This is a genomic window from Paraburkholderia silviterrae (genome assembly GCF_004353915.1).
In the GTDB taxonomy this organism is placed as follows: domain Bacteria; phylum Pseudomonadota; class Gammaproteobacteria; order Burkholderiales; family Burkholderiaceae; genus Paraburkholderia; species Paraburkholderia silviterrae.
Genome location: NZ_SMRP01000027.1, coordinates 1 through 56,784 on the forward strand (window position 1 = coordinate 1; position 56,784 = coordinate 56,784).

At 62.2% G+C, this 56,784-nt stretch carries 53 protein-coding genes and 1 pseudogene (1 of these 54 only partly in view); 25 read left to right on the forward strand and 29 right to left on the reverse strand.

The genetic code is table 11. The features are described from left to right. Window positions 1-369: alpha/beta fold hydrolase (locus EYW47_RS32895; protein WP_133198994.1), on the reverse strand; the 369-nt coding region annotated here is incomplete at its 3' end. A 344-nt stretch (window positions 370-713) separates the two neighbouring features. Between EYW47_RS32895 and EYW47_RS32900 the strand changes: the two genes are divergently transcribed. Continuing rightward, on the forward strand, window positions 714-1,067 hold the full coding sequence (locus EYW47_RS32900) for a DUF4148 domain-containing protein (RefSeq protein WP_133198995.1): 354 nt from the start codon (window positions 714-716) through the stop codon (window positions 1,065-1,067). Window positions 1,068-1,086: 19 nt separating this feature from the next. Here the strand turns inward: EYW47_RS32900 and EYW47_RS32905 are convergent, their stop codons facing one another. The 6 genes from EYW47_RS32905 to EYW47_RS32930 form a co-directional block, all read right to left on the reverse strand. Continuing rightward, window positions 1,087-2,679 (reverse strand): TolC family protein, encoded by a 1,593-nt coding sequence (locus EYW47_RS32905; RefSeq protein ID WP_133198996.1) that lies wholly within the window; start codon window positions 2,677-2,679, stop codon window positions 1,087-1,089. Then, window positions 2,666-4,708 (reverse strand): FUSC family protein, encoded by a 2,043-nt coding sequence (locus EYW47_RS32910; protein WP_133198997.1) that lies wholly within the window; start codon window positions 4,706-4,708, stop codon window positions 2,666-2,668. Before EYW47_RS32910 ends, EYW47_RS32905 begins: the two co-directional genes overlap by 14 nt. Beyond that, window positions 4,689-5,741 (reverse strand): multidrug transporter subunit MdtN, encoded by a 1,053-nt coding sequence (mdtN, locus tag EYW47_RS32915; RefSeq protein WP_133198998.1) that lies wholly within the window; start codon window positions 5,739-5,741, stop codon window positions 4,689-4,691. The genes EYW47_RS32910 and mdtN overlap by 20 nt, the downstream gene beginning before the upstream one ends. Before the next feature lies 1 nt (window position 5,742). Beyond that, window positions 5,743-6,030 (reverse strand): hypothetical protein, encoded by a 288-nt coding sequence (locus EYW47_RS32920; RefSeq protein ID WP_133198999.1) that lies wholly within the window; start codon window positions 6,028-6,030, stop codon window positions 5,743-5,745. Between the two features lie 147 nt (window positions 6,031-6,177). Next, window positions 6,178-7,584: a heavy metal sensor histidine kinase gene (locus EYW47_RS32925; protein ID WP_133199000.1), complete on the reverse strand. Its 1,407-nt coding sequence runs from the start codon at window positions 7,582-7,584 to the stop codon at window positions 6,178-6,180. Continuing rightward, complete coding sequence (locus tag EYW47_RS32930) at window positions 7,581-8,258, reverse strand: heavy metal response regulator transcription factor (RefSeq protein WP_133199001.1); 678 nt, start codon at window positions 8,256-8,258, stop codon at window positions 7,581-7,583. The genes EYW47_RS32925 and EYW47_RS32930 overlap by 4 nt, the downstream gene beginning before the upstream one ends. A 425-nt stretch (window positions 8,259-8,683) precedes the next feature. Here EYW47_RS32930 and EYW47_RS32935 point away from each other — a divergent pair, with 425 nt between their 5' ends. From EYW47_RS32935 to EYW47_RS32945, 4 genes are all read left to right on the forward strand, one after another. Continuing rightward, a complete protein-coding gene (locus tag EYW47_RS32935) occupies window positions 8,684-10,417 on the forward strand; it encodes an alpha-keto acid decarboxylase family protein (RefSeq protein ID WP_133199002.1) in 1,734 nt (577 codons plus the stop codon). A gap of 15 nt (window positions 10,418-10,432) precedes the next feature. Continuing rightward, window positions 10,433-11,026: a porin gene (locus EYW47_RS32940; protein WP_465263516.1), complete on the forward strand. Its 594-nt coding sequence runs from the start codon at window positions 10,433-10,435 to the stop codon at window positions 11,024-11,026. Next, complete coding sequence (locus EYW47_RS41110) at window positions 11,011-11,181, forward strand: hypothetical protein (RefSeq protein WP_165976741.1); 171 nt, start codon at window positions 11,011-11,013, stop codon at window positions 11,179-11,181. The genes EYW47_RS32940 and EYW47_RS41110 overlap by 16 nt, the downstream gene beginning before the upstream one ends. An 81-nt stretch (window positions 11,182-11,262) precedes the next feature. Then, entirely contained in the window at window positions 11,263-11,541 is a 279-nt protein-coding gene (locus EYW47_RS32945; RefSeq protein WP_133199004.1) for a hypothetical protein, read from the forward strand. 287 nt (window positions 11,542-11,828) lie between these two features. Here EYW47_RS32945 and EYW47_RS32950 read toward each other — a convergent pair whose 3' ends face one another. The 4 genes from EYW47_RS32950 to EYW47_RS32965 all read right to left on the reverse strand — a co-directional run bounded on the left by EYW47_RS32950 (window position 11,829) and on the right by EYW47_RS32965 (window position 15,642). Further along, window positions 11,829-12,908 carry a porin gene (locus tag EYW47_RS32950; protein ID WP_133199005.1) on the reverse strand — a complete coding sequence of 360 codons (1,080 nt, stop codon included), beginning with the start codon at window positions 12,906-12,908 and terminating at the stop codon, window positions 11,829-11,831. A gap of 448 nt (window positions 12,909-13,356) precedes the next feature. Next, window positions 13,357-14,241: an alpha/beta fold hydrolase gene (locus EYW47_RS32955; RefSeq protein ID WP_133199006.1), complete on the reverse strand. Its 885-nt coding sequence runs from the start codon at window positions 14,239-14,241 to the stop codon at window positions 13,357-13,359. Continuing rightward, on the reverse strand, window positions 14,238-14,573 hold the full coding sequence (locus EYW47_RS32960) for a metal-sulfur cluster assembly factor (protein WP_133199007.1): 336 nt from the start codon (window positions 14,571-14,573) through the stop codon (window positions 14,238-14,240). The genes EYW47_RS32955 and EYW47_RS32960 overlap by 4 nt, the downstream gene beginning before the upstream one ends. Next, a complete protein-coding gene (locus tag EYW47_RS32965) occupies window positions 14,566-15,642 on the reverse strand; it encodes an amidohydrolase family protein (protein ID WP_133199008.1) in 1,077 nt (358 codons plus the stop codon). Before EYW47_RS32965 ends, EYW47_RS32960 begins: the two co-directional genes overlap by 8 nt. 184 nt (window positions 15,643-15,826) lie before the next feature. Between EYW47_RS32965 and EYW47_RS32970 the strand changes: the two genes are divergently transcribed. Beyond that, window positions 15,827-16,759, forward strand: a complete 933-nt coding sequence (locus tag EYW47_RS32970) for a LysR family transcriptional regulator (RefSeq protein ID WP_133199009.1) — start codon at window positions 15,827-15,829, stop codon at window positions 16,757-16,759. 74 nt (window positions 16,760-16,833) lie between these two features. On the opposite strand, the gene EYW47_RS32975 is transcribed toward EYW47_RS32970, so the two are convergent. The 5 genes from EYW47_RS32975 to EYW47_RS32995 form a co-directional block, all read right to left on the reverse strand. Continuing rightward, a complete protein-coding gene (locus tag EYW47_RS32975; protein ID WP_133199010.1) occupies window positions 16,834-18,471 on the reverse strand; it encodes a GMC family oxidoreductase in 1,638 nt (545 codons plus the stop codon). Beyond that, a complete protein-coding gene (locus EYW47_RS32980) occupies window positions 18,468-19,853 on the reverse strand; it encodes an MFS transporter (protein ID WP_133199011.1) in 1,386 nt (461 codons plus the stop codon). Before EYW47_RS32980 ends, EYW47_RS32975 begins: the two co-directional genes overlap by 4 nt. Before the next feature lie 45 nt (window positions 19,854-19,898). Next, complete coding sequence (locus EYW47_RS32985) at window positions 19,899-21,350, reverse strand: aldehyde dehydrogenase family protein (protein WP_133199012.1); 1,452 nt, start codon at window positions 21,348-21,350, stop codon at window positions 19,899-19,901. Window positions 21,351-21,375: 25 nt separating this feature from the next. Further along, on the reverse strand, window positions 21,376-22,167 hold the full coding sequence (locus EYW47_RS32990; protein WP_133199013.1) for a class II aldolase/adducin family protein: 792 nt from the start codon (window positions 22,165-22,167) through the stop codon (window positions 21,376-21,378). 231 nt (window positions 22,168-22,398) lie between these two features. Further along, window positions 22,399-22,929 (reverse strand): MarR family winged helix-turn-helix transcriptional regulator, encoded by a 531-nt coding sequence (locus EYW47_RS32995; protein ID WP_240764017.1) that lies wholly within the window; start codon window positions 22,927-22,929, stop codon window positions 22,399-22,401. A 246-nt stretch (window positions 22,930-23,175) separates the two neighbouring features. On the opposite strand from EYW47_RS32995, the gene EYW47_RS33000 reads away from it, so the two are divergent. The 8 genes from EYW47_RS33000 (at window position 23,176) to EYW47_RS33035 (ending at window position 32,086) form a co-directional block, all read left to right on the forward strand. Then, a complete protein-coding gene (locus tag EYW47_RS33000) occupies window positions 23,176-24,147 on the forward strand; it encodes an amidohydrolase family protein (protein WP_133199014.1) in 972 nt (323 codons plus the stop codon). Window positions 24,148-24,176: 29 nt separating this feature from the next. Then, window positions 24,177-25,553: an MFS transporter gene (locus EYW47_RS33005; RefSeq protein WP_133199015.1), complete on the forward strand. Its 1,377-nt coding sequence runs from the start codon at window positions 24,177-24,179 to the stop codon at window positions 25,551-25,553. A 14-nt stretch (window positions 25,554-25,567) separates the two neighbouring features. Then, complete coding sequence (locus tag EYW47_RS33010; protein ID WP_205710200.1) at window positions 25,568-26,335, forward strand: aldehyde dehydrogenase family protein; 768 nt, start codon at window positions 25,568-25,570, stop codon at window positions 26,333-26,335. A gap of 584 nt (window positions 26,336-26,919) precedes the next feature. Beyond that, window positions 26,920-28,581 carry an AMP-binding protein gene (locus EYW47_RS33015; protein ID WP_240764018.1) on the forward strand — a complete coding sequence of 554 codons (1,662 nt, stop codon included), beginning with the start codon at window positions 26,920-26,922 and terminating at the stop codon, window positions 28,579-28,581. Window positions 28,582-28,639: 58 nt separating this feature from the next. Then, on the forward strand, window positions 28,640-29,005 hold the full coding sequence (locus EYW47_RS33020; protein ID WP_133199016.1) for a VOC family protein: 366 nt from the start codon (window positions 28,640-28,642) through the stop codon (window positions 29,003-29,005). Between the two features lie 39 nt (window positions 29,006-29,044). Beyond that, window positions 29,045-30,067, forward strand: coding sequence for an LLM class flavin-dependent oxidoreductase (locus EYW47_RS33025; protein WP_133199017.1), 1,023 nt, complete (start codon window positions 29,045-29,047; stop codon window positions 30,065-30,067). After that, entirely contained in the window at window positions 30,064-31,179 is a 1,116-nt protein-coding gene (locus tag EYW47_RS33030) for a flavin reductase (protein ID WP_133199018.1), read from the forward strand. The genes EYW47_RS33025 and EYW47_RS33030 overlap by 4 nt, the downstream gene beginning before the upstream one ends. Before the next feature lie 40 nt (window positions 31,180-31,219). Continuing rightward, window positions 31,220-32,086, forward strand: coding sequence for an alpha/beta fold hydrolase (locus tag EYW47_RS33035; RefSeq protein ID WP_165976742.1), 867 nt, complete (start codon window positions 31,220-31,222; stop codon window positions 32,084-32,086). Between the two features lie 57 nt (window positions 32,087-32,143). Here EYW47_RS33035 and EYW47_RS33040 read toward each other — a convergent pair whose 3' ends face one another. Next, the gene (locus EYW47_RS33040) at window positions 32,144-32,920 is read right to left on the reverse strand and encodes an IclR family transcriptional regulator (RefSeq protein WP_133199020.1); all 777 of its coding nucleotides are present in this window, start codon (window positions 32,918-32,920) and stop codon (window positions 32,144-32,146) included. Window positions 32,921-33,026: 106 nt separating this feature from the next. Here EYW47_RS33040 and EYW47_RS33045 point away from each other — a divergent pair, with 106 nt between their 5' ends. The 4 genes and pseudogenes from EYW47_RS33045 (at window position 33,027) to EYW47_RS33060 (ending at window position 36,949) form a co-directional block, all read left to right on the forward strand. Beyond that, window positions 33,027-34,292: a porin gene (locus EYW47_RS33045; RefSeq protein WP_133199021.1), complete on the forward strand. Its 1,266-nt coding sequence runs from the start codon at window positions 33,027-33,029 to the stop codon at window positions 34,290-34,292. A 300-nt stretch (window positions 34,293-34,592) separates the two neighbouring features. Further along, window positions 34,593-34,856: pseudogene (locus tag EYW47_RS42200) on the forward strand (methyl-accepting chemotaxis protein); the annotation flags it as partial. Between the two features lie 149 nt (window positions 34,857-35,005). Continuing rightward, window positions 35,006-35,914 carry a LysR family transcriptional regulator gene (locus EYW47_RS33055; protein ID WP_240764019.1) on the forward strand — a complete coding sequence of 303 codons (909 nt, stop codon included), beginning with the start codon at window positions 35,006-35,008 and terminating at the stop codon, window positions 35,912-35,914. A gap of 246 nt (window positions 35,915-36,160) precedes the next feature. Further along, complete coding sequence (locus EYW47_RS33060; RefSeq protein WP_133199023.1) at window positions 36,161-36,949, forward strand: enoyl-CoA hydratase/isomerase family protein; 789 nt, start codon at window positions 36,161-36,163, stop codon at window positions 36,947-36,949. 101 nt (window positions 36,950-37,050) lie between these two features. Here the strand turns inward: EYW47_RS33060 and EYW47_RS33065 are convergent, their stop codons facing one another. Beyond that, window positions 37,051-38,199 (reverse strand): porin, encoded by a 1,149-nt coding sequence (locus EYW47_RS33065; RefSeq protein ID WP_133199024.1) that lies wholly within the window; start codon window positions 38,197-38,199, stop codon window positions 37,051-37,053. Between the two features lie 268 nt (window positions 38,200-38,467). Between EYW47_RS33065 and EYW47_RS33070 the strand changes: the two genes are divergently transcribed. From EYW47_RS33070 to EYW47_RS33095, 6 genes are all read left to right on the forward strand, one after another. Beyond that, complete coding sequence (locus EYW47_RS33070; RefSeq protein ID WP_133199025.1) at window positions 38,468-38,914, forward strand: bacteriohemerythrin; 447 nt, start codon at window positions 38,468-38,470, stop codon at window positions 38,912-38,914. Between the two features lie 30 nt (window positions 38,915-38,944). Next, window positions 38,945-39,934 carry a PDR/VanB family oxidoreductase gene (locus EYW47_RS33075; protein ID WP_133199026.1) on the forward strand — a complete coding sequence of 330 codons (990 nt, stop codon included), beginning with the start codon at window positions 38,945-38,947 and terminating at the stop codon, window positions 39,932-39,934. 45 nt (window positions 39,935-39,979) lie between these two features. Continuing rightward, window positions 39,980-41,281 carry a Rieske 2Fe-2S domain-containing protein gene (locus EYW47_RS33080; protein WP_133199027.1) on the forward strand — a complete coding sequence of 434 codons (1,302 nt, stop codon included), beginning with the start codon at window positions 39,980-39,982 and terminating at the stop codon, window positions 41,279-41,281. 25 nt (window positions 41,282-41,306) lie between these two features. Beyond that, window positions 41,307-42,575, forward strand: a complete 1,269-nt coding sequence (locus tag EYW47_RS33085) for a Rieske 2Fe-2S domain-containing protein (RefSeq protein WP_133199028.1) — start codon at window positions 41,307-41,309, stop codon at window positions 42,573-42,575. Between the two features lie 12 nt (window positions 42,576-42,587). Further along, window positions 42,588-43,412: an SDR family NAD(P)-dependent oxidoreductase gene (locus tag EYW47_RS33090; RefSeq protein WP_133199029.1), complete on the forward strand. Its 825-nt coding sequence runs from the start codon at window positions 42,588-42,590 to the stop codon at window positions 43,410-43,412. Window positions 43,413-43,678: 266 nt separating this feature from the next. After that, window positions 43,679-44,278 carry a MarR family winged helix-turn-helix transcriptional regulator gene (locus EYW47_RS33095; protein WP_133199030.1) on the forward strand — a complete coding sequence of 200 codons (600 nt, stop codon included), beginning with the start codon at window positions 43,679-43,681 and terminating at the stop codon, window positions 44,276-44,278. A 70-nt stretch (window positions 44,279-44,348) separates the two neighbouring features. On the opposite strand, the gene EYW47_RS33100 is transcribed toward EYW47_RS33095, so the two are convergent. From EYW47_RS33100 to EYW47_RS33125, 6 genes are all read right to left on the reverse strand, one after another. Continuing rightward, the gene (locus EYW47_RS33100) at window positions 44,349-45,332 is read right to left on the reverse strand and encodes an NAD-dependent epimerase/dehydratase family protein (RefSeq protein WP_133199031.1); all 984 of its coding nucleotides are present in this window, start codon (window positions 45,330-45,332) and stop codon (window positions 44,349-44,351) included. 59 nt (window positions 45,333-45,391) lie between these two features. Beyond that, window positions 45,392-46,195 (reverse strand): ABC transporter ATP-binding protein, encoded by an 804-nt coding sequence (locus EYW47_RS33105; protein ID WP_338117856.1) that lies wholly within the window; start codon window positions 46,193-46,195, stop codon window positions 45,392-45,394. Then, complete coding sequence (locus tag EYW47_RS33110) at window positions 46,185-46,931, reverse strand: ABC transporter ATP-binding protein (RefSeq protein ID WP_133199032.1); 747 nt, start codon at window positions 46,929-46,931, stop codon at window positions 46,185-46,187. The genes EYW47_RS33105 and EYW47_RS33110 overlap by 11 nt, the downstream gene beginning before the upstream one ends. Then, complete coding sequence (locus EYW47_RS33115; protein WP_240764020.1) at window positions 46,928-47,866, reverse strand: branched-chain amino acid ABC transporter permease; 939 nt, start codon at window positions 47,864-47,866, stop codon at window positions 46,928-46,930. Before EYW47_RS33115 ends, EYW47_RS33110 begins: the two co-directional genes overlap by 4 nt. Window positions 47,867-47,996: 130 nt before the next feature. Beyond that, complete coding sequence (locus tag EYW47_RS33120) at window positions 47,997-48,860, reverse strand: branched-chain amino acid ABC transporter permease (protein WP_133199033.1); 864 nt, start codon at window positions 48,858-48,860, stop codon at window positions 47,997-47,999. 44 nt (window positions 48,861-48,904) lie between these two features. After that, window positions 48,905-50,086: an ABC transporter substrate-binding protein gene (locus EYW47_RS33125; RefSeq protein ID WP_240764021.1), complete on the reverse strand. Its 1,182-nt coding sequence runs from the start codon at window positions 50,084-50,086 to the stop codon at window positions 48,905-48,907. Window positions 50,087-50,261: 175 nt separating this feature from the next. On the opposite strand from EYW47_RS33125, the gene EYW47_RS33130 reads away from it, so the two are divergent. Continuing rightward, complete coding sequence (locus EYW47_RS33130) at window positions 50,262-50,933, forward strand: GntR family transcriptional regulator (RefSeq protein ID WP_133199034.1); 672 nt, start codon at window positions 50,262-50,264, stop codon at window positions 50,931-50,933. Window positions 50,934-50,954: 21 nt separating this feature from the next. Here the strand turns inward: EYW47_RS33130 and EYW47_RS33135 are convergent, their stop codons facing one another. From EYW47_RS33135 to EYW47_RS33155, 5 genes are all read right to left on the reverse strand, one after another. Beyond that, window positions 50,955-51,908, reverse strand: coding sequence for a PDR/VanB family oxidoreductase (locus EYW47_RS33135; RefSeq protein ID WP_133199035.1), 954 nt, complete (start codon window positions 51,906-51,908; stop codon window positions 50,955-50,957). A 124-nt stretch (window positions 51,909-52,032) separates the two neighbouring features. Then, window positions 52,033-53,232 carry an FAD-dependent monooxygenase gene (locus EYW47_RS33140; RefSeq protein WP_133199036.1) on the reverse strand — a complete coding sequence of 400 codons (1,200 nt, stop codon included), beginning with the start codon at window positions 53,230-53,232 and terminating at the stop codon, window positions 52,033-52,035. After that, window positions 53,229-53,681 (reverse strand): PaaI family thioesterase, encoded by a 453-nt coding sequence (locus EYW47_RS33145; protein WP_133199037.1) that lies wholly within the window; start codon window positions 53,679-53,681, stop codon window positions 53,229-53,231. Before EYW47_RS33145 ends, EYW47_RS33140 begins: the two co-directional genes overlap by 4 nt. After that, window positions 53,668-55,767, reverse strand: a complete 2,100-nt coding sequence (locus EYW47_RS33150) for a 3-hydroxyacyl-CoA dehydrogenase NAD-binding domain-containing protein (RefSeq protein WP_165976743.1) — start codon at window positions 55,765-55,767, stop codon at window positions 53,668-53,670. The genes EYW47_RS33145 and EYW47_RS33150 overlap by 14 nt, the downstream gene beginning before the upstream one ends. Before the next feature lie 56 nt (window positions 55,768-55,823). Then, on the reverse strand, window positions 55,824-56,784 hold the 3' portion of the coding sequence (locus EYW47_RS33155; RefSeq protein ID WP_133199039.1) for an acetyl-CoA C-acetyltransferase. The gene runs 251 nt beyond the window's last position; the window shows 961 of its 1,212 coding nt (coding positions 252-1,212); its start codon lies off the right edge, out of view — the gene reads right to left on this strand; the stop codon is at window positions 55,824-55,826.

Consider the following 56,784-nt stretch of genomic DNA (forward strand, 5'->3'; position numbering starts at 1 on the left):
ATCGAGTGCGTGAGCGGCGATATAGACAAGCGACTTCACGTGTTCGTCGTTGCCCGCCTCGGTGATGATGGCGCCGCCATAGCTATGGCCGACGAGCACGCATGGGCCGTTGAGGCTATCGATGACGCGCTTCGTAGCCAACACGTCGTCCGTGAAGGACGTCAGCGGTTCTTGCACGAGCGTCACGTTGTAGCCGTCCTTCGTGAGAATGTCGTACACCGGACGCCATCCGGCACCCCCCACGAAGGCGCCGTGCACGAGGACGACGTTCTTGATGGGCGCGGCCTGCGCCGTCGCAACGGTGCCGGCAACCATGCAAAGCGCCGCTGCTGCATGTGCAACGGCCGAGCGGAAAGAGGGAAAAGACATTGCAGCTCCTTGGAATGACGCGAAGTGAACCAGCCGATTGAAACACGGCCAGTCTAAAAAGCTGCCACGAACGAGGGGGTTACCCAGCCATTACAAAAAAATGACGTGCCAGTGGCGATGAGTCGAATCAAAGGGAACGAAAGACGCGTTATTTTTTTGTAATAGCTGGGTCACCGTGCCGACGGAAGCGCCGGCTTACACTGCAACCACGCAGTAACGCTTTGCCTCGCTTAGCCAGGTTTCAAGTTGTTCTTTCCTGAGCCAGCACTCGCGTCCATGCACAGTCGATGCTGCGGCTTTCTTTCTCGACTCATCAGCTAGACGGATATATAGGAGTATTGACCATGTCAAAGATTCTTCTCAGTGTTCTCGTTGCTGCTTCTGCTGTCGCCGTTCCGGCATATAGCTTTGCGCGGTCCACCGCTCCCCTCACCCGCGCTGAAGTCCGTGCGGACCTCGTGCGTGTCGAGCAGGCCGGATACAGCCCGGCGCGCGGCGACGACATCAGCTATCCGGCTGACATTCAGGCAGCCGAGGCCAAGATCGCAGCCGGGCAAACCGCGCAAAATTCAGCGCAACGCGATGTGGGTGGTGTCTCGCTGGAGGGCAGCTCGTCCGCGGGTTCTCATGCGCGGTTGCCCGCACAGTCCAACTGTGTCGGCCCGGCTAGCTTCTGCACGATCTATTTCGGCAGCTGAGCCGGCGAGCGCACCGTCTTCACTGATCCTGCTGAGACGGTGCGCCCTCCAGCGACGGCGTGCCGATCTCGCCCGTCGCAAGGGCGAGCGTCGCGGCGGCGGACAAGGCGGCGCTGTAGCTGTCCGCATACGCGTTCTGCGCGGCAAGCAGCTGGTTCTGCGTGAGGAGCACGTCGGTAATCGTGCCGACGCCATGCCTGTACGCGGCGAACGCCGCGTCGTAGGTCGTCTGCGCGGCCTCGACCAGCGCCTTGGCGGCGTCGTTCGACGCGAGGCTCGTGGATAGCCCATTCTGCGCGGCAACGATCTGCCGGACGGCTTCCTGCCGCGTATGGGTCAACTGCGCGGACGCACTGTCCGCATCGTTGCGCGCCTGCATCAGCACGGCGGAGCGCAATCCGCCGTCGTACAGGGGAATCGTCACGCCGAGGAAGATGCTGCCGCTGCGGCGGCTGCCGTTCAGGTTCACCGTGGCCGCCTGATCGCCAACCGGGGGAATCGCCGTAATCGACGTCGTGCCGGTGCCGTACGCGGCCGTGGCGGAGAGGAATATCCTCGGCATGAACGCCGACTCCGCCGCGCGGATCTTCGCCTGGTTCGCCTGCTCGAGCGCATAGGCGCCCTGTACGTCCGGCCGCCGCGCAATCGCATCCGCAACGATTTCATCGACGCTCTGGTGCAGCGCCGGCGTGAGCATACGCGCCGGCAACGGCGCGATCATCGGTTTCGACAACGGCGAAATGCCGAGCGCAGACACGAGGCTCAGATAGCTGTCGCTCACGGCGCCGTCCGCCTGCACCTTCAGCAGATTGGCTTGTGCGCGGTTCTGCGTGGCCTGTGCGACCTCCACGACCGTGCCCACGCCCTGCTTTCGCCGTGCGCGCGCGGCGCTGAGAATGCCGTCGGCGTTCTCGAGTGCCTGCTGCGCGGTCTGCTCCCGCGCGCTTGCGGCTTCGTACGTGTAGTACGCGATGCTCACGTCGCGAATCACGTGCTGATGAACCGACGTGAACGCGACGTTCGCCGCCACGGAAAGCTGTTTGGCCGCATCGAGGCGCGCGCGGCGGCCACCGAAATCGAATAGCAGCCATTGCAGCGAGAGCACGGAAACCGTGCCGTGAATGTTCGAGTTGGTCGATGTGTTGCCGAGCAGCGGCGTCGACGCCGCGCCGCTCGCCGCCTCGTATCCGCCCATCGCGGTAGCAGTGAGCTGTGGCAGATACGCGGTCTTCGCAATGCCCGCCGCGAGCGCTGCATTGCGCGCGTCGTTCCAGGCAATACGCGTGAGCGGGTTCGTGGACTCCGCGAGATCGATCAGCTCGGGCAGCGTGTACGCGTGGTTCGCATCGAGCGCCGCCGCCGGTTCGATCGAGGCCAGTGCGGCGCTGCGCGGCAACGTGTAGCCGACCTGCGCCGCGTCGTTCGCGCTGCGCGGCGGGCCGGCCACGATGTTGCCGCCGGCGTCCGTTTGCGGCTGCCACGGACGGTCCGGCGCGGGTGGCGCGAGATCGATCGACGACGTCGCGCATCCCGTGAGTCCCGAGATCGCCCATGCGGCAGCCAACGCGGCGGCCAATACGATGAGCCGGAGCGTGGGTTCAGGGGCGCGCATCGGTCGTCGTCTCCTTGGCCGATGCCGGGCGCGTGATGTCGGCGATCTGTCCGAAACGCTTTGCGATGACGTTCTGGAGCGCATCGAGGGCGGGGTCGGCAGTGCGGTCCTCCTCGGCCCCAGCGCCTGGCGCCTGCGTGTCGACGGCATGCTGTGCGGCTTGCACGTGCGCGTCGCCGCTGGCAGCGAGGCGCTGGGCGATTTCACCCAGCCGCGCGGCGCCCGCGCGCCCTGCCGCGAGGACCAGCGGTGCCTCCAGCGCCTCGAGCTCCGCGAGCGCGCGACGCCGGCTCGCCACCCACTCCGGCTCGGGACGCACCCACGAAGGCTCGTAGTGAATCAGGCCGATATCCTGGCGCAGTCCGCCGTATTGGGCGAGCGCGCCTCCCGCGAGCGCGCCGCGCGTGCGGGCGTCCGCTGCGCGCGCGATGCGGGTCCACTGCGCAACGAGCGCATCGAGCGCAGCGTCGATCCGGCTGGCGATGCTCACGGGCCAGACGCGCGTGAAGACCAGGTAGATCACAACGTTGCCGATCAAGATGCCGATCACGCGGTCGCGTGCGAGCGTGAGGTCGAACGCGGGCGCCGCGCCCTGGATCACGCACAGGAAGAACGCGAACGCGATCTGCATGCCCGCATACGAGATCCGTGCCGACCCCATCGCCAGCCATGCGGCCAGCCATGCGCCCGCGAACACCAGCGCCATCAGCTCGCCCGCCGAGGTGAGACGAGGCGTCACGAACACGATCGCCGCCGTGCCGAGCAAAGCGCCGGCAAGACAGCCCGTGATCCGCAGTGTCAGCTTCTCGACGGTCTCGGCCGTGGTGCCGAGCGAGACCATATAGCAGGTGATGAAGCAGGTATGGATGCCCTGCCAGTCGAGCTGCTGATACAGCACGTAGCAGAACATCGCCGCCGCTGTGGTCTTCAACGCGTAACGGACGTGGTCGGGATTCGTGAAGGCATCGGCGTCGAAAAAGCCGCTGCGCGTGGGCGGCTCAGCGGTTTTCTCAGGAGCAGGAGCAGCAGCCGGCGCCGCGGCGGGCTCCGCGGGCGGCACCGCGAAGCCCTCCAGCGCGGCGCCCAGGTCTGCGAACACGAGCCCCTGTAGCGCGGTTCCCTCGCACCGGTCCGGCACGTCGAGCGTGACATCCACGGGATAGCCGCCCGCCTCCAGCATCGCGGCCATCTGCGTCATCGTTTCGGCAAGCTGCGCCGCGCACGCGTCGGGCAGGCGCGCACCGGGTTCGCTCGCCGCGAACTCCGTCGCGACCAGAATCGCCGTGGTGGACGCCGCCGCCTGACGCAGCGGTGCAGCGTCGGCCGGTGTCAACGTGCCTTCGAGCTTCGAGAGCTTGAGCCACGAGAGGATCTGATGGTCGCCCTCCCGCATGCACGCTTCGAATGCAGCACGCTCCTCGTCGGTCGCCGTGCCCGTCAGGCGGCGCGCGGCGAGCCTCAGGCGCCGCGCAAGCTGCGAGGTGGCGAGCCGGCGCGGCGACGGTGCAATCACCACGTTCACGACGATCGCCACGCCAATCGGAATCGCCACCATCAGCCACGCGTACATCAGGCCGCGCGTGGCCGCTTCGCCGACTGGCGCGAGGCCAAGCTCGTCAAGCCCGAAGCCGACGATCATCGCAAGGATCGCGCCGATTGGCCGAAGCTTGCTTGCCGACGTGGCGAATAGCAGTCCGAACGATAGCACCGCCATGCTCGCCACCCGCAGCGGCGGCTGGTCGATGGTGAGGATCGCGAAGATCATCACGATCCCGATGATCGCGGTCACGAGCAGCATCAAAGCGAACGACATGATGACGCTCGTCACGCGATCTGGCCGGTTCAGGAAGAACACGATATAGACGGAAGTCGCGGCGTCGGGCGTGCTGTAGCCGGTCGTCACGAGCACCGTGAGCGCGCAGATCAGCGCAATGCGTGTGACGATCGCGGCGCGGCCCGGAAACGGCGCGAGCAGCCTCACGATTTCCCGCGGACCGGGCCGCCTGATGTCACCGGCAAGACTGGCCATGCCGGACCTCGACGATCGCGCTGGCGCCCACTCGCACCAGTTTGTTGACCGGCGCGTCGATCCGCACGCGGACCGGGAAGCGTTGAGCCACGCGCACCCAGTTCACCGACTGCTGCACGTACGGCAGGCTGCGCGGCAGGTTCACGCGGTCCGTGTCCATGATCCCGGCGCCGATGCCGATCACCTTGCCGCTCATCGGCTGCTTTCGGTCGATCATCGAGTACACGGTTGCACAGTCGCCCACGTCGATGGCGCCGAGCGCCGTCTCGCGGAAATTCGCCACGGCGAACCATTCGCCCGAGTGCACCAGCGTGAAGATCGACTGGTTCGGCGCGACCGTCTCGCCCGCGAGGATCGTCAGTCCCGTCACGTAGCCGTCGAACGGCGCGCGTACGACCGTGTCGTCCAGCGCGCGCTGCGCGATGGCCAGAGCGGCCTCGCGCGCGTGCAGCACCGCTATGGCGTCGGTGTCGTCGCCTATCGTCTGCGCGGAAGAGCGCTGCTGCACCTGCGCCTGCGCAAGCGATACGCTCGCGTCGCGCTGCGCCACGACCGCCTGATCGAGTTGCTGCGCCGAGACATAGCCTTGCGCCGCGAGCGGCCGCAGCCGGTCGACGCTGCGCGTCGCGAGGTCGTAGTTGTGCGTCGCACGACGGGTCTGGTCGGCCGCGATCGCCGCGTTCGACGTCTCGCCGATCAGCGTGCGCCGGCGCGTGCCGAGCGATGCACGCGCCAGTTCGACTTCGGCTTGCGCCTGCGCGACCCCGAGCCGGTACGGCACCGGGTCGATTTCGAACAGCACGTCGCCCTTCGAGACATGCTGGTTCTCTTCCACGGGGACACGGGTGATCCGGCCGCCCACGGGCGACGCGACGTGGACCACGTCCGCGTCGATGGATGCGTCGTCGGTTGACGGATAGCGCGACGAGCGGTCGTACGCATACCAAAGCGCCCCCGCGCCGAGCAGCACGATCGCGGCGGCGATCGCGCGGCCCTTCCATGCATGTCGAGGATTCTGGCCGGCCATTTTCATGTCAGAGCTGCCCCGTTCCCCACAGCCACACGAGCACCCCGGCAACGATGCCGATCGCGGTGCATACGGAAAGCTGGTAAGGCACCTGGCGAACCCAGCCGGTCGCGATGAACGTGCGATGTGCGACGAGCGCACCCAAAATGCCGATCACGGCGCTCACGAGCCAGTACGGAAAGTACGCGCCGAAGAGCGACCAGGACGGCGCGCCGCGGGCCACGCAACCCGCAAGCGGCATGAAAGCCAGGAATGAACAAACGGTAGCGAATCTGGGCCATGTACGTTGTTTCATCGCTTATTCAACGCTTCGTGACTGGAATGGATGCTGAATTCCACTCGTACGAACAACCCATGCGCGCACCGATGGGTTGCGTCCCGCATTCCCAACTCAAGGCAGCCCATCATAGCGCGGTTTGCCGCGCCACCGGCCCTGGGGCGCCTACTGGCCCCGCTGCTCGCGCCGCCGCGGGAACACGAGCGTAAAGCGCGTCACGCCGTTGCTGCTCGAAGCGTGCCATGTCCCGCCGTGCAGCAACATGATGCTGCGCACGATCGAAAGCCCGAGCCCGCTCGACTCCGACGAGCGATGCCGCGACGGATCCGCCCGATAGAAGCGATCGAAGATCCGTTCGAGGTGATGCGCCTCGATCGTCGGTCCGCGATTCTCGACGTGGAGTGTCGTGGCCTGCGGTCCTTGATCCGCCATGGTCGAGATTGCCGTACCCGGCTCCGCATACCGTAAGGCATTCGCAAGCAAATTCCCCAGCGCACGGCGCAGCAGATCCGGATCTGCGTACACGTGGCCCTCGCCGCGCCACTCGAGGCTCACGTTGCGGTCCTCCGCGAGACCCTCGAAGTACTCCTGCATGCGCTCGAATTCCACGGCAAGCGGCAACTCCTTGCGCCCGATGGCGTTGTCGGCCTGCTCGGTGCGCGCGAGAAACAGCATGTTGTCGATCATCTTCGACAGGCGTTGCAGTTCCTCGTAATTCGAGCCGAGAAGCCGCTGGTAATACACGGTATCGCGCGTCTGGCTCAAGCCGACTTCGGTCTGACCCAGCAGATTGCCGATTGGCGTGCGCAGATCATGCGCCATGTCCGCCGACACCTGCTTCAACTGCGTGAACCCGCGCTCGAGCCGGTCGAGCATGCCGTTGAATGCCGCAATCAGTGCGTCGAGTTCGGGGGGCGCGGCGCGCTGCTCGATGCGGGTCGACAGCGTGCTGATGCCGATCGCCGCTGTTTGCGCAGCGAGAACGCGCAACGGTTGCATGTTGCGGCGCGCGAGGACGAAAGCGAGCAAGGCGACAATGGTCGCGCCAGCGGAGGCGAACAGCAGTATCTGATTGCGGTATGCCCGCAACAATTGCGTGCGCTCGCTCAGCAAGCGCCCGGAGATGATCTGCAGATCCTGCTTGCCGGCGATGTCGTGCGCCGCAGCAGCGACATAGATGAACGGCGTGCCATCCGCCGCAAGCGTATGGTGAACGGCGCCGAGCGTGAGTGGCGCGTCCATCGGCACAGGCATCACGTCCGGCACCGCCCTGTGACCGGGATTCACCGTAATGAGCGGCGCTTCACCCGGAAAACCCACGATCAGCAGTGATTCCGTATTACCGAGCATGTTCGCGAAGAGATGGGGCTTGTCCCGAATCAGCTCGCGCACGTCGACATCGTTCATTAGCGTGCGAAGCTGGTCCACCCTCGTCACCAGCGCCGCATCGTCGCGCACCATCAGTTGCCGCTCGAGGCCCCGGTATAGCAAGGTGCCGAGCAACGCCATCGCCGTAAATACGATGAGTGCGTATAACAGCGCAAGGCGTGTGGTGAGCGAAAGCCGCCTCATGCTTCGTACTCGAAACGGTAGCCCACGCCGTGAATCGTATGAATCAAGCGAACCGGGAAAGGATCGTCGATTTTCTGCCGCAATCGGCGCACCGCAACATCGACAACGTTGCTGTCGCTGTCGAAATTCATGTCCCATACGCGCGAAGCGATCAGGGCGCGCGACAGCACCTGACCTTGGTGCTCCAGAAAGAACGTCAGCAGGTTGAATTCCTTGTTGGTCAGCGTGATACGCACGCCGCCCCGGTCGACACGCCGCTTCGGCACATCGACCCGCAAGTCACCTGCTTCGAAGACCTGCTCCTCCTGCTTTTGCGGCTGACCGCGCCGCAAGATGATGCGGATGCGCGCCAGCAGCTCGGCGAACGAGAAAGGCTTGACGAGATAATCGTCGGCGCCGAGATCGAGGCCCTTCAGCCGGTCTTCGAGCGTGCCGCGCGCGCTCAGAAATAACACCGGCGTTTTGGTGCGCGCGCCGAGCTTCTTCATGACGGTCCAGCCGTCCATCTCCGGCATCATCACGTCGAGCAGGATCAGGTCGTAGCCCATCTCCTGCGCGAGGTGCAGCCCGTCGATGCCGTTCGTGGCCACGTCCACCACGTAACCCGCTTCCGTCAAGCCGTTCTGAATGTACTCGCTGGTCTTGGCTTCGTCTTCGATGACGAGAATTTTCATGGCGTCCGATCCCTGCAGTGTCATGCGCGTATCAATGATTCTGTGCTCGTTTGCGCCCCTATACCAGCCAAGGGTGATAGCAGTCTAAGCAGCGCGCTCCAACAGGGCCGTTACTCAATCATTACAAGGAAATGACGAAGCGCTGCGTGTCCCCTCCCTGATATTTTTTTGTAATAACTCAGTCACGCTCCTGTTTTTGCCCGGCGCCTAGACTGCGAATCCGTTGTACCGCAAACCGATTTACGCAGCGCCAATGCAGTCATCCAGACTCAAGCCAGGCGCATACTATTCGCGGCGAAATTTGCTCTACGCATCGACCTGCTGGCGGTGAAGAACCATCGCCAGGGTGGGCGCCTGCTTTCCGCGGAGTGCGATCGAACATCGGTACCGCACGTTCCTCCATTGAACCAGCTAAGGAGTCCTCCATGGAAAACACGCAAAACACGGCCCAACTCACCCAACGCATGACGATCGGCGACTTCCTGCTTCGCCGTCTCGGGGAAGCCGGGATTCGGCATTTGTTTGGCGTCCCGGGCGACTACAACCTCATGCTGTTGCAGCAACTACACGATAGCGGTGCACTGGAATGGGTCGGCACAACGGGAGAGTTGACCTCCTCCTATGCGGCGGACGGTTATGCCAGGCTGACCGGCCTCGGCGCGCTGCTCGTCACCAACGGCGTCGGCGCATTGAGCGCACTCAATGGTGTGGCCGGCGCCTTTGCCGAGCACATCCCCGTCATCTGTATCAGCGGTTCGATCCCGCTGCGCTCCATCGATCGCGGCCTCGGTATGCACCACACCATGGCCGACGGCAACTTCGACCACTTTCTGCGCGCCTATGCGCCGGTGACGGTGGCCCAGGCCAGGATCACCCCGCGCAACGCGGTAGTCGAGATCGACCGGCTGATCCTCACGGCCTGGCGCGAAAAGCTCCCGGTCTACATGGAGTTGCCATCCGACATCGCGTATCTGGAGATCGAGGCGCCGGCTGCACCGCTCGTCCTTGCCCACGCTCCCGGCGATCCGGAACGGCTGCAGTCGTGCATCGCTGCACTCGCGCAACAGCTGTCCTCCGCCAGGTCGCCGGCGATCCTGGTGGATACGGATGCCGACCGCTTCGGTGTCGTCCCCGAGCTCGTGGCGCTGGCGGAAAAGCTGCAGGCTCCGCTCGCGGTGATCAACGCCGCCAAGGGCGTGATCGATGAATCGCATCCGCAGTACGTCGGCATCTACGCCGGTAAGGGCAGCGAGCCGGGGGTACGTGAGGCGATCGAGAGCAGCGACTGCCTGCTCGCCGTGGGTTACCGGCCGATTGAGGTAACCACAGGCGATTTCACGGCAACGCTGCCCGCTCGCACGATCCACGCGCGTGCGCACGCCGTGGACGTCGGCGAAGACAACTATCAGGCGGTGACGCTCAAGGAAGTGCTACGCGGCGTGGTGGACGTCGTACCGCAGGTGGCGACCCGCGTTCAACGCCCGGTTGAAGCACCCGTTGCTCGCACGCGCGCAGAGGCTGCCGCGAAGCTGACTCAAGCGGCCTACTGGCAGGCTGTCCAGGACTATCTGCGGCCCGCAGACGTGCTGTACGTCGACAATGGCACGTCATTTTCCCTTCTCGGCCTCAAGCTGCCGCCGGGCTGCACCTTCATCGGGTCGATCAACTGGGGATCGATTGGCTATTCGGTCGGCGCCCTGCTTGGCGCGCTCACTGCGGCGCCAGAGCGCCGCCACGTGCTACTCATTGGAGATGGTTCCTTCCAGGTCACGGCGCAGGAGTTGTCGACCATTCTGCACCACGATCACAAGCCGGCGATCCTGCTGATCAACAATGGCGGCTACACCATCGAACGCGGCTACATCGGCAAGACCGAACCCTACAACGACATTGCAAACTGGTCTTACGCCGATCTGCCGAAAGTGCTCCATCCGGGCGCGTCCGCGCAGTCGTTCGTGGCCAGGACGTGCGGGGATCTGCAAAACGCCCTTGCCGCGCCGAACGACCAACTGATTTTCGTCGAGTCGATCATGGACCCCTGCGACGCCCCCGCCCCGATCCTCCATAGCAGCAACGTGGGGGCCGAGCTCGACTACGGGCCTCGTGGCCCGCAGCAGCGCGACAACCTGCAGCTGCGGCCGGGTGCTTTAGCGCCGTGAATATTCGGCGGGAACCTGGCCGAACACCCGTATGACAACGACAACCTCAACAACGACATGCGCCTGAACAACTCGGTGAAGTTCGCCAGCGCGCCGTTCAACGGGTTGAAGATCGGTGCGATGTACGCGTTCTCGAACCAGGCCGGCAACATCTCCAACAACGCGGCCTACAGCGCGGGCCTGAGCTATTCGTTCGGTCCCATCAACCTCGCGGCTTCCTGTCTGCAGATCAATCGCGATCCCAATTCGCCGAACGCGAGCGGTGCGGCGAGCACGGGTGACGGCGATGCGCTGACGCTCGGCGGCCTGCAGACATTCAGCGCTTCGTCGACCGGTGGCACCGACTTCGATCGTACGACGCGCTGCCGTGCCCGGTCTGCTACCTCGCCGGCGAGGAGCAGCCGCTCGCCGCATTTCCGGCGCAGGGTCACGTCGAGCCGTTCAAATGTCCAGCTTGCCGGACACAGTTCGACGTACCCATCGACGGGTAACGCCACGTCTTGCCGGAATGAAAGCGACAACGCAAAACGCCGGTTTGCACGAACGCATCGCCTAAAATGCAAGCATGCCCGCGACCTGGGAAGGAGGCTGCCATGGCCGAGTCGATGACGGGTGTACTGTTTGGGGTGATGGCGCTGACCATCGCTGCAATATTGGTAGCAGAGCACGACAAACGCGCACATCACAGGAATCCGCAATCCCGCTGGCTGGACACGCATCCCGTGCGGACCGGGTTCGGGCGAGAACTGCCGGTACGCAGATAGCGCCAAACCGCGTTCTGCCAACGCTGCAATTGCGCCGGATTCGGGTGCCAGGATCCAAAGACGACCACGCTGGAGACGAATATGGCCCGCGCTGAGAACACGCACAACGGTTTTGAATATTCAGTTCAAACGCTCCCGAAACAAGGCATCGGCGGTGCGGATTTGCAGATATTCGGGTTCCGCGGCTTCGTGCTTATCCCGAACGACACCGATGCTCAGCCCGCCATGCAAATTCCGGTTCAATGCCTTGAGGAAGAGGGCTACCGTCGCGAAAACTGGGCGTTGGATGCTGCCATTGATGAAGCAAAAGCCATCATCGACGGCAAGCGCCCACTGAAAGGCCCGACAGCGCTCCGATAAGGGCGGCAGACTTATGCGGGCCCAAGATCTGCGGTTCGCTACTTGGCCGCGAAGTCAGCATGCAGACGGCCGGACGCCTCATAACAGGTGGGCATGGTTCAAGCGAGGGTTACACACGAAGCACGGGATAACGCTGCCCAGACGGATTCCGCGGCTCTGCGCGTGCCTCAAAAACGGCGGCCTTCGAAACGCGCCGGCAGCGGCTGAATTCGCGTCGTAAGCGCGACAGTGAGCAAGAGCCCGTACCGCCCCTTTTTGATTACCTTCGTCCAGATTCTCCGGTGTCTTCAGAAGGCGTGACGCAAGCCCACGAGCGCAGCCACTGTCGTGCCTTGCGCCCCGTACAACGCACCGTTGAGCGAGATGCCCGTGTTCATCAGGCCTCGATTGTTGACCGTGCCAACCTGGGCGTAGAACGAGGTACGCTTCGACATGAAGTACGTGGCGCCCAACGCACCCAACACCGAATGATTCGCAGTTTGGTTACGGTCGCTCGTCACCCATACGCCCGCGTTCATGTCGAACGCTGGCGTCACGAGATAGTCGAGACCGCCACCGTAGACGTTGTTGTTGAACGAACCCGATACCTTGTAATTTACGAACGACAGCTTCATCGTGACCGGGCCGATCTTGTACGCGGCGCCGATCGTACGCCCCTCGTATTCCAGTGCGCTCTGCACGGGCGTCTGCGCACTGCCGCCCGCATTGCTGTCAAAGATCGAGGCGTTGATCATGAAGCCGCCCACTTCGTACTTGAGGCTAGCCGAATACTGCCGCCCGGCCTGAAAATCGCCGGGAGTGCCACCGAGCGAATACAACACGCTGCCCTGAAATCCGGCCAACTCCGGACTCGTGTAAGACACCGAATTGGGGCTGAAGGCGCCGGTGGCGAGCGCGTTATCGACGTAATTCACAACGCTGCTGCCGAACAGGGCGAAATCTCGCGGATCCGACTCATACAGTGCGAGAAAGAATGGCGAGTACTGCAGGCCTGCCTTGAGCGTACCGTATTGGTTGTTGAGCGCGACCCAAGCCTGGCAGCCGAACAGATTCCCGTTACAGTCGGCCAGCCCCCCGTTCGCGGGGTTGATTCCGCTTTCCAGCTTGAACGATACTTTCAGGCCACCGCCCAAATCCTCCGTCCCGGTCAGGCCGAATACGGAAGGTGTGAGACCGCCTTCTATAAGTGAAAAATTCTTGCCGGCATTCTGGCCCACGGTTGCGCCGGCGGTCTTGCTCGTATAAAGCACGCCGGTGTCGAGCGCCCCGTATAGGGTGACGCTGCTCTGTGCGTAAGCGCCACCCGCAAAGAGCGCCACCGCGACGCCGGCGACAACTTTCAATGTCAATCCTCCTCTGTGATGCATTTCCTGTCTCCTTTCCCATTGCACTGCTTTCGATTTTCTAATTGACCTGTCGCGGCGAGTGCGGCACCAGGTCATACCAGACCTGAGACTGGAGACGGGGTGCCATTCATGAGTTCGCCACACTGAATCGCCGGCGGCCGGGCGTTGTCAACGCCCGACCGTTGGTTTGGGAAAAAACCGCTGCGTAGAACAGACCGCCGATCATTGCCGACGGGAATTTCTTGACAGAACTCTGGCAGGACTCGGTAAGGCTAATGAGCGCTTATTTTTTATTCGCAGTTCTAATATTAATTCACGAAATGCTGATTGGCTTTGGTCGGCGACACCGAGGCGCCGACCTTGGTGCGGAATCCCCCCGGTCCTTTCAATTGCGAAGCAGTTTGACTACCGCCGAAGGCACAGTTCAGGCGCTTCACGTGCCGTTTTCGCGTTGCGACATTCCACCTTATTACGCCTGCGAACGCCCAAGGAACTCCAATACTGCTTCGGCTACCACATCGGCTTTCTCGATGTTTGGACAATGTCCGCAATCGGGAATCGTGATGGCTTCAGCACCGCGAATCTTCGTCACCAACTCTTTTGCGAAGCCGGGCATTCGCAACCGGTCCTGTTCGCCAGCAACGAGGAGCGTAGGCCGCGAGATATTCTGGTATGGGGTAATGTCGGCGTTGCCAAACTCGGATCGCTCATGCTTCTCAACAGGAGAGCGAAAACGTGCCGCCGCGACCGCCTCCCATGCGCCAGGCTCGATACTCAAGGCATGGCGGCGCTGTACGTATGCCCGGTCCTGATACCAGACCGGATCCTCGAAAATGGCTTCGAGGACTCGTGCCATCGACTCTTCTGTTCCGTCGTAGTCGAGCAGTCGCTGCCTCTCCGCATTGGCCGGAACGAACCCACCGCCGCCGATCGCCACCAGCTTGTCAATGGGAAACCGGCAAGGTAACTCGGCCGCAATCTGCAACAGGTATGTGGCGCCCATGGAGTTCGCCACAAAGTGGGCCCGATCGATTGCCATCGTCTCGAGGAACCTCGCCATATGCGAGATCATTCGCGCTCTCTTGCCGTCAAAGTCGTGAATCTTTGCCGTCTTCCCGAAGCCAAGCCAGTCAGGAGCAACAACACGATACGACTTTGACAACTTCGGGATAAGGTACTCCCAGCTGATCTCCGCGCAGCCTCCAAACTCCCCGCTATGCAGAAGCACTATCGTCTCACCTTCGCCAGCCTCCAGGTAATGCGTCCGCATACCGTCGACCGAAATGAATTTGCTCTGATAACGCTTCTCCACTGCGGGCACGCTGACGTGCCCGGCAATTTCCGTCTCACTCATCGCACCACCTCAAGAGGTCTTACGCTACGCAGCTTCTGCTGCGCGGCTGGGTTCATGTCCTGCGGCATCCATTGAGCCTGCGCGTCGAGTACGCATTCAACGGACGTCACGCCCTGCAACTCACCAACTACGCGCTCTACCCGCTCGATAATGTTGGCCCCCTGCCAGCAAACCGGGCTGGTCAATTTCAGCACTACCCGGACGGTTCCGGCATTGACTTCAATCGATTGAACCATCCCCATATCGACCAGACTGATTCCAACACCCGTCGCAATCGAACATGGATCCACAACGCGCTCCAGGGCGCGTCGCACATCGTCCTGATCAGGCATGACTGACCTCCCGAACCGTCGAGAAAGGTTTTGCCAAACCCTGTGCCTTTGCACGGTCAAATTCGTCGCCTTTGACTTTCTCCAGTCTGGCGTTCAGGTCGACGCCGCTCATTCGTGCATAGTTTTCGAACAGGATCTTGCGTTTGGCGGCGGCGTCGATCTGCGGAAGTCCCGTGCCCGCAATCAGTTCTTCCGGAAACGAAAACTCGCGGACAAACGTCTCCAGCAGCGGTTGCGGATGGAATGCCATCGCGCCGGTCCCCCAAACAATGCGATCGATAGCCGCCTGTCCACCCGGTCCAATCATGGCCGCCATCGCGTGCTGGAAAGCTGCCGGCCGTGTTGCGATCAACGCACACGTGATTTCCAGATTCACATAGACATTGGGAAATCTGGCCAACTGCCACGCCGTCTCCTCCAGAAATGCCATGCCGCCATGGACGACCTCAAAATTCAGGTCGGGAAACGCCATGCAGGCCCGGTCGATATCGTCCATGCGGTAATGCTCCATCTCAACGGGACCGAGCGGAAGTGCTTTGTGAACCGCGACGACCTTGACACCAAGCTTCTGCGCGCGTTCGAAAAGCGGAAACGCAATCTCCGGGTCGTCCATTTTCCAACCGCGAATTTCGCTGCCAATCCAGCTATTCGGATAGAGCTTGAGACCGACCGGATTGAGAAGCTCGACCTGTCGTTCCAGTTCGTCCATTGCTGCTGGCCCGGCCAGCGGGTCGACGCCGCAGTAGGTGATCACGCGATCAGGCCAGCGTTGCTGTGCCTCGATTGCCTTGTCAAGACTGCACAATCCGTCTTTGAACGAATAAATGGGCAGCACATGGTAGACAGCCAGATCTGTGTCGCTTTCCACAAAAACCTGATTGACTGTTTCCTCAATTGACCAGTCACGGTAGAACTGTGCAGCGGTTGGCGCATAGCCTGGCCGGGCAGTGCCTGTTACAGAGTGGTAAACAAGATCGCAAAGCGGTTTCGCGAACCGGTTCGCGAAATTGCTTTCGTTCATGTTGTACGCGTGAATAACCGCGTCAATTACCGGAATTCCATCAATCATGGCTCATCTCCTTGGCAGTCCAGATAAGATTCTTCATTCGAGTTTGACGTGTCGAATTCAGTCACACGGCGTGGGGCGTCGAACTGCTCCAGCGAATGAAGAAAATGTTAGGGGGTGAGCGTCTATACTTCCAATTCAAATTTCGGCATCATTCCATAGTCACCTGGCTATCTTTGCGACTACCATGCGCGGATTCGATCCTTACTTCACGCTCCAGAAACTCGAGGTGTTCTGCCTCGTAGCGGAACTGCAGAGCGTCACGCGCGCGGCCGAGTTGCTGTGCGTCACTCAGCCCGTCGTGACCGCGCATATCCGCGGCCTCGAGGCGAAACTCGGCGTCACGCTGTTGAAGCGCGTTGGGCGCAACATCGGCCTGACGGAGGCGGGCGAACGTGTCTATCGATGGGCGAGCGACGTCGTCACGCGCACGCGTGAGATGGAGCGGGAATTGACCGGTTTCGAGAAAGGCACGGCCGGCAGCGCAGTGATCGCCGCGTCGATGACAGTGGGAACCTATCTGCTGCCCCCGCTCATCGCGAGTTTCTACGCGGCCCATCCTGACGGCCTCGTGCGCACGGAGCTATCGAACCCGCAGGCCGCGCTCGATGCCGCGCGCACGGGCGCGTGCGATTTCGCCGTGCTCGTGATGCATCCCACCGAGAATCGCGACGGTTTGACAGTGGAGCCGCTCTTCGACGAAAGGCTGCTTCTCGTGAGCGCGCCGCGAAGCAAGCTCGTCGGCCCAACCGTGAAAGCGGACGATCTGAAGACGCTGCCCTTCATCAGCGCGCCGCAAAATCTCGTGCGCCGCGAACTGGAAGACGCGCAATTGCGCGCGTGCGGTATCGACACCCGCAATGTCATCCTCGAATTCGGCCACGCAGAAGCGCAGAAGCTACTCGTCAAGCAGGATCTAGGGCTGTCCTTCTTTCTCGAGTCGTCGATTCGCGCGGACGTCGAGCGCGGCGAGTTGCGCATCGTCCGCACGCCGGGTATTGCGATGTCGCTTCCGATCTTTCTCGTGCATCGCAAGGACAAGGCGTTTTCGCCCTTTCAAGCGACGCTCATGCAGCAGGTCCTGTCCTTGCGCAACAAGAAGGCGTTTCAAAACGACTGATTCGACTTTCGCGTGCCAACCCTGGCGCAGTTCGGCTGGTGTTGTCGCGGCAAGGGTTCAACGTGACGGCGCCATCACGCGCGCAAAGGCTCGCGGCCAAGAATATCGTCGGCAATCCTCTCCGCCATCATCAGGATCGGCGCATTGGTCGGGCCGCGCACGATGCGCGGTATTGCTGAGCCATCCACGACACGCAATCCGTGCACCCCTCGCACACGCAGCCGGGCATCGAGTACCGCCTGCGGATCGCGCTCGCTTCCCATGCGGCACGTGCCGACTGGATGATGAAGCGTAATCGCGGTCCGGCGAATGAATGCATCAATTTGTGCGTCGTCGATATGCCCCTTGCCCGGCGATATCTGATCGGCGATGAACGCCTGCATCGGCGCCTGCGCACCAATTTCGGACATCCGCTTGAACATCTCGCGCGCCGCGTCGCGATCGCTTTCGCTCGCCAGGAAGTTCTGCTCGATGACAGGAGCACGAGCTGGATCCGCGCTTGCCAGGCTCACCTGGCCGCGACTTTCCGGCGTCAGGAAGACGCCCTTGATCGCAAACGCATCCGCGTAGGCCTTCTTGAAGGGCGTGAGGTACGGCCCAGCCGTCATCGGCGCTGCCGCCAGGATCAGCTGCGCGTCGGGCAGCGCGAGCGCGGCGCGAGTGCGAATGAGTCCGACTGCGGCGGCCGGGATCTTGCTCGACATGCCGTCGCCGAATAACGCAGTGCGCATTACGTCGAAGCCGATCCGGTCGGCCCGCATCGTCCGATGCAAGGGTCCTGGCTCGCGTCTCTTCCAGCGCAGATCGAACACGATGTGATCATGCAAATTCCGGCCAACGCCAGGCAGAGAAACGCGCGCGGGAATATCGTGCCTGGCGAGCTGCGCAGGATCTCCAATGCCGGAGAGCATCAGGAGTTGCGGCGAGTTGATCACGCCTCCCGCCAGCAGCACCTCCTGGCGCGCGTTGACGACATGCCGCTGCCCTTTCCAGCTGTACTCGATGCCGATCGCGCGCGGCGTGGGTGCGTCGTCGAGCAGGACGCGACGGACCTGCGCGTTGGTCAACAACACGACGTTGCGCCGCGCGAGCGCGGGCCGCAGATAAGCGAGCGCCGCGCTGCATCGCAGCCCGTCGCGGATGGTCGCCTGCATGGGGCCGAACCCTTCAGCCGAGGCACCGTTGTAGTCGTCATTGCGTGAATAGCCGCAACGCGCGGCAGCCTCGATAAAGCCGTCGACGAGCGGGTCCTGGTAGTTCATGCGCGTCACGGTCAACGGGCCGCTGCCGCCTCGCAGTTCGCTTTCACCGCCCTCCCATGCCTCCGATCGCTTGAAATAAGGCAGTACGTCCCGGAAGGACCAGCCCTGCACACCGAAGTCATCGGCCCAGCCGTCGTAGTCCTCGCGCATCCCGCGTGCGTACGCCATGCCGTTGATCGACGAGCAGCCGCCAACCACCTTGCCGCGCGCGAACTCGATGCTGCGCTCGTCCATGCCGCGTTCGCGCGCCGTGAAGTACCCCCAGTCGTACCAGCGATGCTTGAGAATGAGTCCCCATGCCAGCGGAACTTTGATGACCGGCGAGCGGTCGGGGCCGCCCGCTTCGATCACCAGAATGCGCAGGGCGGGGTTCGCGCCCAGACGATATGCGAGTGCGCAACCGGCCGATCCCGCACCGACGATCACATAGTCGAAGTCGCCCGCGCTCATCTGGCACCTCCGTCGAGCGCCTCGGGCGCGCGTACGTCCAATTGCCCGCGTGCGTCCTGCTCGGCCGAGAGGCCGAGCCGGTCGAACATCAACACCGCCACGACGGCAACGACCAGCGGAATCGTCGCACAGAAAAAGAGCTGCTCGGTAGGCCACCTGAGCCGCAACAGTACGCCGCCGACCACCGGCCCGACGATCGAGCCAAGGCGTCCCGAGCCCAGCGCCCAACCCATTCCGGTGGCACGGATCGACGTCGGATAGTAAGTCGCGGCCAATGCATTGAGTGCGGTCTGATTGCCGAGCACGCAAAATCCCGCGACGAAAATGGCCGCCAGCGCGAGCCCCGCCACGCCGCGCACTTCGCCGATCGAGGCCATCGCCAAACCGGCAACGATGAAGCTACACGTCAGCACGGCGGTGAAGCCGAACCGCTCGACGACCCGCCCGAGCAGCAAATTGCTCGCGATCCCGCCGCACCACATCACCGCCCCCGCCATGACAGCGAGCGAAGTGGAGTGTCCGGCGTCGTTCATCAGGAGCGGCAGCCAGTTGGCGAGGAAGAACACGCAAAGCAAATTCGAGAAGTTCATCGCCCAGAGCATCAGCGTTCCCATCGCCTTGCCGTCGCGGAACAGGTTGAGTACGGGCGAGCCCGGATTCGCGCGCTCGCGAACGACGAACACGGTGTGCTCGCCGATCGTGAGTGCCGGATCGATACGTGCGAGCCACTTGCGCACCTTCTCCCGGTGCCGCTGGCGCACGATGAGAAACTGCATTGATTCCGGCAGCGCCACCGCCATGAGCGCCGCGCTGAGAAGCGGCACGACAGCCCCGACGTAGAACACCGCGTGCCAGCCGAAGGCCGGTATCAGCCACGCGGCACTCGTTCCGCTGATCAGCCCACCGAGGACAAAGCCAACCGAAACAATCATCATCACGCTGACACGAATGCTCGGGGGGCTGTACTCAGACGCCAGCGCAACCGCGTTTGGAATGATCGCACCGAGCGACAGTCCGGCCAGCAAACGCCACGCGATCAACTGGTCGACGGATGCCGCAAGCGGCGTCGCTGCCATGAACGTCGCGAGCAGCAATGTCGAAGCAATGAGCACGGGGCGCCGCCCGAGCCGGTCCGCCAACGGCGTGAACGCAAGCGAGCCGAGCAGCATGCCGGCAAGACTCGCACTGAATACCGGGCCCAGGCTCGCCTTCGCGATGTGCCACTCGCGAACGATGGCGGGCGCCACGTAGCTGATCGCCTGCACGTCGAATCCATCGACGATCATGCACATCGCGCATAGCGCCAGCGTGACAAGTTGAAACGGACCCATGCGGCCTTTGTTCATGACATCCGCAACATCGATTTCCACTGCAACAGACATGGGATCTCCTCGCGCCATGTGTATCGTTGTCCGTCTGCGGGACAATCAGAGCAAGACATTGATGACTTTGGTTTCCAGATAGCTGTAGAGCTCCTCGACACCCTCTTCCCGATCGATGCCGCTGTTCTTGAAACCGCCCCACGGCACGCCGAGAAAGTGCGTATTGCTGCCGTTGATGAAGATGCTGCCTGCGCGCAGACGTTTCGCCGTGTTCAGCGCGTGGTTGATGTCACGAGTCCAGATTGCGGCCGACAAGCCATAGTCGGTGTCATTGGCAAGCGCGACGGCTTCATCGATGGAACGCCATTTGCCGACCGACAGAATCGGACCGAACACCTCGTCCCGCCATAGCCGCATGCCGGGGGTGACGTCCGCATAAACCGTCGGCTCGACCCAGAAGCCTCGTTCGAATTGCGCACCGGCCGGTCGCTTTCCGCCGGTCATCAGGCGTGCGCCGGCGGTTTGCGCCGGATCGAAAAAGCTCAGCACATGATCAAGACTCCTGCGTGAATTGATCGGTCCCATCCCGGTGTCCGGCGACATGGGATCGCCAAGGCGGATCGCGGCGACTCGCTCCACCACCTTCGCGAGCACCGCCTCGTAGATCTCCTCGTGAATCAAGAGGCGTGAATTCGAGCCGCACGACTGGCCCTGCCACGTGAAGTTCATGCCTTGCACAGCGCTGTCGGCGACGGCGTCGAGATCCACATCGGGAAACACGATCATCGGATTCTTGCCGCCGAGCTCGAGCGTCACATGCTTGATGGCGACTTCCGCCGCGCTGCGCTGAATCGCGCGGCCTGTCGGCATCGAGCCGATCAGCGCCAGGCGTTTTACGTCGGGATGGCGAACCAGCGCGTCGCCGACTTCCGCGCCCGAGCCATTGACGATGTTGAACACGCCGCGCGGAAACACCTCGCGCGCGATCTCCCCCATGATTAGCACCGAGAGCGGCGACGTCTCAGGTGGCTTGACGACGACGGTATTGCCGGCCACTAGGGCCGACGCCGTGCGCGCCGCCGAAAACATCGCCGGATGATTGAACGCGGCAATGCGGCCCACGACGCCGTACGGTTCGAGCACGGTCATGTGCAGATGGCGATTCGTCGACGGGATCGTTTCACCCTTGATGCTGTGCGCGAGCCCCGCGTAATAGCGCAAGCTGCGCACCGTATCGTGGATGCTCATCAGCGTGGGCTTATAGGTGTTGCCCGAATCTAGCACCTCGATGCGCGAGATCTCCTCGGCGCGCTCGGCGAGCCGGTCGCCGAACTGGCGCAGTATTTCGCCGCGCTCTTCGCCCGTGCGTTCCGCCCACGCGGGCCACGCCCGGCTCGCGGCATCCACGGCGCGAGCGACGTCGGCGCGCGAGCCGTCCGCTGCACGGCCTATCACGGCCTCGTTGGCCGGATTGATCGCGGTGGCCCACTTGCCGCTTGCGCTCTCGACTAACTCGCCGTCGATCAGCAGATAGCCTTCGATGAGTTCGTTGCTCATTGGATCGCCCTTGCAGGAGGTACAGTCATGCCGTTTTCGCCGGGCCATTCGCGACGCGCGCCTTCCAGAGCGCCCATGGGCGCTCGATCTGGGTCTCCACATTGCGGCAGGCGGCCTCGGCTTCTTCGCTATTCAGGTACGTGACGGGGCCAAGCCGCATTGCTTCGCTTTGCAGCTTCGCGTTGGTCTCCGCGTAGATCGCGCGATACACGGCATGCTTGAGCGACGGCCCGACCACGGTCGAGCCGTGACCGCGCATCAGCACGATCGACGCATCGCCGAGCGCCTCGGCGAGCGAGCGGCCAAGCGCGTTGCTGCGGATCAGCAGGTCCGTCGCATGTCCAGCACGGTCGCGAATCTCAAAGATCGGCGCGCCTCGGCCGAGAAAGCCGCACATGTGGCAGACGGGCCGAAACGTGACGCCATGGGTGACGCTGAACGGCAGCACCGAAGGAGAATGGCTATGAACGATCGCCATGACGTCGCTGCGCGCCTTGTATATCTCCGCATGAATGAAACGTTCGAGATAGACTGCGCGCCCGCGCGCGTCGAGCGGATTGCCGTCCAGATCAAATTCGATGATGTCGCCCGCCTCGACCGTCCCCGGTGCCATGTTGCGGGCGAGCAGAAAGCGCGCTGTATTGTGTTCGTGACGCACGCTGACGTGGCCAAACGCATCGACGATGCCCTGGTCGAACAGGATGCGATTGGCGGCAACGAGATCGTCGATCCACGCGCTCTCAGGCGAGCGCGCCTCACCCGTATCGGCGGCTTTGGAGACAAGCGTGCCGGGCTCGTTCAGTCCAAGTGTCAGCATAAGATCCTTCGTTCGGGTTTGAGCTGTCGAATTCGGTCACACGGCGTGAGGCGTCGAACTGCTCCAGCGAATGAAGAAAATCTTAGGGGTTGAGCGTCTATCCTTCCAATTCAAATCCCGACATCAATCCATAGTCATCTGGCTATCGTTACGACGTGTGCGGCAACGACTTCGAGTACACGGCACGCATCTTCCTCGCCGCTGAGTGGCACGCTCGATCTGATTCCCTTTCTAATCACCGCGCGCCGGAACCGCAACTGGCTGACCGGGCGGAGTCGACTCGGCATCGACGTGCAAGTCGTCCAGGGGCTCTGCGTTGTCATAGAGCCTGATCAGCCATTCACGCAACAGTTCAGCTTCCGCAGCGCTGAAACAGTTCAACGCAACGGCCTCGTAGTGTTGGGCAAGCGGGACGATCTCGCGCGTCAGTTCGGCGCCTTTCTCGGTCAGCGCCAGTTGAACGGCTCGGCCGTCGTTGCAACTGCGTTCCCTGGACACGAGTCCCTGTGCAGTTAGTCGGTCCACTATGCGCGAGAGCACCGACATGTCGACACAAGCCTGCGGAGCGAGCTCGGAGAGCCTCTGATGAGGCACATTCCCGAGCGACGCGCACACACGCCATTCAGTCAAGCTCAGGCCGTACGGCTTGAGCGCTTTCGAAAATGCGTTGCCCATGCGGCTTCCGGCACGTGCAACGAGGTAAGGTACGGCGCGCAGCAGATCATGACCAACCGTGATCGTCGCGGGACGCTGCTTCTTCACTATCCGTCACTCCATCATCTATTTGTGATTGCAAGTATATAACAGGCTGACGGCATCCTTCACTCAATAATCTGGGCATGAATGCCGTGCGAAATCCGGCGGCAATTTGCGGTTTTTCTCGGGTAATCCCGAGTTGAGGTTTGACTTTCCCCGTATACACTCAACGAACAATTACATGCAATTTCAATTAATTGACCCTATCTTGCGTGCCGATGCGCTGCGCGCCCTCGCCACCATCTGGATATCATGAAAGACAAGATCGCTCTCGAAGAACACTTTGCCATCGACCAGACCATCGCCGATTCCGAGGTATATGCACGACCCGAGGTCTGGACGCACTTACGCGCGAACCTGCTCGACTTCGAGCAGCAGCGCATCGAGCAGATGGACGAATGGGGCACCGGTTTTTCAATCCTCTCGCTGAATTCGCCTGCCGTGCAGGCCGTACCCGATCCGGATCGCGCCGTAGACGTGGCGCGGCGCGCAAACGACGTGCTTGCCGAGCAGGTCCGGCGTCATCCGACTCGCTTCGGCGGTTTCGCGGCATTGCCCTTGCAAGACCCAGAGCGCGCTGCACGCGAGCTCGAGCGCTGCGTGAACGAACTGGGTTTTCACGGCTTCCTCGTGAACGGTTTCTCGCAGGTCGGCGACGCGAACACGGTGGTCTATTACGATGATCCGCGCTTCGCCGACTTCTGGGCCACCGCAGCGTCGCTCGGCAAGCCGTTCTACATGCACCCTCGCGATCCGCTCGCATCGCGCGAGCCGATCTACGACGGATGCCACTGGCTAACCGGACCGACGTGGGCGTTTGCGGCCGAAACCAGCATGCACGCGCTGCGTCTGCTGTCGAGTGGCCTGTTCGACCGTCATCCGCAATTGCAGATGATTCTCGGGCACTTTGGCGAAGGCATTCCGTTCAATGTCTGGCGCATCGATCACATCCTGCGCAAAGGCCGTCGTGGCATGCCGTGCGAGCGCGAAATCGGCGACTATCTGCGTAATAACGTCTATATCACGACAAGCGGCAACTTCCGCACGCCCACGCTGCTGTCGACGATGCTCGAAGTCGGCAGCGACCGCATCATGTATTCCGTCGATTATCCGTTCGAGAAGCACGAAGACGCGGCGCGCTGGTTCGATCACTGCGAGATCAGCGAACTCGACCGCCGCAAGATCGGACGCGACAACGCACGGCGTCTCTTCGGCCTGTCATGACGCGCGCCCTTCAGCAGTCATCGGGGGCGATGGCCAAGCCCTCTGCCGGCGGTGAATCGAGTCCGGGCGCCGTCGATATCGCCGCGGTCATCGACGCGCGTCCGGTCGGGCGTTTCCAGGTGGCGATCATGGTGCTGCTCGCGCTGTGCGTGGTGATCGACGGCTTCGACGTGCAGTCGATGGGCTTCGTCGCACCTGCATTGATTCGCGAGTGGCATGTCTCCCGTGTCGCAATGGGCCCTGTGTTTGGCGCGAGCCTGGTCGGCATGCTGCCGGGCTCGCTGCTGATGGGGCCGCTCGCAGACCGCATAGGACGCCGCCCCGTGCTGATCGGGTGCTCGCTTTTTCTTGGCGTGTGCATGCTGGTGACAGCGCTTGCTTCGTCGCTGTCACAGTTGCTCGTTCTGCGCTTCGTGACGGGCATCGGGCTCGGCGGCATCATGGGCAACGCCATTGCGCTCGCCGGCGAATACAGTCCGATCCGCCGCCGCACCACGCTGATGATGTGGGTGTCATGCGGCTTCACGGGTGGCGCGGTGCTCGGCGGCGTGCTGTCGACGATGCTCATTCCGCTGGCCGGGTGGCGCATGGTGTTCATCGTGGGCGGCGCGGTGCCGATTGTCATCGCCCTCGCAATGGTGGTCATGCTGCCCGAGTCGATGCAATTCATGGTGGCGAGCGGGCGCGGCAGGCAGCGTCTCGCGGCGATCTTGCGCCGTATCGCGCCCGAGCTTCCCGTCGATGCCGCGACGCGCTACGTGTCGCACGAGCGGCCGCCTGCCGGCAGCCGTGTCACGGCGCTTTTCGCGGACGGCCGCGCGCGTCTGACGCTGCTGCTATGGGGCGTCAACTTTATGAACATGGTGAATCTGTTCTTCCTCGCGAACTGGTTGCCGACCATTGCGACCGACTTCGGTTACAACATTGCCGACGCGGCGCTGATCGGCACGATGCTGCAAGTTGGCGGCGTCGCGGGGACACTTGCGATGGGGCCGCTGATCGACCGTTGGGGCTTTTTCCGCGTGCTCGGTCCGTGCTATCTGCTCGCGGCGGCAGCGATCGTCTCGATGGCGAGCGCCGCTTCGGTGTCGCTGGTGTTGTTGCTGACTGTCGTGACCATTAGCGGTTTCGGCATCGTCGGCGGACAACCCGCGAACAACTCGCTGTCGGCGACACTGTATCCCGTCACGCTGCGCGCGACGGGCGTCGGCTGGAGTCTGGGGATTGGCCGTGCCGGATCGATCGTGGGGCCGGTAGTCGCCGGAGGGCTGATGCAGTTGCACTGGAACGCGCAACAGCTATTCACTGCGGCCGCATTACCCGCGCTGCTCGCATCATTCATGCTCTTGCTCATGTCTCGCGACCGCCTGTTCGAGCGCGCGCGAGAATCGGCAGAGGCAGCCTGATTGCTCGCAGCGCGTTGTACGCACGCGTTGCGGCGGGTGGCCGGGCGGAGGCGGCAATCGCGGTCAAGGCCGCCGCAGCAGCTTTTCCGGCCTGGGCACAAACCACGCCTGCCGAGCGCGCAATGCTCTTCTTCAAGGCGGCAGAGATCGTGAAGCGCCGTCGTGCGGAAATCGCCCGGATCCTCGCCCAGGAAACCGGCAGCACGATCTCCTTTGCCACGTTCCAGCAGGATCTCGTTGCGGCGACCATCGAACAAGCTGTTGGCTGGATGTACCTTCCGAAAGGTGAAGTCCTCGAAACCAATGTCGCTGGAACTCACTCCATTGGCGTACGCCGCCCCCTCGGTGTCATCGCAAGCTTCACGCCATGGAATGGGGCGAGCGTGCTGTCATGGCGAGCCGTCCTGTCGCCGATCGCTGCCGGCAACACGGTCGTCGTGAAACCGTCCGAGCTCTCCCCTATCTCCGCCGGCCTGATCCTCGCGCAAATCGTCGAGGAGGTCGACACCGCCGAGCAGGCCGTCGAAGCGGCCAATCGCACGCTGTATGGGCTCACGTCGTCCATCGTGGCAGGCGACACCTATCGGGCATTCGAACTGGCGCCGAAGATTCAGGCCGGCATCGTCAATGTCAACTCGGCTACGGTGAACGACGAGATCCATGCCCCGATGGGCGGCGTGCGCGATAGCGGCTGGGGGCGTACGGGCCCAGACAGCCTGAAGGAGTTCCAGGACGTCATCTGGATCAACTCGCATAGCGGTCAACGCCAATATCCGTTCTGAGGTGCCGCTGTAGAACGCTGTTTGACACGGAGGACGCAAAAGTGAAGGAAGTCGGCGAAGCGTGAATGGCGCCGCGCACCAGCGCTGCAGCTGCTGGTGCGCCGCCGTGTGCATGCTGCCGGGCGCCGGGCACGCCATGACCACGCCCGCGACGCGTGCGAGGTACCCCGCGCTCACTTCCTGGCTGCCGACATTCCTGTTCGAATCATTCCAGTGCGCCTGGCGCATTCATCGGCGACGGTATCCGCATCCAACGCGCCGTTCACGCGTTGAGTTGCTCAACCTCGGCCTCAAGAATCACCCGCTCAAAACGGCTCACCCAAGCCCCTCCGCAAAGGGCATTGCACCGCTCGCCGACCAACGGCCGTGCGGCAGTCCTCAAACTCCTGCCCCCCCGAGCAAATTCACGCAATCCGTCGGCGACAAAACGGGTTGACACGCCTACTTCCGCGCCCTAACATACAACAATGCTGCACACATTCATCATTGTTGAATGTCAGAGGCAAGAAAGAACCGGCCACGCGTCGCCTGAAATCGCCACGCACCAGAATTTGCAACGTATGACCCAAGGCATGGGAAATTCTATGAAAACGCTTTCGTATGAATGTGGGACACGCTCTCCGGCGTTGATCAACAAGACGATCGGCGATTCATTCGATGAGATCGCGGTCAAGATGAATGACCACACCGCGGTGGTCAGCCGCCATGAAGGTGTTCGGCTCAGCTACGGTGAACTTCGGGAGAGGTCCGACCAGCTCGCTGCCGGGCTGCTTGCATCGGGACTCGAGCCCGGCGATCGGATCGGCATCTGGTCCCACACGAACATCGTCTGGCTGCTCATGCAGTTGGCCACCGCCAAGGCGGGGTTGATCCTCGTAAACATTAACCCCGCCTATCGGACCTCGGAACTGGAGCACGCACTCAATCTGGTGGGATGCAGGGCAATCGTGACGATGGTTCGATACCGCTCGAGCGAATATCTGAACATGTTGCGGGAGCTGGGCAAGGCCCGCCTGCCGAAGCTCGAGACGATCTGGTGGATAGATGAGGCCGACGCACGGGAAGAACTGGGCGCACAGCGGTTCTCCGATTTGTTCCGCCTCGCACCGGCAGGCAATACGTTGCTTGACGACGTACGCCACACGGTGCGCCCCGACGATCCTGTCAATATTCAGTTCACCAGCGGGACGACGGGGCTTCCCAAGGCCGCTACCCTGAGTCACCGAAACATCCTGAACAACGGCTACTTCGTTGGTGAGTGCATGAAGCTCACCCACGCAGATCGCGTCTGCGTTCCCGTCCCGATGTATCACTGCTTCGGCATGGTCATGGGCAATCTTGCTTCACTCACACATGGTTCGACCATTGTTTATCCCTCGGTGAGGTTCGAAGCCGAAGCCGTTCTCGAAGCCGTGCAGGCCGAGAAGTGCACGGCGCTCCTTGGGGTGCCGACCATGTTCATCGCCGCGCTCAATCACCCGCGGTTCGCCACGTTCGACACGAGCAGCCTGCGCACCGGCATCATGGCCGGCTCGCCGTGCCCCATCGAAATCATGCGGCGGGTGGTCGACGAAATGCACCTGTCTGAAATCACCATCGCGTATGGCATGACCGAAACCAGCCCGGTCAGCTGCCAAAGCATGACGGATACCCCCCTCGACAAACGCGTAACCACGGTCGGCCAGGTCTTGCCGCATCTTGAGATCAAGATCGTCGACCAGATGAGCGGCGAAACCGTCGAGCGCGGTCAATCCGGCGAGCTTTGCACCCGTGGCTATTCGGTCATGCTGGGCTACTGGAATCAGGACGACAGAACGAAAGAAGCCATCGATGCCGAAGGCTGGATGCATACCGGAGACCTGGCAACAATGGATTCGGCCGGCTACGTCAACATCGTTGGCAGAATCAAGGACATGGTCATTCGCGGCGGTGAAAACCTCTATCCGCGCGAGATCGAGGAATTCCTGTACACCTGTCCCGGCGTGCTCGACGTGCAGGTGGTCGGTGTGCCGGACAAGCATTTTGGCGAAGAACTGTGCGCGTGGATCGTCACCAAACCCGAGGCCTTCCTCGACGAGGACACCGTTCGAGCATTCTGCAACGGCAGGATCGCGCATTACAAGGTGCCCAAATACATTCGCTTTGTCGATTCGTTCCCGACAACCGTGACGGGAAAAATTCAGAAGTACTTGATTCGGCAAATCATGAGTGATGAGCTCGATCTGAAGGAACAACAGACGGCGTAGTTCTCATCGACGTTGATACCCCACTCATTCCATCACCACCGTTTGCCGGAGCACAAACATGGCAGAAGTTGACATGCAATCGGTCTATATCGTCGCAAAGGATATCGACCGACTTTCGGAGTTCTATATCTCGGCCTTGAACATGCCGGTTCAGTTTCGCGACGCGGCAAGGTGGACGCAATTCCGCCTCCAGAGGAGCGCGTTCGCGCTGAGTTCCGCCGAGGAAGCCGCACAAGGCGCCGTAGGCGCGGTCCCCGTCTTCCAGGTCGCTGGCGAGGCTCAGGAAGCCGTCCAGCAGAAGATCCTGTCCGCGGGTGGCCAGTTGCTCGGCCAGCGAGACATGGGTACACATGGCGTCGTCGCCACCTACAAGGACCCTGAGGAGAATATCTTTCAGGTCTTTAGCAAGTCTTCGACTCGCTAAGTCGAAAGATCATTCAATTCTCACCTTACTGGAACCATCATGAAGTTCGGAATTTTTGACCAAAACGATCGCAATGGCCTGCCAATCAATCAGCAGTACGAAGATAGACTCCAGATTATCGAGCTCTACGACAAGCTCGGCTTCCACGCCTATCACATGTCGGAGCACCACTCGACGCCACTGAGCGCGTGCCCTTCGCAAAGCGTATTTCTTGCCGCTGCCGCGCAGAGAACCCGGAATCTGCGCCTGGCCCCGCTGGTCTATATTCTTCCGATCCATCACCCGGTGCGTCTTGCTGAAGAGATCTGCATGCTCGACCACCTGAGCGGCGGCCGCTTCGAATATGGCGTCGGCCGGGGTGCGTCGCCCCATGAGATCGAAGCGCTTGGCATCGATCCATCCACGGCACAGGCCAGATATATCGAGTCGTATGAAATTGTGAAGCAGTTCCTCAACTCGAATACCCTCAACTACGACGGGCAATTCTGGCAGTTCAAAGATGTTCCGATTGAGATGCAACCGCTGCAGACGCCGCCTCCGACGTGGTATGCGCTGGCCTCGCCCGAGTCGACGGTGTGGCCCGCGCAGGAGAAGATGAACATCGTGTGCGCAGGTCCTGTCCAGCGTGTTAGAGCGATCACCGATCGTTATCGCGAAGAATTCGCCAAGCGTCATCCCTCCGCAGCCGAGCCGCTCATGGGTGTGAACCGCTATATCGTCGTTGCTGACACGGACGAGGAAGCCATGGAAATCGGCTCCCGGGCATGGTCGACGTTCTATCCGAACTTTTTCAAGCTCTGGAAAAAGCACGGCACCGAGCCCGTCAACCAGAAGCTCCCGCCGACGTTCGAACCGCTCGTGGAATCGGGCCTCGCCGTGGTGGGCACGGCGGAAACCGTGCGCGAAAAACTGCTGGAGCAGGCACATGCCGGGGGCTTCAACTATCTGATCGGCACTTTCATGTTCGGAGACATGTCGGTGTCGCAAGCGAGGAAGTCCATTGGGCTCTTCCACGAATCCGTCATGCCGGCGTTCGAGGAGCTGGAGCAAGTCCTGTCATGAATGCATCTGTTCTGTCCGCGCACGCGCAGGCGGCGACCGGGACATTCGACAAGCGCCAGTTAAGAAATGTTCTAGGCTCGTTCGTCACCGGTGTCACCGTGGTCACCACGCTCGACACCGAAGGGAAAATGCATGGCCTGACCGCCAATTCATTTTCCTCGGTGTCCCTCGATCCGCCTCTTGTGCTGTGGAGCCAGGCCACATCCGCTGGAAGCCATGCGGCCTTCAGGGACTCGGATCGTTTTACGATCAACATCCTGGCAGAGGATCAGCACGGCCTGGCCAATCACTTCGCGGCGAGGTCCCCGGACAAGTTCTCGGGCATCGACTACGACATAGGGATCGACGGACTTCCCGTACTGCGCGATTGCAGCGCATGGCTCGAGTGCAAGGTCGTTTCCCGCCATCCAGGCGGCGATCATGTGATCTTCGTGGGTTCGGTCGAACGCATTCGCCAAACTACGCGGCGTCCGCTCGTCTTTGGCGGCGGCCAGTATCTGGTTGCCGACCCGCATGACCTCGGTCACGCGCCAGTCGGCACGCAGGGCGCCATGAAGTCCCAGCCGCATGCTGTGCGACTCGCGAACCGCAGCATGTTGCGGCTCGCGAATGCACTCGACAAGACGCTGGCACTGGTGGCGTGGGGCAACCATGGACCTACGGTGATCGCCTGGCAAGCTGGCGCAACACCCGTGGCCGCGGATCTGCCGCTGGGGCTCGTCCTGCCGGTGACGTCCTCGGCGTCTGGACTCGCGCTGGCCGCCTTTCTCCCGCCCGAAGCCATCGACAGGTTCGTGACTGCGGAACTGCGAGAAAACCGGCGACGTGAATCGGATGACCTGCCGCTCACTGCGCAATCGCTCTACGACATGCTTGAATCAGTCAGGGCCTCGCGCGTAGCGACGAGGCGCCCCGGCCCGTTCCATGACGACCGCGTCCTCGCCAATGCGATCAGCGTGCCCATCCTTTCGCCGGACGGGACTGCAGTACTCGCATTGACGGCCATCGGCCCAGCCGGGCAGTTCGATGCGGCAACGAACGGACCTTGCGCGCAAGCGCTCAAGGCCGCGGCAGAAGAGATCTCCGCTGCATTGCAGGAATGTATCCATTGAAGCGCGCCTGTGGCGACTTCTCACTCGACCCCACTCGACCATGACTGAAACTGATAGCCGTCTACTCGAAGCCTCGTTGCCCGCCGTCGAACAGCGCCAGTTGAGCCTTGCCATGCTTGGCGGCAATCGAACCCTCACCTACCGGGCAGCCGGCGACGAGCAGGCCCCCGCCGTCGTACTGCTGCATGGCATCGGCTCGAGCTCGGCGGGATACCGCGCACAGCTCGCAGCACTGGCCGTGCACCATCGCGTGATCGCCTGGGATGCTCCCGGCTACGGACAAAGCAGCCCGTTTGCAATCGCGACGCCGGGCGCGAAAGATTACGCAGAAGTCCTCATGGCCCTCTTGACGGCGCTTGGCATCTCGCGCGCGACGGTCGTGGGTAGCTCATGGGGCAGCGTCATCGCAGCGATGTTCGCGGCGCGGTATGCGTCCGCTACGCGCGCCCTCGTATTGAGCGCGCCCAACGTCGCGCGAGGGCATCTGTCGATTTCGGATCGCGCCGCCGCCCGAGACGCGCTGATGCGAAGCGGCGCGGCTCACTCGCCCGAGGCGCGCGCAGCAGTAGTCGACGCCCTCGTCGCGCCGAATGCGGGACCCCAGGTCCGGGCCCTCGTAGCGAAACTGAGAGACGCCGTTACGCCAACCGGCTGGGAACATGCGGTCGACATGCTCTTCTCCGCGCATACGCCGTCTGTGGTTGCCTCAGTTGAGGCGCCGGTCTCTGTCATTATCGGCAACCTGGATCGCGTCGCGCCGATAGACGAGCATGCCCGCCCGATTCACGAGGCAGCGCCCAATTCGACGCTCCATGTGCTCGACGGAATCGGCCACATGCCGAAGCTGGAAGCACCAGAGGCCTTCAATTCCATCGTATTGGCAGCTGCCGCCGCCGCAATCGGGTGACCGCAAGCCCCCTGCCCCGCAGCTCCAGTCGTTGGCATGGTTGGCGTATCCGGGCGTCTATGCTGTTTTGCTTGACGCCTTTCCTCCCAACGCAACCGTTGCACGGGCCGCGCTCGCGAGCAGGGCCTCGACCGCCGTGCCATGAATATCCGTATTCAGGGTGGCCGGCGTCCCGATGAGACTGATGGCGAACTGGAGATTTCCGTCCCGGTTCCAGATCGGCGCAGCAACAGATACGTAGCCAAGATCCCCACGATGAACCGTAGTGAAGCCACAATTGCGCAGCTCCGCGCTCGCTTCTTCACGCAAGGCAGCCTGACTCCCTTCGCGCGCGCCAGGCATTTCACGAGCAATGAGCTCGTCGGTGCGGCCTGGTTGCAGACATGCGATAAACAGCTTTCCCGCAGCAGTCGTGACGAGGGGAATCAGCCCCGTCCGCATCTCCAGGATGCTCCGGGTCTCGCCCTCCTGCTTGAAGAGGCTCACTGGGCCGTCGTCGGTCCATGCTGTCACCGCCGCCCCACTCAGGGTGGCATCGCGCAACGCGATCACTTCGCGGCGCACGATATCGAATCCGTCCAGCTGGGCGATCGCGCTCATCCCCAGCGCAAGTGAAGCTGGGCCCAGCTTGTAGCATCCGGGCTTCTCATCCGCCGAAACAAGTCCCGTGCGTACGAGACTGATCATGTAGTTACTCGTTGCACTGGGCGAGAGTTCGGAAAGGGTCGCAATGTCCTTGAGAGGAAGTGCGCGCACGCTCGTTTGCAACGCCGAGAGAATTCGGAACGCAATCTCGACAGACTGAATGCCACGCCTCGCAGTCACATTGGTCATATTTCAGCCGCATTGAAGTCGTCAAAAATGAGCTGCCCCGGGTTTCCCCGGACGGCTGCCGTGTTGACACCTTTAGGGGGGCTCCCTATAGTGTTCAACAGAAATTATGCCATTCATCAATGTTGAACGCAACACCCTGGAGCTGACGGTATCGGAGGCTACACCACCAGGCGGATCAGGGTTTGGAGTTTTAGTCTTATTTATTAGTACGACTACTTTTTTTGGGTCTCTTCACACACAACCCCAGCAGAACAAAAACAACCGCTTCGGAGTCAAAGTAATGGCCTTTCTTGGACGTACAGCCGCGGGTGCAATCGCCGCAATTTCGATGACCGGCATTGCTCACGCGCAATCCAGCGTCACCTTGTATGGAATCGCAGACACTGCCGTGCAATACATCAGCAATGTCGGTGGACACGCCCTCTTCCAGGAAGGCAACACGCATTCACCTGATATTTTTGGATTGAAGGGAGTCGAGGATCTCGGAGGTGGGCTGCGCACGATCTTCGACCTTCAAAACGAGTTTTTGCTGAATAACGGTCAGGCACTCGTTCCTGGAACGCTCTTCAACAGAAAGGCCTATGTCGGCCTGCAGTCGGACAACTTTGGCACGCTGACGCTCGGCCATCAACCGAGCTTCATGTATGACGTACTGGCCAACTACCAGACACCGTTTGTGCTTGGCAATATTCTCTCGCTCCACGAGGGCAACCTCGACGAAGTGGCCAACTTCTATCAGTTCAACAATGCCGTGAAGTATGTGAGCCCGACCTTTGGCGGGTTCTCCACGGGCGCGGAATTTGCGTTCGGCAACGTGGCAGGCAATTTTGGCGAAAGCCGAAACTACTCCTTCTTTGTCCAGTACAAGAACGGGCCTTTTGGCCTCGCCGCCACGTACGCAAACGAGAACAACCGCTTCCTGGAGCTTTCGAGCTTCATTGGTCTGCCGACCTTGTTCGGCACCCCGCTTCGTCAGCCTGAAGGCGTTGTAGCAAACAAACTCGTCAATTGGGGGGTCGGTGCGTCATACCAGTTTACGCATGTATTGCTGCACGCCACGTTTACGCAGTCGCGCATCACGTTGAGCACGGGTCAAGGTAACGCCAACACGATTGATGCGGGCGCCAACTGGACGATCCTTCCTGACGACGTCGTGGCGATTGGCGGGTGGGTCGAAAATCTGGATGGTGGAAACTGGAAAACCATTACTGTCTCGAACGCATATCTCCTTTCGAAGCAAACCTCGGTTTACCAGCAGGTGACCTACCAGCACGCGTCGGGCGCCAATAGCGTCGCGTCGCTTGCAGGCGCAGGCGTGGCATCCGGCCGGTCGACAACGGGGGTCTCGGTCGGCATCCAGCATCTCTTCTAGGCAAGCGATGCCAGCGTCTCCAAAGAAGACAAAACGGCATAACGCATCTTGTCGTCGTAGACGAACGTCGTCGGCGACAGGAATGGGAACAAGATGAAAAATAAGCGAACCGCAACAGTCAAGCAGAAAATCGCCATCGCATTCGGTACGTGGACGACACTGATGCTCATCTTCGGCGTAACGGGGGCGTACCTGGTTATCGGAGCCGGGAGTCGCACCGCCTTCCTGCCATACCGATCATTGATGACATGCGGAATCTGCGTTTCCTTCTTTGGTGGCCTGGCTTGCATCGCCTTCTGGTCCGAGACGGTGAAACAGAACGCCGACAACGCACGTCACGCGAACGAGCTCGTCTCGAAGGCTACTCGCATTGCCGACGAAGGCGACGATACCGTCCTTCGTATGGTTTCCGCCATCGAAAGAATGAATTCGAGCACGACTCAAATCGCCAACATCACCGATGTAATACAAGGCATAGCCTTTCAAACCAGCATCCTCGCGCTGAATGCCTCTGTAGAGGCTGCGCGTGCCGGCGAACATGGCAGGGGTTACGCTGTCGTTGCATAACCGCGGCTTCCATCGAACAGAGCCGCGGCCTGGACGAAGTCAATCGCACTGTCGAATAGAGGCGCAGTAGGCATCTCGATGGAAAGCAGGCCCGAAATGGCGCATGATTGGGCAATTGGATTTCGCTGCTCCCGTCGATTCGTCAAATGGATAACTTCGATCTCAATCTATTGCGCGTGTTTGATGCGTTACAGCGCCACGGCCATCTTGGCAAGGCAGCCGTGGAGCTGAACCTGAGCCAGCCGGCCACGTCCTATGCCTTGAAGCGCCTGCGCGAAGAGCTTGGAGACGCGCTCTTCGTCAAAACCCGCTCCGGCATGCAACCCACGCCACGCGCCATGCAGTTGGCGCCCGTGGTTCAGTCGGTGCTTGCCGATATTCGTGAACGCGTGTTGACGGCACCCAATTTCGAGCCGGACAAGGCACAACGCACATTCAATCTGGCCATGTCGGATGTCGGCGAAATGGTGTCCTTGCCGAAATTGCTGCAGCGGGTGACAAGCCTCGCTCCCAGCGTCAATGTGAACGTCGTCTCCCTCGCTCCCAAACAGCTATTGTCCGCACTACAGCGAAGCGAAGTCGATCTTGCCATCGGATATTTCCCGGATCTCGATGGAGTCGATGTCTTTCAACAACGCCTGGTTCGACATTCGTTCGTGTGCCTTGTCAGGAAGGAGCATCCGGCGGCACAGGGGCGGCTGACCAAAAAGCTCTTCTGCGAACTGCCCCATGCGGTGGTCCAGGCTGAGGGCCGTCGCCATGAAATCGTTGAACAATTCCTTAAAGAGCACGGTATTCAACGCAGAGAACTTCTCCATACGCCGCACTTCCTGAGCATCCCGATGACTATTGCGATGACGGATCTGGTCGTCACGGTTTCCAGCGATGTGGGCGAAATATTTTCGCGTATCGCCGATCTCGCGATTCTGGAACCGCCATACAGGATGCCGCATTTTGACGTCAAGCAGCACTGGCACCGCTCGCAGCATGACGATCCCGGTAACCGCTGGCTGCGCGGCCTCGTGCACGAACTATTCGTGCAGAGGGCCGACTGACGCCTGGGCAGCCCCTCACGCAGGTTATCAGTCTGGTGGAAGAGCGTTATTTGTCGTATTGGCTTGTCGAATGTTCGCCTTGGCGCGACACTCTTCGCACCCACTCTTCAAGCCAGTTCGCCTGGCGCAAAGCCGGCCCGGATCGCTGCATACACCTACACGCAGCGCGTTGATTCATGCTTGCGCGGCCGTGCCGACGCGGGTCTTGCCCTGGGTGGCATCCCAATATTTTTAGGAGACTTTAACATGTCGGTTATCCGTTTCGAACGCCATGACAACGTTGGTCACATCGTGCTGGCCGATGCGCCGCTCAACCTGATCAATAACCGGTTCTGCGAAGCCCTCAAAGAGGCCGTACACGAGGCCAGCCGCTCCGGGATTCGCGCTCTGCTGGTGCGCGCCGAAGGCGAGAATTTCAGCCATGGCGGAGACGTCCTTGATTTTATCGACAAGGACTTCGACGATTGGCGAACCTTCATCAGTGAGATGAACCAATCCTACCGCGCCATCGAGGCGCTACAGATCCCAACCGTCGCGGCCGTTCGTGGTTCGTGCTTCGGTGGAGCATTCGAGCTGGCATTGGCTTGCGACTTCATCGTTACTTCCGACAATGCGGTCTTTCAACACTTCGAGGCTTCGGTCGGTTCCGCGCCAGTGGCCGGCGGCGTTCAGCGCCTGGCAGAACGCGCCGGACGCGCTATGGCCGCTCGCTACACCATGTTGAGCGAACCGATGACCGGCAAGACGGCAGGCGAACTCGGCGTGGCGGCTTTCGTCTGCCCCGAGACGGACGTCGAAACCACCGCGGTATCGCTGGCCACCCGGCTGTCCAACGGGCCGACGCGTTCGTATTCAGCCATCCGTGCGCTTCTGAAGGCATGGTCGGGTGGCGGCGTGCCCGCTGCCGACGCCGTTCTGCTGGACATCACGATGCCGCTGCACGGTACGCAAGACGCACGCAAGGGTCGAACCGCACGCGTCGAGGCCATCAAGCGTGGCGTCGAGCCGGAGCCCGTCGTATTCACCGGACACTAATCCGGAACACGGCGGGAGCGCCGGCGAGCGGATCGTCTGCGCCTGAAGCCCCCTCGCGCGTCGCTCCACGCAAGGGGGCTCGCATACCCGGCGGCAGCCGTTTAGAACTGGTGGCGCATGCCCACCATGACACCGGTTTGATCCACGCCTGGCAAGGGCGAAGAAGCGGGCGGGATCACGCCGCCGTCGATCGTGAACGCACCGTTGCGCTGATTGAATACATGCCCCGCGGTGACGTACACCGAGCTTCGCTTCGACAGCAGGTAGGCCACGCGCGCCGCGATCAAGGAAGCACCCGACGAGTTGCTGCCGACCGATATGTGCCCGAACTGGGCGTCAATGGCAATGACCGGAATGGGGAGATACGTTCCGCCGATCCACCAGTAGTTGCTGGTCGCGTCGAAAAGGGTCGGCGTCTGCTCTCCGTGGTTGATTCGGTGAAGGAAACCGGCTCCGATCGTCGCGGTGCCGAACTTCACATAGCCGTCGATTACCGCACGCGTATCGGTAAGCGAACTCGTGGGCAACGGCGAGCCGGTGCCGCCTCCGCCGTAGTTGCGGTCGAATGCAGCGGCGACGCCCCACATTGCCGCGTCGTACTTGACCATTGCAGACATTGACTTGCAGGCCCGCCAGTCCGTCGGTGACTGGCCAGGGCAACCGCCCGCTTCCGCCGGGTCCACGGCATCACGCCCGAACGAGTATGTCGCGCCTACGGTCAGACCCGATGTCGTGAACGAATAAGCGACGGCGTTGTCGAGTCGCGGCTGGGCGAGATACGGGTCCAGATCTCCGGCGGCATAGATATTGGGCCCCATCGTGTCGCCCGGCAGCGCCCAGTAGATCTGTGAGTACTGCCGTCCAAGCGTCAGCGTTCCCCAATGCCCCGAAAGCCCGACATACGCTTGCCTGCCAAACAGACGGCCGCCCTGGTTGAGCGTGCCCTGCGAGGGCGCGAAACCTGACTCCAGTACGAACACTGCGCTCAGCCCGCCGCCAAGGTCTTCTTTGCCGCGAAGCCCCCATCTCGACGGTATCGATCCCGTGAGGGTCGGCACGCGCACGACGCTGGACTTATTGGCGCCGACGTTATTCACCCATTCGACGCCCGTATCGATGATCCCGTACAGGGTGACAGAACTCTGCGCGTACGAGGCGCCGGATGCGCATGCCGCAAGCGATGCAAGCCCGAAACAAGCAGCCTTGCGCCAATAGGAAGCGCATTCAGACAACTTCGACGTTGAACTCATCGATCTCCTCCGATGTGGTTGGTATCTGCCACGGAAGATATCTATCAGTCGTCTTCCCAGTCAATCGTTTTCAAACCTCGTAGTTTCCCTTAGCCTGCGTCTCATGCATGGGATGCGCGCTGAATTCCCGCTATTTCATCGAATTTTCGCGAAATTCCCCGGCGATCATTCACCCGTCTCCCCCATCGGAGGTTTCCCTTACTCGACATCGAAATCATCGTCGTATATCTTCCATGGAAGACAAATACTGATCGAATCGGTGCCGGACATGAATACATCGGAAGATTGCTTCACCTGGGACGACGACTATGCGCTTGGCGATCTGTCGATGGACAACGCGCATCACGAGTTTGTCGAATGTGTCGGCACGCTGCTCACGACGGCGGACCACAACCTCGCGCCCGCACTGGAAGCCTTTGCCGAGCATGCGCGCCGCCACTTCGGCGAAGAGGACGACGCGATGCGCGGGACAGCCTACGAGTCCGCCGGCTGCCATATCGACGAGCATGCAGCCGTGCTGCACTCGCTCGACGAAGTGCGCGCCGAACTGGCCGCAGGCCGACCCCAGGTCGTTCGCTCGTTTGCCCGCGCGTTGGCGGACTGGTTTCCCGAGCACGTACGTGTCATGGACCAAGGGCTCGCGCGCTGGCTCACGCAGCGGCAACTGGGTGCAGCCCCGATCGTCATTCGGCGCCGCATGCACAGTGCCGCCTGACACGTTCCTCTCTTTTTCCCGGATATCACCATGGAACCGTTAAAGAGCCCCATCGGCGCCACATTGCAAGTCAAGGTCTCAGCCGCGATGTGGCTGGCAGACGATATCGTCGGCTACGAATTCACACCGTTGCCGGATACGCCGCTGCCCGACTTCGAAGCCGGCGCGCATATCGACGTCCATCTTCCCGGCGGGCTGGTGCGCCAATACTCGCTGTATGACCTGCCAGGCGAACACGCGTGCTACCGCATCGGCGTGCTGCGCGATCCGCAATCTCGAGGCGGATCCGTGGCGCTTCACGACAGCGTGCGAACGGGCGATACGCTCACGATCAGCGCCCCGCGCAATCACTTTGCGCTGAACACCGGCCGTGACCGTTCACTCCTGTTTGCGGGCGGGATAGGCATCACGCCGATCCTCTGCATGACTCAGCAATTGGCACGCGAGCGCCGCCCGTTCGAGATGCACTACTGCGGCCGGTCGTTGTCACGCATGGCGCTTGTCGAGCGTGCGCAGCAGATGTCGGCTGGAGATGACGCGCAGGTGCACCTGCACGTCGACGACGGTCCGCCCGAACAGCAACTGGATGCCCGAGCCGCGATCGGTGCGCCATCGTCAGACAAGCATCTCTACGTCTGCGGACCCACGGGCTTCATGGATCACATCCTGCAAGCCGCACGCGAGCTGGGCTGGGACGACGCGCACTTGCATCGAGAATATTTCGCGGCCGCGCCCATCGATTCGACGGATGACGGCCCGTTCGAAATAGAGATTCACAGCAGCGGCGAAATCATCGCGGTGGCTGCCAATCAGAGCGTCGCGCACGCGCTTCTGGATGCCGGCTTCGACCTGCCTCTGTCGTGCGAGCAGGGAGTCTGCGGCACCTGCGTGACCAGGGTGCTTGCGGGCGTGCCCGACCATCGCGACCTTTACCTCACCGACGATGAGCGTGCGCGCAACGATTGCTTCATGCCGTGCTGCTCGCGCGCCACGACATCGCGGTTGGTGCTCGACCTCTGACACCGCCATTCATTCACTGCAGATATCGGCAACGAGGAAATCCATATGTTGACGAAGCAAGATAACGAACTGATGTGTCGCACTGGCGCTGGGACTGCCATGGGCAATGCGATGCGCCGCTTCTGGCTGCCCGTGATCCAGTCGTCGGACATGCCTGAGCCGAACGGCGACCCAAAAACGATCGAGCTGCTCGGGCAGCGGTATGTCGTCTGGCGCGACCAGCAGGGCCGGCCCGGTCTCTTCGATGAGGGTTGTCTGCACCGGGGCGCGTCGATGCAGCTCGCCCGCGCCGACGGGGACGGATTGCGTTGCATCTACCACGGCTGGAAATTCGCGGTGGACGGCAAGGTTCTCGAGACGCCGAACGTGCCCGATCCAAAATTCAAGGACCGTATCAAGGGGCGGACCTACCCGGTGCGTGAGGCGGGCGGCCTGATCTGGGCCTATCTGGGTCCGCAGGGCAAGGAGCCACCGTTCCCGCACCGGGCGTTCATGGATCAGCCCGATTCCCATCGCATCAATGCTTGCGCGATCGTCAACTGTAACTTCGTCCAGGTGATCGAGGGGCTCGTCGACTCGTCGCATCTCACCGTGCTTCACAGTTCCGCGCTGGCCCAGACCAACGACTCCGATCTGGACTACGCGGGAAAGATCACGCACATGCAATTCGATGCCGCTCCGACGATCGAGGCCGACGAAACCGACTTTGGCTTCCACTACGTGGCAATCCGCCAGGCCGCCGGCAGCCGCATCGCTCGCGTGACATCGTTCATCGCGCCGTGCTTCATCGCCAATGCGAACGGCGACGTGTGGCTCGCCGCCGTCCCCATCAACGACGAGCGCTGCTACTTCTTCCATGTGTGGTGGGATGCCGGGAAGCCCATCGGCGAAGAGCCGCTGCGCCATGCGCAACTCAAATTCGTGGGCCTCGACGAGCCGACACTGCGCAAATACGGCATGACGCTGGACACGTGCGACTCGCCGGCAGCGATGTCGACGGTCAACGGCTATCGCCAGGATCGCAAGCTGCAGCGCGGCGGCCACTTCACCGGCTTCGACAGCATCACGCAAGAAGACGCCGCATGCAGCGTTTCCAGCGGTGCGATCCGCGACCGGTCGCAGGAAATGCTATCGAGCGCAGACCTCGCGATCAGCCGCCTGCATCGCACGCTGCTCGCGTGTGCCCGCGCGGAACGGGATCAGCGCGACATCCTGGCGCTGCGCGCGGATGCGGGCAGTGCAATCGGCATATCCGGCGAGATTGGTCTCGACGAAGACTGGCGACGGCTGGTTCCGCACCACCGGATCATTTCGTCTGCCGGCGCCGGCACCCAGCGTAATCAATGACAACGCTTCAAACAGGAGTTCAGCGATGTTGAGCCAAAAAGACAACGAAATGATTTGCCGCGTCGGCGCGGGTACGCCCGGCGGCGCACTGATGCGACGTTTCTGGCACCCCGTGTGCACGTCCGCGCAATTGCCTCACCCCGACTGCGCGCCGTTGCGGGTTCGCCTGCTCGGCGAGAATTATGTTGCGTTCCGGGATTCCGCCGGGAGCGTCGGCTTCCTCGAGGAGCTGTGCATGCACCGCGGCGCATCGCTCGCGCTCGGGCGCGTCGAGGAAGGCGGCATTCGCTGTCTCTATCACGGCTGGAAGTTCAGCGTGTCGGGCGACGTGATGGAAACGCCGAACCATGCGGATCCCAGGTACGCCGCGCGGCTGAAGGCGCCGTCGTTTCCCGTGCGCGAGGCAGGCGGCATCGTGTGGGCCTATGTCGGGCCGAAGGAGCTGCTGCCGGCGTTTTCGCGTTACGCGTTCATGGACGTGGAACCGAGCCACCGTGTCGTGCTGCGCGTCAACGTCGCGTGCAACTACCTGCAATTGGTCGAAGGCGGCGAGGACAGCTCGCACGTTGGCGTGCTGCACACCAACATGGCGCGGCCCGGTTGGAAGGAGAATGAGTTCACGCCGAATCCCGACGTGGTCAACCCCGCCGCGCTTGCTTCCAACGATCTGGAGCCCGCGCTGAAAATCGAGGACACCCCCTTTGGCTTCCAGTACGTCGCACTGCGAAAGACTGCCGACTCGCAAGTCCGCAACGCGCGCGTGGTCCCGTTCATCGTGCCATACGGCCGCGTTATTCCGGCCCCGGCGTTTCTGTTCACGGTCCTCGAGGTGCCCGAGGACGATACGCACACGAGCACTTACATCGTCGTCCACGGCGACGCGCCGGTGACCGAAGCCAAGATCATCGAGTTGCTCGGCCTGAACGACCCTGAGTACTACGACCGCAAGAATTGCACGTTCACGGCCAGCTGGGCGGATTCGTTCGGCCAGAACCGCGAGCTGATGAAGGAGAACTGGAGTGGACTGCGCGGCGTCGAGGTGGAAGACGCGACGATCGGCCTGTCCCAGGGGCCCCTCTACGATCGATCACGCGAACACCTGGTGCCGGCGGACCAGGCCGTCGTGCGCGTGCGCCGCGTGCTGCTGGAGTCGATCAAGCGCGTCATGGAAAACCAGCAGCCACCCGCGCTCGGCCTCGATCTGCGCGGTGTGAGCGCCTGCGACCGGCAACTCGACGAGGGCGCAGCCTGGCAAGACCTGCTGCCTTCGCATCGCCAGACAGTCGCAGCCTGAGGAGGACACGCGATGACCCGCAACTCCCGAATCGACGTTCCGGATTATCTTTCGCTATTGCGCCTCGAGCGCCGCGGCTTCGTGGTGCTCGGCGCCGGCCAGGGTATCGGCGAACAGACGGTTCATGCACTCGCACAGGCCGGCGCTCGCATCCTCTGCGTCGATCGTGACGAGGCGCGCGCCAACGACGTCGCCCAATCTGTGGGCGGCATTGCGTGCGTGGCCGATGCAACGTCGCGCGACGACATGTTGCGCGTGTTCGACACCGCGCGAAAACACTTCGGCCGTATCCATGGCGTCGTCGACATCATCGGCGTTGCGGGCATCAAGCCCCTGGCCGCCGTCGACGACGCGTCGTGGGACCAGCAGTTCGACATCGTCGTACGCCATGCCTACCTCGCGATCCAGATCGGCGGCGAAATGATGAAGGCCGATGGCGGCGGCACTTTCGCGTTCGTCGGTTCGCTCGCCGGCGATCGCGCGGTGCAAAACGAGGTTGCCTACGCAGCGTCGAAGGCGGCGCTACATCACCTCGTGCGCTGCGCGGGTGCCGAGTATGCGCCCTACAACGTGCGCATCAACGCGGTATCTCCGGGCTTTGTCCGTACGCCACGACTGAATCAGCGTCTGGACGAAGCGACATGGACCAGAGTCGGCAACGCGATTCCAGTCGGGCGGGCTGCCACGCCGGCGGAAATCGCGGGCCACCTGCTGTTCCTCGCCTCCGATCTGAGTGCGCATATGGCTGGCGAAATCGTCACCGTCGATGGCGGCCTCAGCGTCCTCGCCGCGATTCCCGAAGTCACCTTCGCTCCTTCGGCAGCCCCAACTCCGTGAGATCGATGACGTCTTCGCGCCCGCTCAACGTCAGGTAGCCCACACGCCCGGCGCTGCGGTGCGGGCGGCCCGCGTGCTGCTTTCGCACCGCGGAATTTACGTACAATAAAGGGTCGAAGGCCGTATCGGCGGATGGGCCGCTACAATCGGCCGAATCCGCCAGAAACTGCAAGGAAACGATCGAGATGAGCCCTGCCGCCACCAAGCAAGCTGCGCGCGCCCGAACCGGCGAGAAGTCACTGGCAGCTCAAACGGAATCCACCAGGATGCCGATGCGTCCCGGCAGCAGCCTCATCGAATTCATCACATTGCAATGGCAGCGCGAACGCAGCGACCTCGATCTTTCGAACTTCCTGCTTGCAATCTACTTCATGCGCCTGGGCACACTCGTCGATCAGGCCTTCGACAAAATGTGCCAGCGCCTCGGAGGGATCAGCGGGTCCGACATGCGCGTGCTGCTCGCGTTGCGCCGCAGCGGCCACCCGTACGCAAAGCGCCCAACCGACCTGTATCGCGCACTGCTCGTGACCTCGGGCGCGATCACCAAGAAGATCGACCGCCTCGCCGGTCTCGGGATGGTGGAGCGACAGCCCGATCCGAGCCACGGCGGCGGGTTCATCGTGCATCTGACCAGGAAGGGCCTCGACCTCGTCGAGAAGGCAATCGTCATGCTCGCCGAGGAATCGTCGATCGCACCCGCGATGGCACACTTTTCCGAAGAAGAGCGCGCCGCCGGCAACGCGTTTTGCTTGCGCGCGCTGGCGTTGATGGAAGAGCTGGTGCTCCCTGGACTCGAAGAGCCCGAGCATTCCTCGCCGAAAGTACGAACCCGAGCGACGCGGCACGCGCCCCGCGGCCGCAAATAGTCGAACCGCGAGGACTAGCCCTGGGGCTGTGCCGCGTCGTACTCACCATGCCTCGCTCCGATGTTGCATTTCACGCCTCGTGAGTCCGAAGCCAGTTCGCATACTCTGCGATTGCGCGCTCCAACGAATATCTCGGTGCATAGCCGAGTTCAGCGCCAATACGCGAAATGTCCATGTAGAAGTTACCCATGCCAATCTCGCGGCCGACGGCGGGCGTCGAAGCCGGCTGCGTGGAGCGAAGCTGGACCTGGAAGCCGGGAATCGCCTTTTCCACCGCGCGCGCGATCTCGCCATAGGTTGTTGCGCGCCCGCTGCCGAGGTTGTAGATGTGATGCTTCAATTGCGGTGCGCGCACGACGAGGCTCATCCCGTGCGCAATGTCCTTCACGTACGACTGATCGTAGCCGTCGCTCTCGAAAGGCACGCCGCCCTTCGAGAAGTCTGGCGCGGTGCCTGAGAGGCCTGCCTTGATCAATCGACTGGGCAGGTTGAGGAAAGTGCGATAGAGCGGGCCGAACATGCCGCTGCATCGCACGGTCACGATGTCCACGCCCTCCTGGCGGCGATAAAGATTGGCGATCACTTCGAGCGTTTTCTTCGCCCATGACTGCACGATGTAGTTGTCGCCGTCCTCCTGCAGCGGCACCGGCATGTCCTCTTTCAACGGCATGGATTCGGCGCCCAGCCCCCAATACGCATCCGATGAACTGGTGAGCACCACCCGCCTGACGCCATTGAGCTTTGCGGCCTCGAGCAGGTTCAGCTGCGCGGTGACGCGCGCCCTCACCTCGGCCGAGGGCGCCAGCAGTTTCGGCGCATAGCCGGACGTGTCGACGATGGCGTCCGGCTTGTGCGTGGCGACCACCTTCATCACCGCATACGGATCCGTCACGTCCAGATACTCGACGAACGCCTGGCCCCGCTCGATCGCTTCGGCCAGAAGCCGCGGCGCCTGGCGCCGCAGCCCGGTGACGACCACCGTTTCTCCGTGGTCGATGAGATCGCGGGCCGTGTGCTGCCCCAACATACCTGTGCCGCCGAAGACAATGATCATGGGTAGGACTCGATGTGAAAGGTTGCATCACCACTGCATGCCTGGCGATGCCAGAAAGATCATGCGTGAACGCCAAGCAAGCGGTCGATCAGCGCCGGGTTGTGCAGCAGTTCGGCGCTCGCGCCGCTGTGTACGACGCTGCCGTGATCGATCACCGCGCAGCGTTCCGAATGGGCCAGCGCGAGATCGTATTTCTGCTCGACCATCACGATCGTCATGCCGGTTTCGATCCGCATGCGGTCAATCGCGTCGAGCATCTCTTGCACGATCAGCGGAGCCAGTCCTTCGACCGGCTCGTCGAGCAGCAGCAGCGATGGGTTGGTCATCAGCGCGCGGCCTAGCGCGAGCATTTGCTGCTCACCGCCGGAGAGCTGGCTCGCATAGTGGCGCCGGCGCTCCTTGAGCCGCGGAAACAGCGCATACACGCGTGCCATGTCCCATGGTCCCATTCGACGTGCGACGCTCAGGTTCTCCTCGACGCTCAGCGACCGGAAAACCTCCCGCTCCTGTGGCACCCAGGCGATGCCCGCGCGATTGCGCCGATGAGCAGGCAAGCCGTCGACGCGCTTGCCGTCGAACCCGATCTCTCCGGCATGGTGCGTCGTGAGCCCGATGATGGTTTCGATCAGCGTGGTCTTGCCGACGCCGTTGCGCCCGATGACGACCAGGGTTTCGCCGCGCCGCACCGACAAATCGATATCGTGGAGCACGCGAGCCGATCCATAACCCGCGCACAAGCCGCGCAGTTCGAGGAGCGTGTCGGCCGTCGAGGCCACAGGCTCGCGCCGCCCGACGACCGGCGCGCTCGCGCCGCTGGCGCCCGCCGGCACGGCAAGCGCGATCTCGTTCAGTCTAGTTTCCAAGGTACGCCTTCCTTACACGCTCGTTTGCGCGCACTTCGTCGGGCGTGCCCTGAGCGATCACGTCGCCGCCCGCGAACACCGAGACGCGATCGGCATAGCGAAACACCAGATGCATGTCGTGCTCGATGAAGAGGATCGTCGTCTCGCCCGCCAGGCTCGAGAGCTGATCGAACAACGCGACGCCTTGCGCGGTGGACAACCCGGCCGCCGGCTCGTCGAGCAACAGCACGCGCGGCCGCATCGCGAACGCGAGCACCACCTCGAGCAAGCGTTGCTCGCCATACGACAACGTCTGCGTCGGGGCGAGCGCCGCGTCCAGCAAGCCGAACCGGTCGAGCAGCGCCGACGCTTCATCGATCTGCTTCGTCATCCGGCTCACCGAGCGCCACGACGGACGCGCCTGCCCCTCGCGCTGGCACAGCGCGAGCACTACGGACTCCAGCGGATTGAGCGTCGGGAACAAGGTGTTGATCTGAAAGGTGCGCACGAGACCATGGCGCACACGCTGCTGAGGCGTGGCCGCAGTCACGTCGCGGCCGTCGAGCAGGAGTTGCCCACCGGTTGGCTTGAGCAAGCCCGTCATGAGATTGACAAAGGTGCTCTTGCCTGCGCCGTTCGGGCCGATGACCGCATGACGCTCGCCGCGACGCATCGAAAAATTCAGGTGTTCGAAGATCTTCAAGCCGCCGAACGACATTTTCAGATCGCGCGTCTGCAGCACGATGTCGTGATTCATGCGCGAGCCCCCCACCATTGCGCAAAACGCCCGGCGAGCGTGGGCAGAATGCCCTTGCGAAACATCGCCACGATCAGCACGAGCAGCAGGCCGATCCAGAAGTACCAGTAGATCGGATTGAACGCTGCCAGCTGATCGCGCAGCAAAATGAATACGGCCGCACCGATGAAGCCCCCATACAGAACCGCGGCGCCACCAATCACGAGCATCACGAGGACATCTGCCGAGCGCGTGAACGCCAGCACTTCGGGCGACACGAACTGGCTGGTCTGTGTGAGCAATGCGCCCGCTATCCCGGCCAGCATTGCCGACATCCCGAACACGACGGTGACGTCGCGTTCGATCGGCGTACCCAGCATGACCATGCGTCGCGAGTTCTCGCGCGCGCCCAGCAACGACAACCCGAATGGCGATTTGACGAGCGCGCGCACACCCAGAAAACACAGCAGCACAACGAAGAATGTATACAGGTACGCGGTGCGCCCCACCATGTCGAACCGGAACACGCCGAACACGGGGGCGATATCGATGCCTTGCAAGCCGTCGTCGCCGCCAGTGAGGCTCGTCGAGCGCTCGACGAAGTCGAACAGGATCATGTTCAGGCCCAGTGTGACCATCAGCAGGCCGACGCCATGCAGCTTGCGCACGATATGGCCGGTCGCGAGTCCGACGAGGCCAGCCGTTGCGCCAGCAACGATTAGACCGCTGATCGGCTCGGTCCAGCCGTACTTGCCGAGAAAGCCCGCGGTGTAGGCGCCGATCCCGAAGAAAGCCGCCTGGCCAAGCGAGGCGATGCCGCGGTAGCCGAGCAGCAAATCGAGCGAAAGCGCGAACAGGCCCCAGACCAGAATCTGCGTCAGCAGCACGAGATTACTTTCAGGGACGAAAAACAGCGCAATCCAGGCCAGCCAGAACGCCCATTCCCAGCGGCTCACGCGGGCCCGTGAATGGAAGTATCGAACGGCGGCGCGATGAGCCGCGCCGATGCTCGCCGCGCTGCCCCGATCGCGCTGGAGATCCCTTCGGGTAAGCATCGAACGAAGTGAACGAAAGAGTCGCGTCATATCAAGCCTTCTTGCCGAGCAGGCCCTGCGGCCGCCCCATCAGGACGAGCACGGTCAGGACATAGATGAGCGCACCGCCAGCTTCGGGCAGGTAGTACTTGCCGAAGACGTCGGCCACGCCGATGAGCACCGCCGCAAACAGGGTGCCGAAGATACTGCCCATACCGCCAACCGACACGACGATCAGCACGTAGACCAGGTAGCGCAACGGGAAGTTGGGATCGAGACTCAGCAGATTCGCGGACAGCGCGCCGCCGAGGCCGGCCAGCCCACCACCGAGCGCAAACGTCAATGCGAACACGGTGCCGGTGTTCATGCCGCAAGCGGACGCGGCGCGGCGGCTGTCGACGCACGCTCGCACCATCGCGCCGAACCTCGTGCGCTCGATCCCGAGAACCATCGTCACGGCAATCAGCACGCCCGACGCGAGCAGAAAGATGCGGTAGCGCTCGAGGCCGACACCGAGCAGCTGTGCCTGGCCGCTGAGCCAGGGCGGCACCGTGACCGGCCGGAACGACGGTCCCCAGATGAACGCCACCGAGGAGATCGACATGAAGACGAGACCGAGCGTCAACAGCACCTGAGTCAAATCGCCGGCGTCGTAGAAGTGGCGCAGCACCAGTCGTTCGAGCGCGACCGAGAACACGCCGACGGCGACGAACGCGAGCGGCAGACTCGCGAGGAACGGCATGCCCAGCCCATCCATCGCGCTGACCATTACATAGCCGCCGAGCATCGAGAGGCTGACCTGTGCAAGATTCACGAACTGCATCAGCCCCATCGTGACGGACAGGCCGACGGAGATGATGAACAGCAGCACGCCATAGGACAGCCCATTGAACAGCAGCGTCGCGAGAGTCGTCATGACCGTTCCCGAAGATGAAAATGTCGTTGATCGTTCACGACCGCTCACCTGGCCGGTACGTCATTGAAGGTCTCGATCTCGACGTTCTGCAGCACGCCGTCGCGCTTCTGGACGCGGCGGATGTAGACGTTCTGGACGATATCGCCGGTGCGCTTGTCGATGACGATCGGTCCGCGCGGACTTTCAATCGAGCGGCCCTTCACGAAGGCCATGAATTTGTCGGCGTCGAAGGGGGCATTGCCCTGTGCGGCGAGCCCTTCGTAAATGAGCCGCATCGCATCCCACACCGCCACACCCGAGGCAGTGACGCGCGGCGTCTTGCCGAACCGGCTCGCGTAGTCCGTCACGAACTGCTTGTCGAGCGCGGAGTCGTGCGCGGTGGAATACACCCCTGCCGTCACGATGCCGAGCGCCGCGTCGCCTGCGGCATCGACCACGCTTTCGTCGCTCATGTCCCCTGTGCCGATCAGCTTGATGTTGCTGTTCTTGAGGCCCGAGTCGGCGTAGGCCTTGAGGAACTGAGGCACCAACTCGCCGACCGGGAAGAAAGCGAACACCGCATCGGGTTTCGCGTCCTTGATGCGCTGCATGTAGCTCGAGAATTCCGGGCTGCGCAACGGCACCCGCACCGTGCCGGCGATCTTTCCGCCGAGCGCCGTGAATGTCTGGTTGAACGTGGCCTCGGTGTCGTGGCCCGGCCCGAAGTCCGCGACCACGACGAATGCGCTTTTCACGCCGTTCTGGTACGCCCATTGTGCGATGGGCCGCACGGACTGTGGAATCGAATAGAAAGTGCGCACGTAGTACGGCGAGCGCTCGACAATGCCCTGCGTCGCGGCACCCGTGATGAACGTCGGAACCTTCGCTTCCGTGACGAGTGGCGCCGCCACAAGAACGTTCGGCGTGAAGTCAGGACCGATCAGCATGTCGACCTTGTCGCGCACGATGAGCTCCTGTGCGACGCGCTTGACCACTTCCGGGTTAGGGCCGGTGGTGTCGCGCTTCACGAGCTCGATCTGCCTGCCGCCGACTGTGGTGCCGTTCTCCTGTTGAAAGAGCTTGATGACGTTGTCGGCCACCTGCCCCGTCATGCCGGACGCGCCGGAGTAGGTCAGCAGCAGGCCAATCTTGATCGGCTGTTGCGCCTGTGCCGCGGCCATCACGCCGAGACTTAGCGCGGTCGTGCCCATCAGCGCGGTGAGTGTGCGAAGAAAGCTGCGACGCATGGAGATCTCCGTTGCAATGTCAGGAAATGAAGCCGCTCACGGCAGCCGTCGAATGCCTCACACTTTATTGAATTCAAATTTGGATTCCATCGGTGATACTCCCAGGATTGAATTCAATCCTGTATGACGATCGACTATACTGACGAAAAACCAGCAGCGAGCAAGGAGGCGTCTCATGTCAGAACCGGTCCAGAAGGCCAAGGCGATGGAGCGGGCACTGCAGCATTTGCGCGGGAAGGTCATGTCGGGCGCACTCATGCCCGGCGAACAGATCCGCCAGCAAGAGATGGCCGAGGAGCTTGGGGTCAGCCGGGTTCCGCTGCGCGAGGCGCTGAACCTGCTTGCCGATCAAGGCTTGCTGGTGCACCGTCCCAACTCGGGCTACTTCGTTGCGAAGCGCGCGCCGGACGAACTGGCGCAGATCATGCGCATTCTTCAGTTGCTGGAAAACGAGCTACTGGCGTCGGTGCAGTGGCCCGACGACGTGTACATCGCGCAATTGCAGGCGCTCAATGACCAGATGCGCGCGATCGCCGCTTCGGCGGACTGGACGCCGCTGGTCCGCCTGAACCGCGAGTTCCACTTGTCGATCTATGCGCTGTCGCCGTACAAGATCATCCTCGAGGAGGTCAAGCGTCTGTGGACGATGGCCGACAGCTTCATCGCAACCACGATGTCCGACACGGGCGCACGGCTGCAAACCGTGAAAGAACACGATCAATTGATTGCGAGCCTGGCCGCGCGCGATCGCACGTCGATTTTTGCGGCAATGGACACACACCGCGCCAGCACGGCCAGGGATCTGTCGCCGGGAATATTGATGCTTCAGACACTCGCCTCGAATTGAAGAAGCGCTTGCGTCTCAAGATCAAAGATCCAGCACCAGCACCCTGCTCAGCGCCCTGGAGCAGCACGGCAGAAACTGGTCATTACGCGCCTTCTCTTCATCTGTGAGATACATGTCCCGGTGCTCGGGCGTTCCGGACAGCACCTGTGTCAAACAAGTCCCGCAAACGCCTTGCGAGCACGACACCGGAATATCGATGCCATTGTCGAGCAGCACATCTGCCACGCTGCGGTCTTCGGGCACCGTCAGTCGAATCGACTTGCTTGCAATTTCGATCTCAAAGGCGGTGTTGACTTGTTCACCCGGGTTCTCCGGTGCTGCGAAGAACTCAAAATGAACGTTGCCGTCCGGCCATCCGAGACGTTTCGCCGAAGCCGTGACGAACTCGATGAACCCTGCGGGCCCGCAGACGTAGAGATGTGTTTCTTGCGCCGGCGCAGCCAGAACCTCGGCCATATCGATGGCGTCGCCCCGTTCGTCGAAGTAAAACCTGACGTTCCTCGCGAATGGACTCCCCAAAAGGTGCTCACGGAATGCCGTGCGCGATTGCGCGCGCGCGCAATAGTGCAGCTCGAAGGCGGATCCGGACGCGTGCAGTGTCTGCGCCATCGAAAGAAGTGGCGTGATGCCGATGCCACCCCCGATCAGGATCGAACGGTGCGCAGCCACTAGCGGGAAATGATTCTTCGGCATGCTGATCGACAGGACGTCGCCCACTTGCACCGTTTCATGAACGGCAAGTGAACCCCCACGCGAATTCGGCTCACGCAATACGGCAATCACGTACCGCCCGCTATCGTGCGGCGCATTGCAAAGCGAATACGGGCGTACCAATCCATTGGGCAAATGAATGTCGACATGTGCGCCTGCGGCGAACGCCGGGAGCGGCGCGTCGCCTGCCGCATGCAACTCAAGACTGACGATGCCGTCGGCCTCGACGATCTTTTTCTCTACACGTACATCAATCGTACTCATCGCAACCTCAAACATGTGCTCGGGACGGCACGTCCGGCAACCCGGCCGGGAAGCTGGGCCGACCACGCGCCTTGCATCATAAAAAGCGGACTGTCGCCGATGCCCGCCGTCCCGCCTGAAAGACCTAACGTGTTGTTGCGTCGTAGCCGAAGATCCACTCGGCGCGATGCGTCGTCGATTCCGGCGTGCGCAGGCCTTGCAGCATGAAGCCGAAGTTCCGCTTCATCCGGGCCCACGGTGAACGCAAATGCATGGTGGCGCCCCGCGCGCGGGCACCCAGTTGCACGCGGCTCGTGCGCGGAATTCGCTGGCGCTCGTACGCCACCAACGCCGCTTCAATACCCGCTCCGGCGTGCACAGAACCGATTGTGCCGGCGAGCTCGTAACCGTCCTCGATCGCCATCGCCGCACCCTGCGCGAGGAACGGCAGCATCGGATGCGCAGCGTCCCCGAGGAGCGTGACTCGCCCCTGCGACCAGCGACCCAGCGGATCGCGGTCGTATAACGCCCACTTGAAACAGCCCTCCGCCTTGCTGAACGTCGTCAGAAGCTCCTGATTCCAGCCAGCGTACGTTTTGAGGATTTCATCGACCGAACTCGGCGTGGACCACGATTCTTCGGTCCACTGATCGGTTTCATAGACCGCAACGAAGTTCACCATGGCGCCACCCTTGACGTAGTAGTGCACCACATGGCCCTTCGGTCCCAACCAGTTCGAGGATGCAAGCTCCACATGGCCCTTCGGCAGCGCATCGACGGGCACCATGCCCCGCCAGCAAATGTTCCCGGTAAAACGGGGCTTTTCGTCGCCGAGAATGCTCCGCCGAATGGCGGAATGAATGCCGTCGGCACCGATGATCACATCGGCCTCGATCGTTTCGCCGCTTTCGAGCTTCAGGCTTGCGGCGTGCTGGTCCTGCTCTATCCCGGCGACGCGTTGGCCCAGCCGCAAGTCCGCATCGCCAAGCCGTTCAGTCAGCGCGTGGTGCAAGTCGGCGCGATGCACGTGATAGTAGCCAGCGCCATAGAGGCGCTCATACGTTCCCTTGATGGGCGTTCGGTAAAGCACGCGCCCGCTTCTCCAGTCTCGCCCCGTAAATGCCAGCGGTTCGCAAGCCAGATCGCGAATCAACGGCTCGACGCCGATCGCCCGTAGCACCTTGACCGCGTTAGGGCTCATCTGGACTCCGGCACCGACCTCGCCGAGTTGGGGCGCCTGCTCAACGACGACAACCTCGCACCCGCGCTGGCGCAGGGCTATCGCGGCCGTCAAGCCGCCGATGCCCGCGCCGGCGATCGCAACCTTGGTTGAACGCAAACTCATGCTGCCCTCTCCTTGCCTTGCCTCTCGCGAGGCATTGCGAACGTGGCGCTCGCCTTCGCGGCGATCTTCCCACTGTTATTCACTGACGAGACCATCACGGAAACGAACGCGAGGCTAGCCCCAATGCGATCGATCTTCACGGTCGCAATCGCGTCTTCGTCCCGAATGGCGCCGAGAAAGTTCACGTGGAAATCGACGGTCGCGACCGGGCAAAATTCACCGAGGTGACTGGCAATGGCGAGCACCATCACGGTATCCGCCAATGCACAAATGGCTTGCCCCGAGATCACGCCATCAGGACGAGCGACGTGCGCGGAAACAGGCATCCGAACCACGATTGAGTCTTCGTCCACCGTCTCGACACGCAGCTTCAAGGACTGCACGAGCGGTGGAAAGACCCGGTCGGCGATTGACTGAAGCTCTGCGCTGGATAGCTTAGCCATGGGCATTCCCGGTCCGGTCACAAAAGCGCAGGCCCTTTTCAGCCATTTCCCTCAGGCTCTGGGGAGGCCTGAATCGGTCGCCATAGCGCACTGCCAATTCGTCACACTGACGAACGAACTCCGCAGTGCCAACGCCGTCGACGTGAGACAAAACTCCGCCGCGGCTCGACGGGAACGACCACCCCAGGACGGACGCGACATCGGCGTCGGCCGGATCTTCGAAGATGCCCTCGTCCATCGCCCGGATGCTTTCCAGCGCCTGAATGTGAAGCAGCCGGTTTTCGATGTCCGTTTCGCCAGGCAACGACGACGTAGCGGGGAATTCTTTCGCGAGACCTGCCCAGGCCGTCTTGTCGCCATTGGGCGCGTAGTCGTAAATGCCCGCATTCACCTTGCGGCCGCGACGCTCGAGGTGCGAAGACAACCGATCGAGGACGTGAAGCGCACGAACGAACGGCTCCTGCTTTTTGCTTTCGCCTGCAAGGCTGCCGATGATGTCGAGCAGGAGGTCCAAAGACGTCTGATCCGCCATTGCCAGAGGGCCGATGGGCATACCCGCATTGATCGCTACGTTATCGACGACCTGCGGCGGCACCCCTTCTGCGAGCAGCAGCAGCGCCTCTCGTGTGTATGCGCCAACGACGCGACTGGTATAAAAACCGCGGCCGTCGCGCACCACGATCGGTGTCTTCCCAAGGATCTTGCAAAGGTCCAAAGCCTTCGCGACAGCCGCGTCGGAAGTCGGCTCGCCGCGCACGATTTCCAGCAGCGGCATGCGGTCGACCGGTGCAAAGAAGTGCATCCCGACGAAGTTCCCGGGAACAGGACTGAGATTCGCGAGCGTCGTAATCGGCAGCGTCGATGTGTTCGACGCGAACAGCACGCCCGGCGCGGCTGCCATGGCGCGTCGCGTGACGTCCGCCTTGACGTCTTCGCGCTCCACGACTGCCTCGATAATGGCGTCTACGCCGGCGAGCCGTCCGAAGTCAGCAGCGGACTCGATCCGTGCGAGGATAGACACCATGTCCTTTTCTGTAACGTGCCCGCGTTCCAGCGCCTTTGCGAGGTTCTTCCTGATTGCCGCAAGACCCGCGTCGGCGCGTTCCTGTGTGGCATCGATGAGGACAACTTCGAGCCCGGCGCGCGCTGCAGTATGCGCGATGCCGCCCCCCATGAGTCCCGCGCCAATCACGCCCACGCGTTTCGGCTTGAACGATGGGATGCCCGCCGGGCGCGCCTTCAATCGCCGCGCGGAATTCACGCCGTAGAACAACGTGTTGATCTTGTTCCTTGCGACATTCGACGAAGCAACGCCCGCGAAAAGGCGCGCTTCGATCTTCAGACCCGCGTCGATCCCTCGCTCGACGCCGTGATGCAGCGCCTGCAGGATCGCACCAGCCGCGGGGTCGTCAGGCGACGTCTTGCGGCGAAGCTTGGGCCAGGCACCCATGAAGAACAGGCGGCCCTTCATCGATTGCGGATCGTTGCCCGGCACGGCATATCCGTCACGATCCCACGGCTGCGTTGCATTGGGGGCCGCAAGCAGCCATGCCTTTGCGGCGCCCAGAAGGTCGGCGGCGGGGACCACTTCGTCGATGATGCCGAGCGCGGCGGCGTCGCGAACCTTTAAGAGCTTGCCTTCAAGCATGAGCGGAGCCGCCTGCGCGATACCGATGAGACGCGCAAGTCGCTGCGTTCCACCCGCGCCAGGCATCAGGCCAAGCGTGACTTCGGGCAGACCGATACGGGTCGCTTCGTTATCGGCGGCAATGCGGTGATGGCAGGCCAGCGCGACCTCGAGACCGCCGCCAATGGCCGAGCCGTTGATCGCTGCAACGACCGGCTTTGCGCACGTCTCCAGCCGGCGCAGGCAAGCACCAATGGCCTTGACCAGTTCCAGCGCGGCATCCGGCGTTCGAGCGGCCCGCAACTCGTCCAGGTCGCCGCCGGAAATAAAGTCCTTCTTTGCGGACGCCACGATGACGCCCTTTACGTTGTCGTCATTGATGACGGCGTCGACTGCATCAACGAAAGCCGCGATCGCGGCGCGATTCTTGACGTTGACCGGCAAGCCCGCGACGTCCCACGTCAAGGTCGCAATGCCAGTGTTCGGGTCCAGTGAAACTTCAATCATGTTTGCGCCCTCGATCAGATTCTTTCGATTACCGTTGCGACCGCCATGCCGAGGCCCGTGCACATGGTGGCGACGCCAATGCGCGCATCGCGACGCTCCAGTTCGTCGACCAGCGTGCCGACGAGCATGCCGCCCGTGGCGCCAATCGGATGACCCAGCGCGATGGCGCCGCCATTCACGTTGACCTTCTCCGGGGCGACGCCCGTGTGTTTGTTGAAGTAAAGGACGACCGAAGCGAATGCCTCGTTGACCTCGAATAGATCGACGTCCTGAAAGTCCAGCCCGCATCGCGCCAGCGCGCGTCGGCTGGCTTCTACAGGGCCGGTCAGCATGATGCAGGGCTCAATGCCGACCTGTGCGATCGCTCGAATCCTGGCTCGCGGCCGGATACCCATGGATTGCGCGCAGGCCAGGTTGCCGATTACGACCGCCGAGGCACCGTCCGCGATACCCGAAGAATTGCCTGCATGATGAACGTGGAGCAGGCGGTCGAGTTGCGGATAGCGGCGGCGGATGGTGATGTCGTAGCCTGCATCGGCTGCGCGCTCAAAGGACGGCTTGAGCTTAGACAGACTTTCGATGGACGTTTCCCGGCGGATGAGCTCGTCGTGATCGAGCATCAGCGTTCCGTTGCTATCGTGAACCGGTACGATCGAGCGGCTGAATGCCCCGTCCGAAACGGCCTTCGCCGCGCGCTGGTGCGATTGTGCCGCCCATGCATCGACGTCTTCGCGACTAAAGCCCTCGAGAGTAGCGATCAGATCGGCCGACACGCCTTGCGGCGTGGCCCATGACCTGTCGTTGAAGAATGTATCGCTCACTGTGGGGCCGCCCGTTGCGAGCATCGGGACGAGCGACATCATTTCAATGCCGCCTGCCACGAATAGATCGCCTTGTCCCGCCATGACCTTGGAGGCAGCAATATTCAATGCTTCGAGACCGGAGCCGCAGAATCGTGCGACGGTACTGCCCGCG

What these genes read in the sequence shown, in the direction of transcription:
- EYW47_RS32910 (WP_133198997.1), bottom strand. Translation starts at nt 4,708, where the DNA reads ATGGCCAGTCTTGCCGGTGACATCAGGCGGCCCGGTCCGCGGGAAATC.
- EYW47_RS33060 (WP_133199023.1), top strand. Translation starts at nt 36,161, where the DNA reads ATGTCGGTTATCCGTTTCGAACGCCATGACAACGTTGGTCACATCGTG.
- EYW47_RS32990 (WP_133199013.1), bottom strand. Translation starts at nt 22,167, where the DNA reads ATGCTGACACTTGGACTGAACGAGCCCGGCACGCTTGTCTCCAAAGCC.
- EYW47_RS33140 (WP_133199036.1), bottom strand. Translation starts at nt 53,232, where the DNA reads ATGAGTTTGCGTTCAACCAAGGTTGCGATCGCCGGCGCGGGCATCGGC.
- EYW47_RS32905 (WP_133198996.1), bottom strand. Translation starts at nt 2,679, where the DNA reads ATGCGCGCCCCTGAACCCACGCTCCGGCTCATCGTATTGGCCGCCGCG.
- EYW47_RS33055 (WP_240764019.1), top strand. Translation starts at nt 35,006, where the DNA reads ATGGATAACTTCGATCTCAATCTATTGCGCGTGTTTGATGCGTTACAG.
- EYW47_RS33100 (WP_133199031.1), bottom strand. Translation starts at nt 45,332, where the DNA reads ATGATCATTGTCTTCGGCGGCACAGGTATGTTGGGGCAGCACACGGCC.
- EYW47_RS32920 (WP_133198999.1), bottom strand. Translation starts at nt 6,030, where the DNA reads ATGAAACAACGTACATGGCCCAGATTCGCTACCGTTTGTTCATTCCTG.
- EYW47_RS33125 (WP_240764021.1), bottom strand. Translation starts at nt 50,086, where the DNA reads ATGCGTCGCAGCTTTCTTCGCACACTCACCGCGCTGATGGGCACGACC.
- EYW47_RS33005 (WP_133199015.1), top strand. Translation starts at nt 24,177, where the DNA reads ATGGCCAAGCCCTCTGCCGGCGGTGAATCGAGTCCGGGCGCCGTCGAT.
- EYW47_RS32970 (WP_133199009.1), top strand. Translation starts at nt 15,827, where the DNA reads ATGCGCGGATTCGATCCTTACTTCACGCTCCAGAAACTCGAGGTGTTC.
- EYW47_RS33040 (WP_133199020.1), bottom strand. Translation starts at nt 32,920, where the DNA reads ATGACCAATGTGACTGCGAGGCGTGGCATTCAGTCTGTCGAGATTGCG.
- EYW47_RS33065 (WP_133199024.1), bottom strand. Translation starts at nt 38,199, where the DNA reads ATGAGTTCAACGTCGAAGTTGTCTGAATGCGCTTCCTATTGGCGCAAG.
- EYW47_RS33015 (WP_240764018.1), top strand. Translation starts at nt 26,920, where the DNA reads ATGAAAACGCTTTCGTATGAATGTGGGACACGCTCTCCGGCGTTGATC.
- EYW47_RS33090 (WP_133199029.1), top strand. Translation starts at nt 42,588, where the DNA reads ATGACCCGCAACTCCCGAATCGACGTTCCGGATTATCTTTCGCTATTG.
- EYW47_RS33020 (WP_133199016.1), top strand. Translation starts at nt 28,640, where the DNA reads ATGGCAGAAGTTGACATGCAATCGGTCTATATCGTCGCAAAGGATATC.
- EYW47_RS41110 (WP_165976741.1), top strand. Translation starts at nt 11,011, where the DNA reads ATGGCCGAGTCGATGACGGGTGTACTGTTTGGGGTGATGGCGCTGACC.
- EYW47_RS33035 (WP_165976742.1), top strand. Translation starts at nt 31,220, where the DNA reads ATGACTGAAACTGATAGCCGTCTACTCGAAGCCTCGTTGCCCGCCGTC.
- mdtN (WP_133198998.1), bottom strand. Translation starts at nt 5,741, where the DNA reads ATGAAAATGGCCGGCCAGAATCCTCGACATGCATGGAAGGGCCGCGCG.
- EYW47_RS32980 (WP_133199011.1), bottom strand. Translation starts at nt 19,853, where the DNA reads ATGTCTGTTGCAGTGGAAATCGATGTTGCGGATGTCATGAACAAAGGC.
- EYW47_RS32930 (WP_133199001.1), bottom strand. Translation starts at nt 8,258, where the DNA reads ATGAAAATTCTCGTCATCGAAGACGAAGCCAAGACCAGCGAGTACATT.
- EYW47_RS32950 (WP_133199005.1), bottom strand. Translation starts at nt 12,908, where the DNA reads ATGCATCACAGAGGAGGATTGACATTGAAAGTTGTCGCCGGCGTCGCG.
- EYW47_RS33070 (WP_133199025.1), top strand. Translation starts at nt 38,468, where the DNA reads ATGAATACATCGGAAGATTGCTTCACCTGGGACGACGACTATGCGCTT.
- EYW47_RS33095 (WP_133199030.1), top strand. Translation starts at nt 43,679, where the DNA reads ATGCCGATGCGTCCCGGCAGCAGCCTCATCGAATTCATCACATTGCAA.
- EYW47_RS33045 (WP_133199021.1), top strand. Translation starts at nt 33,027, where the DNA reads ATGCCATTCATCAATGTTGAACGCAACACCCTGGAGCTGACGGTATCG.
- EYW47_RS33110 (WP_133199032.1), bottom strand. Translation starts at nt 46,931, where the DNA reads ATGAATCACGACATCGTGCTGCAGACGCGCGATCTGAAAATGTCGTTC.
- EYW47_RS33080 (WP_133199027.1), top strand. Translation starts at nt 39,980, where the DNA reads ATGTTGACGAAGCAAGATAACGAACTGATGTGTCGCACTGGCGCTGGG.
- EYW47_RS33075 (WP_133199026.1), top strand. Translation starts at nt 38,945, where the DNA reads ATGGAACCGTTAAAGAGCCCCATCGGCGCCACATTGCAAGTCAAGGTC.
- EYW47_RS33030 (WP_133199018.1), top strand. Translation starts at nt 30,064, where the DNA reads ATGAATGCATCTGTTCTGTCCGCGCACGCGCAGGCGGCGACCGGGACA.
- EYW47_RS33135 (WP_133199035.1), bottom strand. Translation starts at nt 51,908, where the DNA reads ATGAGTACGATTGATGTACGTGTAGAGAAAAAGATCGTCGAGGCCGAC.
- EYW47_RS32945 (WP_133199004.1), top strand. Translation starts at nt 11,263, where the DNA reads ATGGCCCGCGCTGAGAACACGCACAACGGTTTTGAATATTCAGTTCAA.
- EYW47_RS33130 (WP_133199034.1), top strand. Translation starts at nt 50,262, where the DNA reads ATGTCAGAACCGGTCCAGAAGGCCAAGGCGATGGAGCGGGCACTGCAG.
- EYW47_RS32925 (WP_133199000.1), bottom strand. Translation starts at nt 7,584, where the DNA reads ATGAGGCGGCTTTCGCTCACCACACGCCTTGCGCTGTTATACGCACTC.
- EYW47_RS32965 (WP_133199008.1), bottom strand. Translation starts at nt 15,642, where the DNA reads ATGATTGATGGAATTCCGGTAATTGACGCGGTTATTCACGCGTACAAC.
- EYW47_RS32985 (WP_133199012.1), bottom strand. Translation starts at nt 21,350, where the DNA reads ATGAGCAACGAACTCATCGAAGGCTATCTGCTGATCGACGGCGAGTTA.
- EYW47_RS33085 (WP_133199028.1), top strand. Translation starts at nt 41,307, where the DNA reads ATGTTGAGCCAAAAAGACAACGAAATGATTTGCCGCGTCGGCGCGGGT.
- EYW47_RS33145 (WP_133199037.1), bottom strand. Translation starts at nt 53,681, where the DNA reads ATGCCCATGGCTAAGCTATCCAGCGCAGAGCTTCAGTCAATCGCCGAC.
- EYW47_RS33025 (WP_133199017.1), top strand. Translation starts at nt 29,045, where the DNA reads ATGAAGTTCGGAATTTTTGACCAAAACGATCGCAATGGCCTGCCAATC.
- EYW47_RS33000 (WP_133199014.1), top strand. Translation starts at nt 23,176, where the DNA reads ATGAAAGACAAGATCGCTCTCGAAGAACACTTTGCCATCGACCAGACC.
- EYW47_RS32975 (WP_133199010.1), bottom strand. Translation starts at nt 18,471, where the DNA reads ATGAGCGCGGGCGACTTCGACTATGTGATCGTCGGTGCGGGATCGGCC.
- EYW47_RS33120 (WP_133199033.1), bottom strand. Translation starts at nt 48,860, where the DNA reads ATGACGACTCTCGCGACGCTGCTGTTCAATGGGCTGTCCTATGGCGTG.
- EYW47_RS32960 (WP_133199007.1), bottom strand. Translation starts at nt 14,573, where the DNA reads ATGCCTGATCAGGACGATGTGCGACGCGCCCTGGAGCGCGTTGTGGAT.
- EYW47_RS32935 (WP_133199002.1), top strand. Translation starts at nt 8,684, where the DNA reads ATGGAAAACACGCAAAACACGGCCCAACTCACCCAACGCATGACGATC.
- EYW47_RS32900 (WP_133198995.1), top strand. Translation starts at nt 714, where the DNA reads ATGTCAAAGATTCTTCTCAGTGTTCTCGTTGCTGCTTCTGCTGTCGCC.
- EYW47_RS32955 (WP_133199006.1), bottom strand. Translation starts at nt 14,241, where the DNA reads ATGAGTGAGACGGAAATTGCCGGGCACGTCAGCGTGCCCGCAGTGGAG.